Below are 55467 nucleotides of genomic sequence, written 5' to 3'. Positions count from 1 at the left end.
AATGAAGAACCAGTGCTATCGGAGCATTACGTTTTTTTGCTGGATGGAAACGGCCTTCTAGCCGCCCTGCAGGGCCATTGAAGATCACCTCAGGCATATACTGCAAAATCCTCTTGTTTTAGTCGGCAGCAACTGTCTGCCGGCTTTTTGGTATACCGGATCATTGTCGATTAAACTTGACTGCGAGACGCAAGTTTATTAGAACCAGTTTAGAATTATTCTACGATGAACCTCAAGGGCTACACTGAAAATCGGCCTCTATTGGAGAAAGGTATATCCAACTCGGCGCATGCACGTTATAGACCTCAACGAACTCAAAGGGAACTCTTTACCCCTTATCGTAAGCACCGTGGAAAATATCAAGGTTTCCATTTCCATAGAGACCCAATTAGGGCACTAAAGAACCCCATTTTCTGTGTTAAACTATGACAATAAACCGCGAACTGACATATTTAGACTATAACGCCAGCGCTCCACTGAGGGAAGAATCTCTTTTAGCTCTTCAGGAAGCCTATAAAGCAGCTGGCAATGCGTCCTCTATTCACAGCAGCGGTCGGCGCGCTCGATCCATCATCGAAGATGCAAGGCACAAAATTGCAGATCTGGTAGATGGCAACCCGGCGAATATCATTTTTACGAGTGGAGCGTCAGAGGCAAACGTCACAGCATTATCGCCCACTTGGCTAAAAAATGGCGAGCCCTATATTCTGACCCAGGTTTTTGTGAGCGCAATCGAACACCCATCCATTATAGCTGGTGGTCGGTTTGCAGCCCAAAATGTTCAAAGCATTCCCGTTGATGAAGACGGGCGCGTGGTAGTGAGTGAACTGCGCAGATTGCTTGAGAAGCTGGGAGAAGATGAAACCGCATTGGTGTCTGTTATGGCTGCCAATAGTGAGACCGGTGTTTTGCAGCCCCTGCAGGAAATCGGCGTTCTCACAGAAGATTTAGGCCATCTCTACCATGTGGATGCAGTCCAGATGGCAGGGAAAGAACCACTTTCAATGGCCATGATTGGCTGCAACTCCATGTCGATCTCCTCCCATAAGATCGGAGGTCCGCAAGGGGTTGGTGCTCTTATCCTCGGGAAAGGCGATTTTCGCCCCATTCCGCTGCTGACAGGTGGCGGACAAGAAACGTGGAGAAGAGCGGGAACAGAGAATACGGCAGGCATTGCAGGATTTGCGGTTGCGGCAGCGCAATCAACTAATCCTGATGAACATGCTAGGATTTCGCGCCTGCGAGACCATATGGAAGAGAGACTGAATGAACTCTCTTCAGATGCGATTATCTTCGGTAAAGATGTCGCGCGTCTTGGCAACACGACGTGTTTCGCAGTTGAAGGGATTTCAGCTGAAACCGCACTGATCAACTTTGACTTGTTTGGTGTCGCCGTTTCATCTGGGTCTGCTTGTTCATCCGGCAAAGTAGGCGCATCACATGTGCTTCTTGCAATGGGAGTATCGGAATCATTGGCGCGTGGCGCAATCCGGGTCAGTCTCGGTTGGGCGACAACCCATGAAGATGTTGAGCGTTTTTTAGGCGCTTGGACGAAAATTTATAAACGAATGAAGCCCACATAGAAGGGGTGAACGCCGTATATAAAAATAAACGAGGACAAACCCTCGTATAAATAAGGATGCACTGTGTTGCGACAGAGCATCTGTTAAGTAAGGGCAAACGGGTCCAATAATCGTACCCAATGCGGCTTTGAACCGCGTATGGAGACAAAGCATGGCGGCAGTCCAGGAAACAATTGATCAGGTCAAAGCAATTGATGTTGATCAGTATAAATATGGCTTCGTAACCGATATCGAAAGTGAGCTTGCTCCCAAAGGGCTCAATGAAGATATTGTTGCATACATTTCGGCTAAAAAAGACGAACCGGAATGGATGCTCAATTGGCGCTTGGAAGCGTTCCGTCGTTGGAAGACGATGGAAGAGCCAACATGGGCGCGAGTTGATTACCCGAAGATCGACTTCGAAGACCTTCATTATTATGCAGCACCTAAAAAACGTGAGGGACCCAAGTCTCTTGACGAGGTGGACCCAGAGATTCTGGAAACCTACAAGAAGCTGGGCATTCCATTGTCCGAGCAGGAAATCTTGGCAGGTGTTGCACCAGAAAACCGCGTCGCAGTTGATGCCGTTTTCGATAGTGTTTCAGTAGCAACAACCTTTAAGGAAGAACTGGCCAAGGCAGGCGTTATTTTCTGCCCGATCTCCGAAGCAATTCGTGAGCATCCAGAGCTGGTTCAAAAGTACCTTGGGTCTGTTGTTCCGGTCTCCGACAACTTCTACGCAACATTGAACTCAGCTGTGTTCTCTGATGGGTCGTTTGTGTACATTCCACCAGGCGTACGTTGCCCAATGGAACTGTCCACCTACTTCCGTATCAACGAGCCGAACACAGGCCAGTTTGAGCGTACGCTGATCATCGCAGATAAAGGCTCTTATGTGTCTTATCTGGAAGGGTGTACTGCCCCTCAGCGCGATGAAAACCAGCTGCACGCTGCTGTGGTTGAGCTTGTTGCTCTGGAAGATGCACAGATCAAGTATTCTACCGTTCAGAACTGGTACCCAGGCGACTCTGAAGGCAAAGGCGGTATCTATAACTTCGTGACCAAGCGTGGCGACTGCCGCGAAAAGAACTCCAAAATCTCTTGGACACAGGTTGAAACCGGTTCTGCCATCACTTGGAAATACCCAAGCTGCATTCTGCGCGGAGATAACTCACAAGGTGAGTTCTACTCCATTGCGATCTCTAATGGTCACCAGCAGATCGACAGCGGCACCAAGATGATCCATCTGGGCAAAAATACTGCCAGCCGGATTATCTCCAAGGGTATCTCCGCAGGTGTCTCTCAAAACACCTACCGCGGGCAGGTTTCCGCGCATCGCAAGGCATCTAACGCACGTAACTTCACCCAGTGTGACTCGCTTCTCATTGGCGATAAGTGCGGTGCCCACACCGTCCCTTACATCGAAAGCAAGAACTCCTCAGCGGTGTTCGAGCACGAGGCAACAACCTCCAAGATCTCCGACGATCAGATGTTCTACTGTCAGGCCCGTGGCCTTGATGAGGAAGAAGCTGTCGCATTGATCGTGAATGGTTTTGTCCGGGACGTAATCCAGCAACTGCCGATGGAATTCGCAGTTGAGGCACAAAAACTGATTTCGATCAGCCTTGAAGGAAGTGTGGGCTAAAACGCGGACCACCGCGTTTGCCTCGTACCTATTGAAGAATTGAAAAGACGAGAACGATAGATGCTTGAGATCAAAAACCTGCACGCCGAAGTTGATGGCAACAAAATCCTTCGCGGCATTGACCTGACCGTTCGCCCAGGCGAAGTCCACGCGATCATGGGACCAAACGGGTCTGGTAAGTCCACCCTGTCATATGTATTGGCAGGCAAAGACGATTACGAGATCACCGAGGGCTCCATCTCCTACAATGGCGTTGACTGGGCTGAACTCGGTGCCGATGAGCGCGCCGCTGCCGGCATGTTCCTTGCGTTCCAGTACCCGATCGAAATCCCGGGTGTTGCAACCATGACCTTCCTGAAGACTGCGTTGAATGCACAGCGCAAAGCACGCGGTGAAGATGAAATCTCCACCCCTGACTTCATGAAGCTCGTACGTGAGAAATCCAAAGAGCTGAAAGTGACGCCAGACATGCTCAAGCGTCCACTCAACGTTGGCTTCTCCGGTGGTGAAAAGAAACGCGCTGAGATCCTGCAGATGTCTCTGCTGGAACCAACTCTGTGCGTTTTGGATGAAACAGATTCAGGTCTGGACATCGATGCACTGCGCGTTGTTTCTGAAGGCGTCAACCAGCTTCGCTCCCCTGAGCGCTCTATGATCGTGATCACGCACTACCAGCGTCTGCTGGACCACATTGTACCGGACGTCGTGCACGTTCTGTCCAAAGGTAAGATCGTGAAAACCGGTGGCAAAGAGCTTGCTCTTGAACTGGAGAAAAACGGTTACGCTGATTACGTCGGCGAAGAAGCTGCTTGAGCTGGAGGGTAACCGATGAATGCTCCGGCAAAGATTCAAGAGACTAAAGCAGAGCAGAGCCTGAACGCTCAGTTCGACGCAATTTTCGCGCAAACAACGCAGGAAAACGCAAATCAACGCAAACAGGCGTGGGATGCTTTCAAAGCGAAAGGTATTCCACATCGCCGCGTTGAAGAGTGGCACTACACAGACCTGCGCACCAAGATGAACGATGCATTTGCATTGGCTTCAAAAACCGCACCTAAAGCTGATGCTTTGAAGGGTGCTGGTGATCTGAAGACCCATCGCATTGCTATCGTCAATGGCCGTTATGCGCCAGAATTGTCTTCAGATCAGGATATTGCAGGCTTGAGCATCGCTCAGACCAACGGCTTCCTGGCAGCACAGCTCGGCACCGATGATGCCATGGCGCACCTCAATCAGGCTCTGGTTCAGGGCGGCATCAGCATCAAGATCGATGCAAATGCAAAGATTGAGCTACCGATTGAAATCGTTCGTTACACCGACGGTTCCCAAGTCAGCTCCTATGCAGGCACCACGGTTGAGATCGGTTCGGGCGCAAAAACGCTCATCATCGAGAGCTTTGAAGGCGATGCCGACGCTGCTTACCAGTCCAACGCCCTCACAGAGGTCAAGGTTGGCGATAAAGCAGATGTGCACTGGCTGAAGCTTCAGGTGGAAAGCGCAAAAGCGCAGCATATCGAAACGCTTAGCATTGAGCTGGGTGCGGAAACTAATTTCCAGCACTTCATCTACAATGAAGGCGCATCGCTCTCTCGTGCCCAGCTCTTCCTTGAGTTCAAGGGCGAGGGCACCCATGCTGGCCTGCGCGGAACATCTCTGCTCAAAGACAACCAACATGCTGATATCACACTGTTTGTGAAGCATGCCGTTCCAGGATGTGAAAGCCGCGAATACTACCGCTCTGTCGTCGACGACAAAGCCCGCGCAGTGTTCCAGGGCAAGATCATTGTGGAACAAGCTGCTCAGAAGACTGATGGTCAGATGATGATCAAAACGCTTCTGCTGAGCGATACCGCTGAAATCAATGCCAAACCTGAGTTGGAAATCTTTGCGGACGACGTTCAGTGCGCCCATGGTTCCACTACCGGCGACATTGATGAAGACCTGCTATTCTACCTCATGGCACGCGGTATTCCAGAAGCTCAGGCACGCAAAATCCTCGTTCTCGCATTCCTTTCTGAAGCTATTGAGGAATTTGAAGAGGAACAGTGTGTAGAATTGCTGGAAGCAATGACACGCAGCTGGCTTCATGCCGATGATATGGTGAGCGAATGACCAAGGTCGACAACACGGCTTTCACAGCTCCATACGATGTTGAGAAGGTTCGGAAAGATTTTCCGATCCTTTCAACTCAGGTCTATGGCAAGCCGTTGGTCTACCTGGATAATGGTGCGTCAGCCCAAAAGCCGACAGCGGTGATTGATGCTATCACCAAAGCCTACACCCAGGAATATGCCAATGTGCACCGTGGCTTACACTATCTGTCGAACACAGCCACCGAAAACTTTGAAGCGGCACGCGAAACCGTGCGCCGCTTCCTGAATGCCCCAAGCGTTGACGAAATTGTTTTCACAAAATCAACGACTGAAGCAATCAACCTTGTGTCCTACGGCTTGGAAGATGACATCCAGGAAGGCGATGAAATCATCATCTCCATCATGGAGCACCATTCCAACATCGTGCCTTGGAACTTCCTTCGGGAACGCAAAGGCGCTGTCATCAAATGGGCACCCATTGCAGAAGATGGTACGTTTCTGCTGGATGAGTTTGAAAAACTCCTGACAGATCGCACCAAAATCGTCGCAATGACCCATATGTCCAACGTCACCGGAACTGTGGTTCCAGTGAAAGAAGTCACGCGCCTTGCACACGAACGTGGTGCAAAAGTGCTGATCGACGGCTCGCAAAGTGCAGTGCACATGCCTGTCGACGTTCAGGATATTGGCTGTGACTTCTATGCGATCACCGGGCATAAGCTCTACGGTCCAAGCGGCATCGGCGTGCTCTACGGCAAGAAAGAGATTCTCAACAAGATGCGTCCATTCCAGGGCGGTGGTGAGATGATCAAGGACGTGACCGAGTGTCTTGTCACCTATGCTGAAGCTCCGCATCGTTTCGAGGCTGGTACCCCGCCAATCGTTCAGGCTATTGGATTAGGGGCCGCCCTTGACTATATGGAGAGTCTGGGGCGCGAAAACATCGCATTGCATGAAGCGTCCCTACGTGATTATGCAGAGCAGCGCTTAAAGGAAGTCAATTCCCTGAAGATCTTTGGCAACGCCAAGGATAAGGGATCGATCTTCTCCTTTGAGATTGAAGGGGTTCACGCCCACGATATCTCGATGGTGATTGACAGAGCGGGCGTTGCAGTTCGGGCCGGTACGCATTGCGCGCAACCTTTGCTGGCGCGTTACGGCGTGACCAGTACATGCCGTGCAAGTTTTGGCCTGTACAACACCCATGATGAAGTCGATCGCTTGGTAGAAGCCTTGCGTAAAGCGCAGATGATGTTTGGTTAGGACCTATGACAGACAACACACAAACAAGCGAGTTCTCTGACGGACCTTTGACAACTCCGGAAATCAACCAGAGCTCCGCAATTCCTGCGGAAGAACTGGAGCGTTTGACCGGCGATATCATTGCTGCGATGAAAACCGTATTCGATCCGGAAATTCCGGTCGATATCTACGAGCTTGGCTTGATCTACAAGGTTGATATCGAGGACGACCGTGCGGTCAAAATCGACATGACTTTGACCGCTCCAGGTTGCCCGGTTGCTGGCGAAATGCCAATTTGGGTAGAAAACGCAGTAAGCTCTGTACCAGGCGTTGGCACCGTGCAAGTGGATATGACCTTTGATCCTCCATGGGATCCAAGCCGCATGTCTGACGAAGCTCGCGTTGCATTGAACTTCTTCTAAGGTTCGAATAGCGCTTACAATGTATGGCACCTCGACAGTGTTGAGGTGCCCATGGAGGGTGCAAAATGGCCTCAGGATTTCAGGTACTATCGCTGACGGACGAAGCAGCTGATTACATTCGTACTTTGCTTGAAGCAAGTGATGCCGATCCACTCGGTTTGCGTGTCGCCATAAAAACAGGTGGCTGTGCGGGCATGGAGTACGAACTGGATCTGGTGACAGAAGCAAAATCGGGCGATGATGTTGTTGAAGATAAAGGCGTAAAAGTTTTTGTTGATCCAGCAGCTACGCTTTATCTGCTTGGAACGGAAATGGGTTTTGAAACGACAAAATTCCGCTCTGGTTTTACGTTCAAAAATCCAAATGAAGTCTCTGCGTGCGGCTGCGGTGAATCCGTAGAGCTGCTGCCAGCTGATCTTTCAAAGTTTGCTCAGAAAAACTAGTAGCGCTCAAGTCTGAGCAGCTACGGCAATAGGTGGGATGCCGTGTCTCTTTTTAATTCATTGAAAAACGATAATCTTGAGACGTGGCATTCCTACACTAAACATGAATTTGTCCAGGGCCTTGGCGATGGAACTCTGCCAATTGCAGCGTTTAAGAAGTACCTCGTCCAAGACTATCTCTTCCTGATTGAGTTCGCCCGCGCCTATGCGCTTGGCATGTACAAGTCCACTGACCTTGCTCAGATGCGAAAATGTCTTTCCTCCGCAAATGGCATCCTTGAAGTAGAGATCGGCCTTCACATCCGCCTTTGCGAAAGTTGGGGGCTGTCTGAAAACGAGATTGTCGCAACTCCGGAAGAACCAGCAAATCTTGCATACACCCGCTATGTTCTCGACACCGCAATGAAGGGCGATATGCTCGACTTGAAAGTCGCACTCGCACCTTGCGCTATTGGTTACGGTGAAATCGGTGCCGAGCTGGCAACGCAAGATGGGGCAATAGATCCAAGCAATCCATATGCAGAATGGATCAAAGAATACTCCAGTGATGAGTATCAGGAACTCGCCGCTGATGCGGTGAAGGAAATCAATGATCTCGGCGCGCTCTATGCGACTGAGGCACGCTACGCCAAATTGTCTAGAATATTTAGAGAGGCCACTAGACTTGAGGCCAATTTCTGGCAGATGGGCCTCGAGCTATAATCATTCAAAAGAATACATCACATTTCTGTGAGTGGATGAAACAAGCAATAATCTTGTCGATCTTCGACTGAATATTGCAAGCTTTCAATATATTTATATCTTTTGGTGATTGCTTATGTCTTTATCCTCATTCTTTCTATCTGATAAACGCCCGGTATTCCTGGAGAATATCCGTTGCCGCCCCATGTTTGGCGGAAACGGATATTACATAAATGGCAAAATGTTTGCCCTCGTTCGTGAAAAGTCACTCTATCTCAAAGCGGGATCCAATAACGTGGCCGACTTTTTGCTGACTGGGCAGCTGCCTTACATTCATCAGTGTTTTGGAGAGTATTTCCCGACGAACTTCTATTCGGTTCCGCTGAATATTGTCGAGGATGAAGTCCAGCTGACACGATGGATTGCAAAGGCAATACGCCAACTTGCTCAGGCGAAAGAGAGCGCCAAAGCCTCTTCGGCCTTGGATAGCCGACAAAAAAAGACGGCAATCATACGATCTGCCGTCTCGAATACGTTTCTATTTTAAAAATTAGCGCTGCTTAAGCAACCTGTGTCACGCTGGGGATCTTCTTCTCTTCCTCGGCTTTCACGAGGTTGCGGCCAGCTTTCTTGGCAGCATAAAGCGCAAGGTCCGCACGAGACACCATGCTCTCTGCACTATCGCCAGGCCGGAAAGTTGAAATGCCAATAGAGATCGTAATGCGACCAAGGTTCTCACCGGTAGAACGCTTCACGAGCTCTTTCGCCACAACATTCTTACGGATCTTCTCCGCAATCACCTTTGCATCTTCAATGGTGGTTCTTGGTAGAATGATGCCAAATTCTTCTCCACCATAACGACACGCAATATCGTTGTTCTTGACATTCTGCTTCACCGCCAGCGCCACAAGTCGAAGAACCTGGTCGCCGGTCTGGTGTCCGTAGTTGTCATTGAACTGCTTGAAGTGGTCGATATCTGAAATCAACAAGGAGAGGGGAGCATGGCTCTCTTCTGTCTCCTTAACCGCACGCACAAGACTCTGATCGAAATGCTTGCGGTTATTCAGTGTGGTCAGTTCATCGGTGAGCGATTCATAACGGATCGCCTCCAATCCTTCCTGCAAGACGCCGATCTGACGGCGAGAATCAACCAGCTGTTCGCGAAGCTCTTGATTGCTCTCAGCAGTTTCAGTGGTCAGTTTTGCAAGATGAATGACAAGCTGGGAAAGCTGAGAACGATCACTGACGTTCTCAAGAGCGCTCAACGTACGGGCCAGCTCTTCACCGTATTCGGTGGTTTTGAGTGTTCCCTTATCAAGCGCAGAAATTAATTCCCGAACTTCCTCGGAGATCTTGTCGCCAACTTCGTCGATGCGCTCACCCAAACGGTTCGGCGACAAAAAGCGGTTATAGATCTTCTGAGTCTCTTCAGGAGAAATTTTGCCATCACGGGCAAGAATCTTATTGATGGTCCGGTTCAGGGCCCGGTTAAACCCGGAAGCGTACGAATACCACAGCTCATAGTTGCGTGGAAACGCTGGAAGCTTATTCGTCTTGATGTAATCGAGCGCACTGTCTGCATAAACAATCGTACGCTTGAACTCGTCTTCTTGACTCATGATTGCATCACCGCGTCACGGAAAGGGCTACCCCATAATTAATAAGCTAATTTAACATTAGCTTATTTAATGGGATATACCTAACCAGTGGTTAACCTCAGGAAAATGGGCTATCGGCTTTGAACTTTGGAACGAGTTTCCCGCAGCAGGAAGGCCGGAACGTGGCTTGCATTACGGAAAATCGCATCATCTTTAGGTTGATTAGCGCGGCGACCGCCTCTTGGACGAGGTGGAGCAGCACGACGCTCAGCGTGCATTGGAACCACAGGTTGCTCTTCAAGGCCAGCTGGTACAGATTCGGTTTCCTGAACTGCTGCTTCCTGAACTTCAGCCTTAGGCTTGCGTGAGCGGCTTTTTTCTTTTGGAGTGCGGGTAGAACGGCGGCGAGACTTTTTGTCATCGGCAGGCTTGGAGAAATCAACCGGCTCTCCGACCCACTCGAGCTCTTTACCAATCACGTCGTTAATCGCTTGCAATGCTTTCTGGTCCTTGCCCGTCACAATGGAAATTGCAGTACCTTCACGGCCCGCACGCCCGGTACGTCCAATACGGTGGACGTAATCTTCTGCATGAATAGGAAGATCAAAGTTAAAGACGTGGCTCACGGTTGGAATGTCAAGACCACGTGCAGCAACATCACTGGCCACCAGAACCTTGATGTGACCCTTTTTGAAGTTGTCCAGCATGGTCATGCGAGAGCGCTGGTCCATGTCACCGTGAAGTGCACCAACAGAAAACTCATGACGCACAAGCGAACGGAAGAGGGTAGCTACATCTCGTTTGCGGTTACAGAACACGATCGCATTTTGCAGATCTTCAGCACCTTCGATCAGCTCGCGCAATTTCGCGCGCTTCTCGTAGTCTTCCGCATCAGCCGCCGCAATGCGCTGCGTCACAGTATCCGCTGTTGTAGAAGCTTTCGCCACTTCCACCTTTGCTGGGTTCTGCAAGAACGTGTCAGTCAAACGCTGAATCTCAGTCGGCATAGTTGCTGAGAAGAACAGGGTCTGACGCGTGAACGGGATAAGTTTGCAGATGCGCTCGATGTCTGGAATGAAGCCCATGTCTAGCATGCGGTCGGCTTCATCGATCACGAGGATATCAACGCCCTGCAGCAGCAGCTTACCGCGCTCGAAATGATCAAGCAGGCGGCCAGGTGTTGCGATCAGAACATCAGCGCCACGCTCAAGCTTGCGGTCCTGCTCAGCAAAGGAAACACCGCCAATCAGCAGTGCGACGTTCAGCTTGTGATTGACGCCATATCGATTGAAGTTGTCTTCTACCTGCGCAGCAAGCTCACGGGTCGGCTCAAGAATAAGAGTTCTTGGCATCCGGGCGCGCGCACGGCCTTTTTCCAGAAGAGTAATCATCGGCAGCGTAAAGCTTGCCGTTTTCCCGGTTCCAGTTTGAGCAATCCCGAGGACATCTCTACGTTCGAGAACGTAAGGGATGGCGCCTGCCTGAATGGCAGTCGGTTCTGTATAGCCAGAGGCTTCTACAGCGGCGAGAACTTTCTCACTAAGTCCGAGAGTGGAAAACGACATATTTCATGTTCTTTACGATAATTGAGGAGAGAAGCTGGAAGCCGTATGAGTTACAGGTTTCTCCAACCAGTTTGGCGGAACACTACATTTCTAAGCAGCGTTGTCAATAAATTCTGCGGTATAACCGATATATTCCTTCAAGTTATGCCAAGGTTGCCGAGTTATAACCTACGCAAAACTCAGCAACTATTCAGAATTAAGGGTCTTTTAAATATCCAGATCAGTCGCGAACTCTGCTCGCTCCTGAATAAAGTTGAAGCGTGCCTCAGGTTTATTGCCCATCAGCTGCTCAACCGCATTGCGGGTTTCACTCACTTCATCCTCGCCAACAACCACTTTAAGCAGCGTCCGACGCTTCGGATCCATGGTGGTTTCCTTCAGCTGAGCAGGCAGCATCTCACCAAGGCCCTTAAAGCGGCCAATTTCGATCTTGCCATTCTTCTTGAAGCTGGTTTTCAAAAGCTGCTCACGATGTTCGTCATCCCGGGCATAAAGCGTCTTACCACCCTGACTGATCCGGTACAGCGGAGGAACAGCAAGGTAGAGGTGACCGTTATTGACCAAATCCGGCATCTCTTTATAAAAGAATGTGATGAGAAGGGCTGCGATATGCGCCCCATCAACGTCCGCATCAGTCATGATGACAATGCGCTCATAGCGCAGATCTTTGTCATCGTAGTTGGATCGCGTCCCACACCCAAGGGCTTGAATGAGATCAGACAGCAGCTGGTTTGCGACCAGCTTGTCCCGGCCAGCGTTCGCAACGTTCAGGATCTTACCACGCAATGGCAGAACAGCCTGTGTCGCACGATTACGAGCTTGTTTTGCTGAGCCACCCGCGGAATCACCCTCCACGATAAACAGTTCAGTGCCATCAGATTTGCTTGTTGAGCAATCTGCGAGCTTGCCGGGCAAACGAAGGCGACGAACTGCAGTTTTACGCGCGACGTCCTTCTCCTGGCGACGCTTCAAACGTTCTTCAGCACGATCAACCACCCACTCAAGCAGTTTGTTTGCCTGATTAGGAGAAGCGGTCAGCCAGTGGTCAAACGCATCGCGGACGGCGTTTTCAGCAATACGGGTTGCCTCATTCGTGGCCAGCTTGTCTTTTGTCTGACCAACAAACTCAGGCTCGCGCACGAACACAGAAAGCATACCAGCTGCTGACGTTAAAACGTCGTCACCCGTAATAATGGAAGCCTTCTTGTTGCCAATCAGCTCGCCATAGGCCTTCAGGCCGCGGAGCAGGGCGTAGCGCAGGCCCGTTTCATGCGTGCCACCTTCAGGTGTCGGAACAGTGTTACAGTAAGAGTTGACGAACCCGTCGCCAGCAAACCAGGCAACAGCCCATTCAACTGAGCCATGCTTACCTGTCGCTTGTGTGCGGCCTGCAAAAACTTCGTCAGTAACACGGCGCTCTTTACCAAGAGCCTCTTCCAGGTAATCCTTCAGGCCGCCAGGGAAATGGAAAGTCGCAGTCTCAGGTACTCCATTGGCTTCATCGGCAAGAGCCTTGGCACAGCGCCAACGAATCTCCACACCGCCAAACAGGTAGGCCTTGGAACGCGCCATCTTCATCAAACGGGCGGGTTTGAACTTGAGTGTCTTGCCGAATATTTCCGCATCCGGCTTAAACCGCACCATGGTGCCACGGCGGTTGTGAACATCCCCAACCAGCTCAAGGCCGCCATCAGCAAGGCCACGACGGAACGTCTGGCGATACAGCTTGCGGTTACGCGCAACCTCAACGACCAGTTCTTCGGAGAGCGCGTTTACAACGGAAATACCCACACCATGCAGACCACCAGAGGTCTCATAGACTTTGCTGTCAAACTTACCGCCGGCATGCAGGGTCGTCATAATGACTTCCAGCGCGGACTTGTCTTTATATTTAGGATGCGGATCAATCGGGATACCGCGGCCATTATCAGTAATGGTCAGGTAGCCATCATCGCCCAGGGAGACATCAATCCAGCTGGCGTGGCCTGCAACGGCCTCATCCATGGAGTTGTCAATCACTTCAGCGAACAGGTGGTGCAGCGCCTTTTCATCCGTGCCGCCAATATACATTCCCGGACGGCGACGCACAGGCTCCAGACCTTCAAGCACTTCAATGTCAGCTGCGGTATAATCACCCTCAGCGCCGACGGGAGCGGCCTTGCCTGCGGATGATGGCTTTGCAGGTGAGGTCGGTGCGCTTGCGGCTGGTGCTTGTTTCTTCTCAGTGCTGCCAGAAGAGGATGTCAGCTCATCCATGCTTTTGGTAACATCTGCAAACAGATCATCAGGCGTGCTCATCGTACCTCTTTGGTCTTGCGCTTAAATAGTCTCGAATCAAACGGCAGTCTTGCAGGACTGAGAGAAAAGGGCAAAGATCTGCCGGAGTTCTACTCTTGTTCCTTGTGGGTAAGCGCAAGACATACGCCTTTTCGCTTACCTGAATGTGCCGAACCCCACCAAAAGCGGGCATCTGATGCCATATGCGCCATTCCCGGCGAAAATACAAATGGCATTTGTGATTGCCCCAAGGCCTGTGATCAAAACTTTACACCGGACATACACACGGCAGTTACGTCATCTGCTGCAGATTGTTGCGAGCATGCAACAGCATTTTGCGCTGACCCGAATGGTGGAAACTGACACTGGTTCATGAATAGCAAATTGGATAGTTTGCCTTGTCCATGTTTGAGAGATGGTCGAACTGTGTAGGATTTTTGTCAATCAGATAGAAAGCTAGGCATTTGTAAGATCATTTGTGACAATTTGAAGGTATGTCACCTTTGGAAACAAAATTGACATTTTTTCCTTTCATAGCCTGATCACGCAACGACGGTATGAAAAGATAAGAAGTCAGAACCACTGACAAGTAGGCAGTGGTCAAGTGAGGCACTTTGATAAAAGCTCTGTTTAAAGATGAAATGGGAACGCACCACAATGCGTTGACGCGTCTTGTAACAAGCTTGAGCTGCGCCTCGGTTCTTACTCTTCTCGCACTCAACAGTGCACATGCTTTGGATACCAACAAAAGTGCAAGTGCAATGGCTGCCGTCAATCAGATGGCAAATGTCACACCTCAGCAAGCATTAAGGGAAGGGGCCCGCGCTTACTACTCCGGTGAAAAAGACAAGGCACTCTCTCCACTTCGCTACGCTGCTGAAAACGGACAGGCTATGGCAGCCTGGAAGCTCGGCAGGATGTACGCGCAAGGAGACGGTGTGCCGGAAGATGATCTTCAGGCGTTCCAGTATTTTTCCCAGGTCGTGCGCGAATATTCCTCCGATGGCCCCAAAGCACGCTCAGCCCCATTTGTCGCAAGCGCTCTTGTTGAACTGGGCCGCTACTTCCTGACAGGTATTGGCGACAGCCCGGTTAAACAGAACACGCACAAAGCACGTGAGGTGTTCACCTACGCTGCCTCCTACTTTGGCGATGCGGATGCGCAGTACAATCTCGGCATCATGTATCTCAACGATAAGCTGCCAGATTATGACCGCCGATTGGCTGCACGTTGGTTGAAGCTCGCAGCCGTAAAAGGCCATGTCGGAGCGCAGGCCAAATTTGGTGAACTGCTGTACTTTACAGAAGAACTGACAACCGCACGCATGACAGGCCTCAAATGGATGACCCTGGCACGCCGGCAAGTGGTTGGCGGTGATAATGATGCATGGATCGTCTCTCTCCACGAGAAGGCATTTTCTCTCGCCTCAGAAAAAGAGCGTCGCAATTCTGCTGAATGGGCAGATGCATGGCTGGTTAAGCGCGGCCACGTGATTGCTTCAAGCAACTAATCCACTCTCTTCTGATTTTCTTTTAAAATATGACTTGACCACTCAGGTTATTTCTGCGATTTAAAACATGAGTTCAATATTCAAGTTTTGTTATTGACCTCTGTTTGGCGATTGTAGACCCCGATTGCGGGTCTCTGGAATGTACTTGGGGTGAGCCTTTTGCGCTCACCCTCTTTTTTTGCCTGCATGTCGCAGAAAAGCTAAAATTTTCACAGTCTTCACGCACATTGTTTAAGCCTCTGAAATTTCAGTCTTTTCAACAGCAGGATGCAGTTTTTGAAATTTTCTCGCATGATTTGGGAAAAACTATAAAACACGCTTGCCAAGCTTTAAAACTCTGCCTATATACCTGCCTCAACAAGACGCCGCGGGGCGTCACGTTGATGAGATCGGAGCATAGCGCAGCCTGGTAGCGCATCTGGTTTGGGACCAGAGGGTCGCAGGTTCGAATCCTGCTGCTCCGACCATTCATCAACACGAAGATAGATCGGAGCATAGCGCAGCCTGGTAGCGCATCTGGTTTGGGACCAGAGGGTCGCAGGTTCGAATCCTGCTGCTCCGACCATCTATCGACCCGAAGATTAGTTCGGAGCATAGCGCAGCCTGGTAGCGCATCTGGTTTGGGACCAGAGGGTCGCAGGTTCGAATCCTGCTGCTCCGACCATCTTCCCTTCTTCTTCCCCTAAATTTCATAATTTAAGTAGTCAGCATCGCAGCCTTTTATGCTTTTGTGCCCTCAAATCTGCACAAAGTAGCGCTCCATTTGCATCTACTGTCGCACGTCTCATTCAGCAGCACCGCTCTTTGATTAAAACGAGCAAGGAAGGTTGCTGACAGCGCTCCTCATTCAATCTCGACATAGGCCACCCTAAGTGCAAGCTAGCGCTCTACGACCCCTTTAAAATGCTCTACTGAGACGCTGCAATCCTCACCATAAAACTACAGCCAATGCGCACATAGAAAAAGCCCGAAGGCGAGGGCCTCCGGGCTTCTTAAATCGTACAACTGTGAAACCTGCTTAGAACACGAAGAGATCCAGCACGTAGAACAGAGCGGCTGACAGGATTGCGGCCAAGGGAACCGTAATTACCCAAGCCGCAATGATGGTCATGAAGTGCGAGCGACGCACCAGCATGCGGCGCTTTTCGTCTTCTTTCACAGTGTTTTGCTTATAGCTTTCCATGCCGGTGCTTTCTTTCACGAAAGCAATACGACGCTTGGACTTCATTGTGTACCACTCACGGAAGAAGCCAACGCCGAAGATTGCGCCAACGGCAATGTGAGTAGAGCTCACCGGTAGTCCCAGCCAGCTCGCGAAGATCACTGTGATCGCAGCAGAAAGGGAGACGCAGTAAGCGCGCATCGGGTTCAGCTTAGTAATCTTCTCTCCGACCATACGGATCAGCTTAGGACCAAACAGCATCAGACCGAAAGAAATACCAAACGCACCGATCAGCATAACCCAGAGAGGAATTGTCACAGCTTTCGCAATGCCACCTTCCTGAACGGTGTGCACGATCGCAGCAAGAGGACCAATCGCATTCGCAACATCGTTCGCACCGTGGGCGAAGGAAAGAAGCGCTGCGGAGAAAATCAAAGGCCAGCGGAACAGGATACGCAGGGACTGGTTCCGGTTTTCCATACCTTCAGACTGCTTGCGGATTAACGGACGACAAATAGCCAGTGCAGCAACAAAGGCAATTGCGCCAAGCAGCAGAGCGACCTCAATGTCGATCTTTACGATCTTCTTCAGGCCCTTCATTGCCAGATAAGTAGCAAACGCAGCGGCCATAATCGCGATCAACAGCGGCACCCAGCGACGGGCAGCAGCAATCTTGTCTTGTTGGTAGATAATAAAGGATTTGATGAAGGCCAGGAACAGGGCCGCAATAATACCGCCAAGAACCGGGGAGATGACCCAGCTTGCTGCAATGCCCGACATGGTCCCCCAGCTGACAGAGCCAAAGCCAGCAGCAGCAATACCGCCGCCCATCACGCCACCAACGATAGAGTGGGTGGTGGAGACGGGAGCGCCGATCCATGTTGCAAGGTTCAGCCAGACAGCCGCAGAGATCAGCGCCGCGAGCATCAGCTTCACAAAGTCTGTGTAATCTGTCACTTGCGTTGCGTCGATAATGCCCTTGGAGACCGTCTTCACGACGTCACCACCGGCAATCAAAGCGCCAGCGCTCTCAAAAATGGCAGCAAGCAGCAAGGCGCCGCCAATGGTAAGAGCTTTAGAGCCAACAGATGGGCCCACATTGTTGGCTACATCATTTGCACCGATATTGATCGCCAGATAGGCACCAATACCTGCAGCAGCAACAATAATAATAGCGTTTGGATGGTCAGAGACATAAAAACCAGCCATCGCCATAGCGAACATTAGAAAAACAAATGCGACCGCAGGAGCAACCAATGGACGTGCCATTGCGTTGCCGGCCAGCTCTAGCCTGGAAAACTTATCTAAGTCTTTGTCTAGAGTAGGCTTTTTTCTAAGGTTAGACATGCTGTATACTTTTTTCGCCGCGTCTTCTTCGCGTAGTTTCTCATGCACCTGGCAGCAGGCATAACACCTGACTACAATTTTGCACCCACCCTTCATCACAGGACAAAGGCAGGCGAGCGCACATCATTGAATGTGGCAGTGTTGCCCTCAAATGAGCGGGCACCAGAAAAGCACTCGAGGAACTTTGTGTATTAAAGCTACCTTCAAGCGCTTTTATTTCCAGTGAACGCTCAGTTCGCGCGCAAACTAGTTTTGTCTCCGGTATATTTCAAGTTAAAATTACCTATAAACTTTGGAGAAGTAACTAGTCACAGAAATATCACGAAAGCTTCGCAATTTCTTAATTAAAAATCGCCCAACGTCAAGTCCGGTAATACTGGAAATAAAAACCGCAATTATTGCACCGGTTAGCGCAATTATTGCACTTAAGGCCGCAATGAGTGCATCTATAGCTATTTACTAAGAGAAATCGGTATAGCTTGACCAAGTGCATTGACACCAATGGCATAATTGGAGAAGAAACAGGAAAACTGGTATATCGCGTTGGAGAGTGTGTTTCCGAATCCAATGCGAAAAAGAGAGGTTACATGGTAGCTCGCATTTACAATCCAGCCAAAACTGCAATGCAGTCCGGAACAGCCAAAACCAACAACTGGGTGCTGGAGTTCGATCCACAGTCCCCAAAATCCATTGATCCGCTGATGGGCTATACGTCATCAGGTGATATGAAGCAGCAGGTAAAGCTGAAGTTCCCGACCAAGGAAGAAGCGGTCGCCTACGCAACACGCAACAATGTTGCTTACCGTGTTGATGAAGAGAGCAAACGCAAGCACCGCCGCGCATCCTATTCAGATAATTTCCGTTTTGACAGATTATCTCCGTGGACACATTAAGTTTCAGCATTGAGATTATTCTCTAACGGCCTTATGAAACATCCCACGCAACGGGCGATCCACTCGCCCTTGCAAAAGCGGTCCCTTAGCTCAGCTGGATAGAGCACCGGCCTTCTAAGCCGACGGTCGCAGGTTCGAATCCTGCAGGGATCGCCATTTTTCTTCCTTGAAAATCTAAATAACACTTATAAATCAATAGCTTGTGCGATTGATACGTAAACGCGTTTGACGACAATTGGGCAATCCCGTAACAATTCCCGTAACAAATCCCGTAACATTTGGGGCGTCATGATGGGAGTTACATGTGATCGTGGAAGATATTATTTCGTCAAAAGGGTACCCAAGAGGTACCAGAGGTATGATCCGCGTTCCCGGGTCACCATAGCTCTCCATACAGACAGCCATGAGATTGCTCTTACTAAGGCCGGGCCCATCGAGGCTCAGCTTATTTCCTATTGGGAGGCTCTCAAGGCGGGCAATACTGCGGATGCGGACGCACTTGCTGGTGCTCTGCGGGAGCTGGCGGATGCCAGTGGCTTCAACTACGCGCCTATGGAAGATCTCATCTCCAACAGTCCGCGAGACCTTATTGACCGCCTCATGAAGCTGGAAGGGGCTCTGGAGGCGAAGGAAGACCCCTTGGTGCCAGCATTGCTGGGGAATGCTAAAATCCTGCCCAAGAAGCTTAGCCTCGCTTTTGAGGAGTATTTCGACTTCACAAAAGACCAGCGTGTCGGGATGAATGAGGAGCAGGTGCGTAAATGGAGAAATCCGCGCCTAAAGGCCATCAACAATCTTATCGCCCTGGTTGGAGATAAACCGATCCTTGATTTGGCGCGCAATGACGCAAAGAGATTGCGTGAATGGTGGGTGGAGCGCTTGTTGAATGAGGGGAAGTCGTCCGTCTCCGCGAATAAAGACATTGGGCATCTGGCGCAGATCTATCAGGTCTACGGGCTAATACACGAGCTGGAGCTGGATAACCCTTTTGCAGGGATGCGCGTGAAAAAGACCATAGCAGCCCCACGCTCTGCCTTTTCTCCAGGCTGGATGCGTGACAAGGTTTTGGTGCAAGGCGTTCTCGATGGCCTCAATGATGAAGCTCGTGACGTGTTCTTATTCATGATCAACACTGGGGTTCGCCCATCCGAACTCATCGGCAGCCTGCCTGAGCATTTGATGCTTGAAGAGCCGATTCCTTATTTCGAGATTCGCGCCTATCAAGGCGGCGAGTATCAGCGAAAGCTCAAAACCGAACATTCTGCCCGCGATATTCCGCTAACCGGAGTGTCGTTGGAGGCGGCGCAGCGACTGAAAGATGCTGGAGGTGTGAAGAGATACTTCCTGAATTCAGATCTCTGGAGCAACACAGTCAATAAATATCTGGAAGAGAATGGGCTGCGAGAAAGCGAGCGGCATACGGTTTACTCGCTCAGACATGCGTTTGAAGAAAACCTGCTGGAAGCTGGAGTGGATGAGCGCATCAGAGTCGAGTTGATGGGCCATGCCTACAATCGCCCTAAATATGGTCCGGGCGGCAGCTTGGAACTGAAGCTGCAAGCAATTAGGAAAATTGCGCTTTAAGGGCCGGGCAATGCATACTGAAGGGCAAGGTTGAATTCTTTTTGCTGCTTCTCTCGCTCTTCAATGAGTTCATGGACACGATTGAAAACGGGAAGGTAATCCGGACCGTAGTTCTTTACGATAGTTGCCGCGATCCCACGCGCTTTAATGAGCTCTTCAGTGCTCACATCAGGTTCAAAGGGGATCGCAACCTTTCTCACATCACCACCTAAGCCGCAGCTTCGTTTGTGCGTGTGCAGTTGGAAACGGCGCTTTCCATCATCTCCGCCCATTCCAGGGCGGCCATTTCAGGGCTTTGGGGCTTGATGGTGGAGGCGAGCGGCAGGGTTGGGCCTGACATGCTTCTGCGGGAGAGTTGGTTGAGGGTGGTCGTTATCGCTGCACGACGGATCTCTTCCAGCTTGGCAGTTTCAACCATGCTCAGCTTGTCCGGGCGCGGAATGAGTTCACTCAAAGCTTTTGCCAGTTCACACAGGCCTCCGGTTGGGCGATGCAGCAATGTTTGAGCCTGATCGCATTCGGCTTCCGTGTAGGCCAGATGTGCCAGGATGACCTGCAGGCCGGTCGTCATCATCAGGGGGCGGAGGGCGCGCGGTGTGAACCGCGCTGCCATTGTGTTGAACTGCGCCTGTGAGAGGAACGCATCCGTCAGATTGGGCAGTGCAGCCACGCGGCCTAACACAATGCCCAGAGTGCGCCAGGTGATCCTGGAGGAGGCCGGGTGTGTCAGGTTGATGTAGTTTCCCTCTGGCAACGGAATGAAGTTCATCGGCTCTGCCATGCTTATGCATCCTCCGCGACAGGGCCTGTCATGCCGAGGGCGTGGAGGTAGAGATCGAGGATGGCTTCTTCTTCCTCGCGTTCATGTGGTTTGCGCTTGCGAAGGGAAACAATCAAACGCATGACCTTGGCATCAAAACCGTTTCCTTTGGCCTCGGCGTATACGTCCTTAATGTCATCTGCGAGGATCTTCTTTTCCTCTTCGAGACGTTCAATGCGTTCAATGAAGGCTCTGAGTTGATCGACTGCTACGCCGCCTGTATCTGCCATTTGGGTGCTCCGTGATTTCAGGTGATAAGGCTCTAAGATTGATTGCTTCTCGCTGATCGAGCAGCATGTTCCAGCCTTGAGATGGTGAGGATGGTTGGCTTCAGTTCAGCTGGTGCTTTGTCGTAGCCTCTGCCAAATCGGCCATTCAGTCGGGGAAGGAGTGCACGCGGAACGAGTTCCCAGTTCGAAGGCGCTGTGTTGGTCTTATCGCCATCGATGCACTTCAGGCACATGCCTTCAGGAACGGCTCCGTTTGTCTTCTCCCAAAGGTGCTTGTGTTTGAGGACGTAGCGTCGCTCAAAGCCTGTATGAGGGTTCGTTTCATCAATGCTGACTTCAACGTAGCCTTCTTTTGAAATGCGCTCGTGTCCCAGTTGCTGAGCGTTATGAGGCAGCTGGCCCTTTTGGAACTGTGTGCGTGCGCTGTTTGCGTTGTAGGGCATCTTTTTGCCCTTGTTCCAGGATGTGTGGCCGGTGTTGAAGTGGCCAGACCGCCCTGTGAGCCAGCCGTTGCGTTTGCAAAGAGATCTCAAATTCGCAAGGGAAACATCTGAGCGGCCAAAGGCATTGCAGAACTGCTGATGCAAGACCTTGCGGTCCATCGTGCAGCGGGCTTTGACCCAATCCAGTTCCTGCTGACTGTAGGAAATCCGTCGCCCTCTCATTGTGATTTCCCTTCAATCAGAGGGCGATTGTTGTTTTCAACCTGAGGCTGGTCACCGACCTCCATAAGGGGAAGAAAACGGCGTGCGTGACCGTGTTCAGCAACAAGTTTGGCGGAGCGGAACTGAAGATCTGCATTCTGGACAATCTTGTCTGCGACAGAGACGATGGCGTCTGTGCGCTTTGCTTCCTGCTCAAGTGTGTTGGCATCCAGATCTTCATCTGACAGTCTTTCCAGCTGCATAAACAGATGATTGTTCAAATCCATGAGTTTGTTTTTCATGGCTCACCCCCGTCCAAGTTTGTTGAGTGTTTGCTGGCAGCGTTGCCAACCATCGAGGTAGAAGTCCTGCAGGTTTCGGATTTGGCCGGCGATGGCAGTGTTGTCATCGGGCGTCTCTTTCAGAACCTGCTTCAGATCCTCTCGTTTCAAGGCAATTTCGCCAAAGCTGGGGGCGATCTGGTCAAGCAGTTTGTGGCCCTGCTGTTCTGCTGTGCCCACTGGCTGAAGAAGCGGGCCGGCAGTCTCGGAAATCAATCTCAGATATAAGCTCATGCAGACATCTCCTGTACCTGCGTGAAAAGGGTGGCGCGGGTGCAAATGTTGGTGGCAGCACCCGCGCCGGTCACCTGCTGCACGAGGGGTGCTGGGCAGCAGGTGAGGCTGGGCTGAGCAGGGGAGCTTCACTCAACACGCTTTGTGCTGTGGTGCTGTCAATAAACAGAGCAGGCGGGCCCTCTCTTTTAGGGAGAGGGGCTTCCAGATCATTCATGCTGACCCAGTTGTAAGTGAGCTTGCCGTTGTGCAGGGAGACGATGCGCGCTTGCGGGTCTTCATCTGCGGCGATGGCAATGGACTTGATCTCGCCAGTGGCGCGCAGGTGACGGCAATAAACCTTGTCGGAGAGCCTAAACGGAAGGGCTTCTAAAAAGCCGTACTGCTCTTTGGTCTGGTCAACCACAGCAGGCAGCCCTGTGTTGCGCGGGTCCATAGCCTCGAGCTCGCGAACATTACCGGTGATTTCCTGAAGCTTCAGCTGATAAGCCAAAGGTAAGGGTGCACCAATGTAATGGTTTCTTGCATCTGCTGCTGTCGCGTCCAGTGTATCTAGGACGTTTGAATAGAGAGATCGCCAAGGCTGAGCGCCGTTGGTGTTGGTGGATTCTGGTGACATGAAAAAACCTCCAAAAGCGAATGGCTGATGGAGGTCAATAAAAGCTACAAATTGTAGCATGTCAATATCTAATGTTACAAAATGTAGCTTTTTAGTTCTGTTCGTCTAGTGTCACCTTACAAGTTCAACAGCTTGAGAGATAAGTTCCCCGTATTCTTCGGTAGGTTTGATGCCAATGTATTCTTGAGTGGTGAGGCCAGGGCCATAGGGGATTGAGATTTCTTCGATATTGAGTCCCAACTCTTTCGCAATATGCTCTTTGAGCTTGTCTTCGTTCAGGTCTCCGTTGGTATCAATATGGTGCTTCCTGAGGAGGGTCCATGCGTTGATTATCTGAATTTGCTGCTCAGTGAATGAGAAGTCGTTTGACTTCAGGGTCCATGTGACGTCTGAAAATGGAATTTTTTCAATATTTAGAGTGTATTCGGCCACGGCTACATTGATGCCAAACATGCCCGCTTCAACGCCACGTGCATATAAAATTACATCAATGTAGTCCAAGTTTGCTCTTTGCCCGACCTCTCGAGCTATTGTTGCTACTGCCTTCGCGCGGGCCACTGGTGTCGAAGGTGTCAGAGACGTTTCAATTACTCGCAGTCGGGCTCGTCGTTGAGTTGCTGTTCCGGTTTCCCTTGCCTCGAATAGCCGTAGAGGTATGAGAGCTTCCGAGATTAGCTCTTCCGCTTGTGCGATGCCTTGCTGGTTGGGTTGAGATAGGAAGTTGAAATAAACGAAGTAGCCAAAGGCTATAATGCCGATGAGCTTAAATAAATTAGACATTGAATCACTCCTGAAAATTGTCAGTGTGCTTCGTAATCTATCACGTAAAAGTTGTATGGAAAGCGCATGTATCTGGCGTTTGCTTTATCGATAACTTCAAGCTTTTGTGTGCGCATTTAAGCGCCTTGCATATGTTGCAGGTGCTTAATGATAGCATTGAGGTATCGGAATGTTTTCTGAAATTAGAATTGAGATTTTAACATATACGGCGAGGCTTACAGGTCTGTCTTTGGACTATATATGTGACCTAACCGTGGGGTTGCCAGATGTTGCCGCAACGATCGTGTGTCTGAATTTATGCCGTATTTGCGAGGTTCACTAGCGTGAAGTGAGGGGTGGCCCTCACTTTTTATCAGACTTTTTCGAGATGGAATGCAGGAATGTTTGTGGCAGCCCAGCTTCTCGCCCGAGGTAGATGTAGTCCAGTGTAATGTCGTAGGTCTCACGTATTACGTATGCACAGTCCAATGAGATCCTCCGGATGCCATTCTCCCAATGATTGTACCTGGTGCGGTTAAAGCCGTGCTTCTCAGCAAACTCTTGCTGATTAAGGCCGGTATGCTCGCGAATTTTGCGAAGCCTTTCGCCAATTTCTTGAAATTGTTTTGGGGTCTTTTCCATGGGCGCACTGTCGCATAAATCTACTAAATGTAGAAATTTCAAAATGTATCCTTGACAAATGCTACATTTGGTAGCTTTTAATGATGCATGGATACGCAAATCAAAAAACTCTTTGCTGTATTGGGCCGACCTGCTCTTCGAGTGAAGTTAAAGGTAAGCGACAAAGCACTCTCGGCGGCTTGTGCCCGAGGTGTTCCTGCATCTTGGTATTTGCCGATTGTTGAGCTGGCGAAAGAGCAGGGCCAGTCGGAGCCAATTCCGCTTTGCATGTTCAATTGGAAGCGAGCGCCTGAGAGCGCGGAGGAGGGCACTCATGTTTCTCCTCTCTGACACTCGCCTCCCTCATGATGAGCATAAAGCTGCGCGCAAAACGGTGTGCGTTGATTGCTTCTCGCCCGCTCTGGCTTTGTTGCCGATCAGCGTGGCGTTCCAGCTTTTCCAAATTCCATTTCTTTGCCTGCATCAGCTTGGCTCCGCTGCGTGGAGTGATCCATCGCGTGGATCAGGTTCTGGCAGGCAGTCTGCAAGACTGCCTGAGCGCTGTCAGCGATAACATTGAGGAATATTTTGCATGTCCGGCACAAACACAGGTCGCACGCTCCCCAAGTCTGACTATGTCCGGCTTGCCGCCTACGCCAAGGAACTGGTGAAGATGACCGGCGGAGTGGATGCAACCAGCATGGTGACCCGCGTTTCTCCCAGTCAGCTGTCCCGCTATGGCAACCCGCAAAACCTTGAAGGTATGCCCATTGATGTGCTGGCAGATCTGGAACACGAGGCCGGCGAGCCGCTGCTCACCCGTGTTCTGGCCCGCATGTCTGGCTTTGCGCTGGTCAAACTGCCACGCGAGGCCAGCGAGCCGGACTGGGTGGGCAACATGGGCCAGCTCTCCAAGGAGTTTGCTGATGTTGTCTCTCGTGTGGGGGAATGCCTCAGGGATGACGGCAAGGTCTCTGCCTCTGAGGTGAAAAACCATAACCTTCGTAAGGAAATCGCAGAGCTGATCAGCATCGCCGTGAAGCTGGACAAGACCTGCGAAGTGATTGAGCAGGAGGTTGCCCTATGATCCGCTCCCCTGAAATTCGCGCAAAAATCATGCGGCACCACAAACGCAACATGAGCCCACGCGGCATCGCCACCATCTACGGCTGCTCTGAGGCTGATGTGAAAAATGTGGTTGAAACCGAAAAAGCCGATCACATCATTCTCTCCGGTGTTCCAGTCGCAGGCGGAAAGGCTTTGCATCCGGTGAGGGACACAGCAGAAACACCGGAAAGCGCAGCCATGAGGTTGTTTAAGCAGCTGCCGGAGGATTTGCAGGAAGTCGCGACTGGGATCGCGCGCATGATGGACATTCACGTTGCGCGGCTGTTCACAAGCAGCAGCAAACGCCAACAAGATGTCTTCTATCGCGGCTGCTTTTACTACGAGCTGAAATGCAAGTTTAACCTGAGTTATGAGGCCATCGGCGCACTGGCTGGCGTCAGCGTCCACACAGTCTCACTCGCCACACAGCGCTACTGCGAACAAGTCGGCGCTCCCCGCCCAGGCGAACTGACAAATGCACGGAGGGCGGTGGCATGAGCGGGGTAATCCAACCAATCACCAAACTTCAGTCTGATCTTTCTAAGTTAACTGATCACATTAACAGCTGCCCATTGGTCTTCATCAAACAGATGAGACCAATGGGCAGCGATCGAAGCGTTTGGAATACTTGCACTGTTAAATATTGGAATGTGCTGGCAAATGTCAGCTATTTGGCACAAAGCGGGAATAATCAGCTGTTCTCCATAGGTTTTGGTTGCTGCCTCGGAGTTTTTTTGGAACTGCAAAATGCGGTTGATACTGTTGGCGTGATGCAAGCGAATTCGCGTGAGCGCATGGGTTTGCTGTCGCGGATTAAGCGTATCTTCTGGAGCAAGTTCATATGCGTTGACGAAATTTTTGAACTGGAGAATGTCGCTGCTCGTTTGCTGATCCAGCTGCAGCTTAATCGAAAGGTAGATACCGAAGCAGTTAAGATAAGTACCGCGAACATTCTCAGCATCGACCAGTTTAGTTCCTTTGAAGTTTGCTCCAGACAGGTCAGCTCCGGAGAAATCTACAGCCCTGAGCATTGCACCTTCAAAGTTGGCAAAGGGAAGCAGCAGCCCTCTAAAACTGCAATTATCAAGCCTGCAATTGTAAAAGTGGATGCTCTTAGACTTATTGAACTCAACGCAATCCATATTTGTGTTCGCGAGATCAAGAAGTTCCAGACTATTCCAATCTCTTGCTTGCCGAAGTTCAGTAAGTGTTCTGATAGCTGCGCTTTGATCCAGAAAAAAAGCGGTATCCGGAACTGGGCTATCCGATTTAAAGATGCTGCGGTCAATATTTCTCTTGCGTACGTACTGCTCAAGTGTCTCTTGAACGACCGGAAAATACTCATCAGCGTTCCTGACGAGATCAGCCAACAAAAACACTCCAGAACTAGCAACGGCTACGTTATCCTCTGCAAGCAACTTTGCACCTTCTCTGAAGCGGTCATTGTTGTGACCTTTTTCTGCAAGCCGAAGGTTCGAGATTGCTGTTTTTGCTTGCTTGTGAGCTGTGAAGCTTCGCCAGACAACAAAAGGCAACCCGATTGCTGCAACCAACATCAAGCCGATGTTACGCAAGACTTCGGCAGGGCTAGCATTGAAGCCCCCCCAATACCAAAGCGTGAAATAACCCGGATATTGCCTGTAGAAAGCAGCGCCGTAGTCTATGGCGATGAACGTGCACACAGAGATTGCGATGACTGCAAGAGTGTAGAGCAGAAACCAGCCTACCTTGCCAAACCAGTGTTTAAATCTCACCATCAATCTCAACTCTCAAAACAGCATAAAATAACTGCCTTGCACACTAAGGCGCGCCGCGCTGAGTCTACAACTGGCGCGCTCCACCCCTCCCAAGATAACTGGAGGGCGGCTGCATGAGTGTGTTAGGCGGGTTTGAAGTGCTTAGGTTTGCCGTTTTCATCGCAAATGGTCACAGTGCCTTGGTGTTCCTGGTCAATATATCGAATATCCTTTTCTGCGATACACAGGCCCTTAGTGCTAGCTTCTTGAAAGAAACAGGAGAAAGAGTAACTCATCGCTCTAGGATTGTTCGTGGAGAAGAATGCTCCCTTGAAAGTGGAGCCTGTTGTTCTGCATGTGTTTTTGAACTGAATAATCTCTCGCAGTCTCGCATGAGAAAAATCACATTTGTAGAAGGTAGCTTCCTCGACAGAACAGTTGTACAGGATGGCAGCCCTGAAGTTTCCCATCACGATTTTGGACTTATTAAAACTAGCGTGACTCAAGTTCACACCTTGCAGCTGCAGTTTGACGTCGATGTCTTCGAGTTCAGAAAACTGGGCTCCGATCATTTCGGGAGTCCAGTATTCCTCGAGTTTAATGTGATCTATCCGCAGCTTGCTGAAGTACGTAAGTGCTTCCTGTCCAAGCCTCTTTGCTGCGTGGATCTCCAGATGGTCTTCGGAGGACATGTTCTTTTCCGACACATCGTCATTACGTTTTTTGATTTGAGAAACTTCTCGTCCAGTGAGCTGTATAAGTGCGCAAAATTGCTTCTGTGCGAGAAGGTAATATTCTTTTGGGTGTTCCTTGGCGAGCTCAAACATAAGGGTCAATCCAGCAAGCCTCGAGGGGTAATCCTCTTTGCCCATGAGTGCCGCGGACTTTTCGAAGCGATCGAGGTTGTGACCTTTCTCAGCCAACTTCAGATTTTCCATCGCTGTTTCGGCTTGCTTGTTCGCAGTTTTAGCTTGTTCGTTTGCTATCACAGCCTGATCGTTGGAGATGTCTGCTTGTCTGGATGCTGTGTTGGTCCGTTCATAAGCAAGGACAAGGCCAATTGCGCCAACCAAGATCCAACCGATATTGCGGAAGATGTCACCAAAAGCTGGGTCGCTGCCGCCCCAGAACTTCAACGACATGATGTCTGGCCAAAAGCCAATTGCGAGAATAGCGGTTGCCAGAAAAATGAGGCAAGCCACTTTCCCCAATGTTCGATAGCTGATGGTAATCCCCTTAACTACGGGTTTGTCTTTTTCCAATGCCATCAATCTCAGCTCTCAAAACAACACAACTTAACCGCCTTGCACACTAAGGTGCAGTCCGCTGAGTCTACAACTGGCGTGCTCTGCCCCTCCCAAGATAACTGGAGGATGGCTGCATGAGTGCGTTTCGTGTTGAGGATTTTGGTCTTGCTAAGCTCTATCTCGGTGATTGCCGCGATGTGATGCCTGATTTGCCACGAGTGCACCACGTTATCGGCGATCCGCCCTATGAGCAGCACATGCACAACACCAAGAAGGGCAGCCGTGTCCTGCGCAAGGATGGCGGTAGAGAACTGGACGGACTGGACTTTGCGGCGATCGATGAAATCCGCGAGGAAGTCGCGGTGCTTGCATGTCAGAAATCTCAGGGCTGGGTGGTGTTCTTCTGCACGCCTGAGGGTGTCGCGCCCTGGCGTGATGTGTTGGAAGCCGCTGGAGCAAACTACAAGCGCGCCTGCGTATGGGTGAAGCCGGATGCGGCGCCTCAGTTCAACGGGCGATGCCCGGCCATGGGTGCCGAGATGATTGTGGTTGTCTGGGCAGGTGAGGGTGGAAGCCGCTGGAACGGCGGCGGAAAGCGCGGCGTCTGGACCTGCAACACTAACAGCAAGTCTCGTGAAGGGACGCACCCCACTGAAAAGCCTCTCAAACTCATGACTGATCTGGTCAGGGACTTCACCAACAAGGGCGAGGTGATCCTGGACCCGTTCATGGGCTCCGGCTCCACCGGCATCGCAGCACTGCGCGAAGAGCGCCAGTTCATTGGCATTGAAAAGAGCCCCAAATACTTCGACCTGGCCTGCCGCCGGATAGAAAAAGCACTGGGAGAAGACCTCTTTTTGCGAGAACAGACGAGCACTATGCCACTGTCACTGGAGATGGTTTGATGAACCGCCGCTCTCCTCAAACTGGCACAGAGCTTACTTTTGCGTTGCAGGCCGAACTAAAAGAGCAACCTAACACTTTCAATAGGTGGTGCGCATGATTTCAGGAACACGGCAAACCTTTGGGGTGAAGACAGCGGGGCAACTCTGTTTCAAGCGAGGCCTGCCAGTTGTCTCGGCAATCCTTGAAAAGCAAGAGCAAAAAGACTTCTTTGAAGACAGCATCATGAAACTCATCGAGCACCAACCTCAAAAAGGTGGTGCGTGATGGGAGTTAATTTCGTTGCTATTTTTCCGTCGTTCTTGCTTCAAGTTTTCTTCAAACTCAAAAGCGACCCTCATGAAGGCGTCAAGTTTTGTCATGATCATACAAAGGAAGAAAACTTCACCTGGGCCGTGGATGTTCTTCAGATCTTTGTTATTTCTAACCAACTTAAGATGCCGCCAGAAAGTGCGGGCTCTTTCAGTGCTAAGAGAAGTTTTATCTTCTTTATCGCTATGAACAAGTTGAGAAATTTCCCAGCCTTCAATGTAGCCAATCAAGTAATTGCGAAGTGCAGATCTATACTCGAGAATGTCTTCTGGGAAGTACTTGTTAGCATTCCCATTATTCTCGTTAATAAGTCTCAAGAGTTCAATCAGAAGGCGGAGGAACTCACGAATTTTTTCGCGATCAAGTACTGCTGTCCCAGTTATTTTGTAGTACGCAGATCTGACCTCATTATCATGCCTCCGCAAATCGAATTCGGGTGCCAGGGCACCCTTGATTTGAGAGAGATGCGAAAATTGAGAAAACTGATTACTACGCCGCATCTCCCTCGTGTGGTTGAGAAGGACATAGATAGTGGCTGCGGCTGCAAAGACAGCGAACCAACCGCTTGTCGCTCCAAGCCATGCTCTCATACAGGCCATCGGCTCCACAGATGGTATACCGGCACAGAGACCAGCCCTCAGTGTATTGAAGTCGATGAACACAAAAATGTAGATGGTCCCGAGGAAAACTGCGCATGCGAAGGTAACGGGAAAACTAAACCGCATCTAATCCTCCATCTATTGAGCGGTATCTTTAACCAAATCTGTCATCAGGCGTGCCCCTTAGTTAGGAGGTGTTCAGCATGACTCTCAAGATCGATCGCAGTAAAGCCCCTAAAACAACGACCACAGGTCACTCAGAACATTCTTGCATGGCTCAGAATTGCAACAAATGGGGCTCGCGTGGTTACAGCCGCGATGAGGCTGGTAAGCGTGTGCAGCTGTGGTTCTGCCCTGAGCACGCAAAGCAATATGAGGTGGATCTGGATGCTGCCAGACGCACGCCACCACCTCCGCGACCACCAAAGCAAGGGAGGCTTGTTTAGCCGTGTATCCCTCCCGTTCATTTCAAGTTTTTCAAATTTTTGGAGTGTGCCATGACAGCTACTGACGAGCGTAAATGGTCTTACATGCCGATCGGTATCTTTGCCGACCCTGATCTCTCTCCGCGTGACCTTCAAGTGATGGGCGTTATCTGCTGCTCAACCAACAAACACGGCATTTGCTATCGCTCACAGGTGAAGATTGCGAGATTCCTCCGTATCGGTCGTACAACGGTGGTGCGCGCTATCCAGCGTCTCATGAAGTCTGGCTGGTTGGAGCGTCGTGGCGGGAAACGCAGAGATGGTGGAAACTGCTCATTCGTCTACCGTGTGGTGAACAAGGATATACCTGTCCCAGATCAGGCGGATCTGTTTGAGCCTGACCTCGAAGAAGAGGCTCAGAATCTGGAAGAAAAAAGATATAAAAACGGACAGTCCCTGTCCGCTCAGACGGACACCTATAAGAACGAATTATTAATAACGATTGATGATGAAGATGCGGCTGCGAGTAGGGCGAATGAGGGGCGATCTGATGTGCCCTCTCAGGCGCAAGTGCAGGCAGCTAAGCGGTTTAAACACTACGTAAACGAGGTTGTAACCACACTTGCGCGGCTGAAGCCGGGGTTGGATGTGACCCGCATGGCAGACGGAACAAACCCGATTATGGGCTGGTTTGCGAAAGGCTGTGACCTTGAACAAGACGTGAAACCGGCACTTGCGATTGTGTTGGAGCGGGCGCGGGTTGTGCCTAACAGTTTGAATTATTTCACCAAAGCTGTCTTTTCTGCGATGAGTTCCCGCAAAGAACTCTCGGAAATCAACCCGAACTACAAGAGTTTTGGAGCGCATGCTGCAGAGAAGCGAGCGCGGGAGCTAGCAGCATCTCGTGCGAGGTGCGATGCAGCTTTGGATGAGTTGAATGTGGAGTACGCAGCAAGAGGTGCGCTATGAGCACATCCCAAACTCACCCCGTTATTGAATATTTCGCAAATCCACTAAAGGGCACGTTCAGCAAAACGACTGGTGCATCAGAAAAAGACTACTTTTCAGACCTTTGCAGGAGGTTGGAAGGGTTCAATGCGGATGTTCTAACGCTAGCGTCTGAGCGGATATCTCGCCGTGCAACATCTCGCAGCTGGCCATTTCCGGGCAGATGTCAGGAAGCATGTGAGGAAGTTGCACGGGAGCGCTCTGCCGCAGCAAAGCGGGATCGGCGCGCTGGGAAGGAACAGTATGGACTGCCTGAAGATGCGGCAGTGCGTATTCTGGTGGCTCAGGATGCTGGCCTTGCAATCGCCGCTATAGACGGCGAATGGCAGGGGGATCTGGTGGACTTCATCAAACGTCATCACCGTATGCCTGATGAGACCCAGATCGAACAGCTGGTGGTGGGTGCTCATGCTCGTAAAAGACGACATGAGCAGGATGAAGAAACGGAACTGAGAGCGTTTTTTGGTGAGAAGTGGCAGGGCAAACAACTGCCGGCCAGTCACCCTCGTAAAATCATGTGGAATGCATTTGAAGCGCGCCGTGATCGTTTTGCTGAAAAGATCAGCGAAGCGGTGTTGGCTGCTGACCCAGTGGAAGGAGAAAGCTATGTCTGAACAGAGGTTTCCAATTGAGTTTGATCGCTCTGTCACGCTTTCAGGAAGTGAAATAGCTGCAGCCAAAAAACTGGCTTTGCTTCTGGCTGGCTTGGCTGGTGTGCAGGATGAGGGGCGTGATTGGCTTGCAGTCTCTACCCCTCAAAGCACACCGCAGCTGCATGCTTTGACCTTGTTGCTCGGGTGTTCTGCCGCTCTGGTTGTTCTGGGCTTCGCGAAAGGCGAGGCTATGGATGAAATTGCTATCTCATTGGGAGATGCCTCTCGTGAGGACGTGGATGCTATGCTTCGCAGTGGGTTGGCTCTTACGCATGATGTGCTGGTAGATCGCTCGGATGATACAGCTGCGTCTCATCGTGTAGCGAAGCTTCAGGCTTACATCGGCCAGATCCAGATTGCAGCTTAAGGCGAGGGCATCATATGGCTCAATCAATTACATCCACTCCACGCTATGCAGCACGCGTTAAGGCAGAAGTTGAGCAACGTTCCGCAGTGCGCGTGATTGATCTGGTGAGCTTGCTGGAATGGACCTACGCCACACAGCGGGCGCACATGGACATTTTAAACCAGGACGAGGCACGTCACCTTGGTTCGCGCTGTTCCATGCCGGGATTGGAACAATACCTGACACTCGGCACCTTCGTGGATGGTGGTGGTCGATCTCATGTGGACCTGCACCCTGATGCTGAGGCGGTCCATAGCACGGTGATGCGGTTTGCCCTCCAGTCGGAAGACTGTGCTTTTGCAGCTGGTCTACTCATCCATTACGCCTCTACGCAAACACAACCGGAAAAGCCTGCAGTGGCCGGGCAGAAACTGGAAGTACGCTACGATCGGGCAGGGCGTATTGCCATGAGTTATTGGCGGGAAAATGAGGAGTTGTTTGTACGCCCAGGCACAAAGCTGCCGAAACCGGTTGGCTATGACGGGCCGGGTTGTCGTGCGGGGCAGGCCTGTGACTTGAAAGTGGTTACTGTTGAAAGTGATTTGGAGGCGTTTTTGCTCGAAACTTACACCTACTGGTGCGCAGCATTAGAGATCATCGCAGAGGCGCTGCCATTGTTGAAAACTCACAAACTCAAGTATTTTCAAGCGCCTGTGTTTGATCGACGTAGCTTGAAACTGAACTATTTAGAGAGTGCGGCTTGATCTGACCCACAGGATTTGACAGCCTAACAGCGACCAAAAAACCGCACTGAGGGGAAGACCTTCAGGGCGGTTTGTTTGTTTATGCTTGTGAGCTTGCTAACTCTGGGCCGGGCGCTAGGTCTTGCTTTTTAGTGATTTCAGTTTGGCCATCGCCATAGGTTGTAACGACGATGGGATCACAGTTAGGGTTTTCATTGATATGCTTTGCAATAGACCTCAGCTCAGTTGAAGTGATGTTGGTTATTCGGTCTACGTGCTTGGAAGGATAGTAAAGCTCTATCGGAGATGTTTGCTCCTCCGCCCGTAACGAAACTCCATCTGGATGAATTTTGAGATGAAAGTTCTTCCATTGGTATTCTTGAGCGTTTTTGCTTGTATTTGGAAGAATTTCGGCGGAGTCCTCGCGTTTTTTTAATGGATTCCGATAACCAAAGTAGATTTCTTTAATATCCTTTGGTTCGATCTTATAAAGATGCAATCCTGGCACCGTTATCAGTGCTTTTCTGGGAGCATATCTTTGAAATACCGACTCGAAGTTATTCCCAGAACGATGCTGCCATTCCATTGCAGTTAGAGTTTTAGGTTGGATACATTTGATAGCTCTGATCTCGCACTCATATGTCCAGCAGGGCTGTTTCATTAGAAGAATGTTATGAAAAGCCGCTTCTGCATTGCTTGATAGTTCTCCTTCACCTCCAGTGTAAACGTAGTTTATGCACTCGCGGTACGCGCTTACAGCGTCTTCGACCTTCAGCGGAGTACTATAATTTGCTGCTCCTCTCGTTGCAGGAAGAATAGTGTGCTGGTTTAGGTGGCTGCATTGTAGGTCATAGCCAACAACAAATCCTTCGTGGTTTTCTCCATAGTGTGCCCACATTAGAGGATCAAAGGCGGTTGTAGACAACGATAGAACACCCAGTTCGTCTAAGAATGGATCGTTGTGACCTTTGTCAGAAAACTTGATCTGCTCAAACTCTTGGAAGCGCCAAATCTTGGTTTCAAAGATATCGTTAAAATTTCGAGGTTTACGAAACCCCAAAGTTAAGTTTTCAATGGCTGATAAGCCAGCTTGAAAACCGTAATACTTATACAAGATGCTCATTCTGCCGATTGCACTTCCCTTCATTTCGGAAATTTTCGCATTTAATGAACGTAATTAATAGGTGCACCATGATTGAAATAGACATCGATGAGCACCTGGAGAACTTCGCCAGAGCCTTGAATGCAACGGGCGAGAAGGTCTCCGCTAAGAGTTTGGCACGTGCCACCCAGTATGCGCTGCGCGAAGGCCGCGAAGCCTATCTGGAAGAATTGGCCGAGGACCTTTCTGACTACAAAATCTCCAAAGCGCGCTTGCGCCGGACAGTTCGTACGGTGTTTGTAAATGCCGGAAGCGATGGGCGCAGCGCATTATTTAACGCGGGTTGGTTTCGCCTCGGCGATCAGAGAGGATTGCAGCAAACATCAGCGGGTGTGGTTGCACCAGGTTGGGGACTGCATCGCGGCACGTTCCTCGCCACTACCAAGAGCGGGCATCGCGGCGTGTTCCGCAGGATTGCTGGTGAGCGTATGGATAGCAACCCAAACAAAGAGAAGATCCGCGAGCTTTGGGGGATGAACCCCAACCGCGAGGTAGAGCGCGGCAACTCCGAAGCACTCGAACAAGCAGCTGATGCAGCGGCACGGGCGATTGAGGACCAGGCTTTCAAGCTCCTGGCCTCGATCGCCGCCTGAGCCCTCGACCCATGCGCCCTGCATGGCGCGGGTCCTTTGGGCGCCTTCCAGCCCTAGACGGGGCCGCAGCACCGCGGGGGTTCGTGCTTAAGTCGCTTAAAAAAAAGCCTTAAAAGCACCCTTAAAACTTAAAAGCAGACTGAAGAGCGGAGCGGTCAAGGAGCTGGCACGCCGATCGATGCGGGCCGGAATGGAGGCCGGAACAAAACTCAGGATGAAGCACAGATGACACGGCTGGTGAGCAAGAGTGAGTTTGCAAGAGAGTGCGATGTTTCACCTGCCCGTGTTTCGCAGTGGATCAATGAGGGCAAGATCAGCCCAGACGCAATAGTGGGGGAGGGGCGCCGCGCGAAGATCAACGCGGACCTGGCTGTTCAGCAGGTGTATAGCCGTCGCGATGTCGGGCAAAGTCTTGGCAACGGCAAAGATACGCAGCTGGCTAACGACACCACCCAGCACACACCGGCTGCGCAAGCACAACCGGCTCCGGTACAGCACGCGATGAAGCTGGAAGGGGAAGTGCCGGCGCCCAGACCAAGCGCTTCAGCAAACGGCGCGTTGGATGAGACAAAAAAAGATGCCGATGCCATCCAGCGCTTCAAGCGTTTGAAGCTGGAGCGTGAAGCAGAGGATGATCTTGAAGAGCGGCTGCTGCGACGTGGTGAGTTCATGCGCACCGAAGATGCTAATGCAGAAATGGCCCGCATTGTCACGCAGATCATGCGCAGCTTCGAAGGCGGCCTGAAACAGTTCGCAGCTGATTTATCTTCTGAATTTGGAGTTTCCGGGCGCGATGTGCAGCATACGTTGATGCGCTCTTTCCGATCAGTGCGAGAAGGCATTCATAAACGGCTTGAACAGGACGCAGACATGGATGCGGATCTGGAAGAGCCAGTAGATCTGGTGGAAAGAGAACATGGCGACATACCTGGCCAATCCTCGCCACCATCTGAGAGCAGCGGCGGCAGCGGCAGCGATGCCACCACCTCCGGTCGATTATGTTAAATGGGCGCAAAAGAATGTTTTCTTTAGACCTGAGCGCAGCGACTTTCCAGGTTACTACAACCCGGATGTGTTTCCGTTCTTCAATGAGATCCTAAAGGCACTGTCGCCAGAGGAGCCTTGCAGAACTGTCTCATTTAAGAAAAGCGCACAGCTTGGGGGGACAATTCTTGCGCTGATTTGGACCATGGCATCTTTAGATGTGCAGGGTGGTGACTTTATGTACATCACACCAACGCTTGAAAATGCGAAGCGCTGGTCCAAATCCAAGTTTGAACCTCTTGCCAATGATATTCCGAGTATTCGGGCGAAGTTTCCGCGCAATTCCAAGGAAGCCACCGATACGGTCTTACGAAAAGACAGCAAGGATGGACTTGCCAGCCTACTGATCTCCGGTGCCAATTCGGGTGCTTCGCTTTCTATGGAAAGCCGCAAAAACATCGTGCTTGATGACCTTGCAAAATGGATCAACAACGATGCGGGCGACCCTGAAGGCCAAGCTGAGAGCCGCGCCCAGTCGTTTCTCTTTGCCAAGATTTTTAAAAACTCAACTCCGCTTTTGTGGCCGGGTTGTCGGATCACCACCAGCTTTAACCAGGGCAGCCAAGAATACTTTTATGTTCCTTGCCCGCAATGCGAACACAAGCAGATCCTTGAATGGGAGAACTTCAAAGAGCAAATAGATTCAGAGAACACGGCAACGGCATGCTTCCATTGCGTTGAATGTGGCTTTCCGATCGAGGAACACCATCGCTCGGAGATGATGAAAAAGGGTGAGTGGATTGCTCACAATCCGAAGATGCTGCGCAAACATCGCAGTTTCTTTTTGTGGTCTGCTTACTCGCCGCTCGCTTCTTTTGAACGTATCGCTGACAGCTTCCTCTCAACGAATGGGGATACGGAAAAACTACAACGCTTCCACAATGATGACCTTGGGGAGCCGTTGGTGGTTGAAGGCTCTGTTCCAGACTGGGAGACGCTGAAGAACACAGCTGATGACACTGGCCACCAGCGTGGCAGAGTTCCAGCGGGTTACTACCGATTGTTTCTTGGTATCGACTGTCAGGATGATCGTGTGGAATGGCTCGTTCGGGCCTATGGGCGCGGCAATCGCACCTTTGTCGTGGATCATGGTGTCATCCATGGGCACATCTCAGAGGATGAGGCGAGAACCCAGCTCAAGCCAATCATGAAACGGAAGTTCCGCAATCCTTATGGACACGACTTGCCGATCTTTAAAACGGCGATCGATGGCAACTATTCGACTGAGGATGTGTTTGACTGGATCAAGAAAGCCAAGTTGCGCAAATCTGAAATTTTAATGGTTCGCGGTGCGCAGGCTCATGAAGTTCCAATGATTGAAGCTGTTGGCAAAGACGTCAACGACAAAGGGCGTAAGTCCAAGCGCAAACCCTGGCACGGTTGGTTTTACAACCTTGCCGTCTCCAAGATGAAACTTTCGCTCTATCGCAGCTTACGGACCTGCAAAGACCCGGATCAACGCAACGCGGTTGCATTTCCTGCCGGGTTTGAAGACGAGTTTTACGAGCAGCTCACAGCCGAAGCGTGGGTTGGCGAGAAGAACAAGAAGGGCATCAAGGTTTACGCTTGGAAGAAGCAGCGCGATCGCAACGAGGTTCTCGACATGATGAACTATGCGGATGGAGCTGCGATCCATTCTGGTGTTCGGCGGATGACTGATGCGGACTGGGATGTTCTGGAAGCTGAACTGACGACACCCTTACCGGATGTTCAAGGCGACTTTGAAGACCTGCTTGGACTTGCAGCCCCAACACCCGAGCCCGCAAAAGCCCCAGAGCCAAAGCCTGAAATCACACAGAGCAAAGCAAAAGGCGATGTGAAGTTGAGCGAACGCGAGCGCATGCTTGCCGAGCGCGCAGCGCGGCGATCGCAGCTCGCCAAGACAACCTAGGGAGTGCAGCACATGCAGCTGACAGAGGCAGAACGGGTGAAGACCCAAAAGCGCCTGGATGAGGCAGAAGATGCGTTGCATCGGCTCAAGTTGGGCGAAAGTGAAGTGCGGATGCGCGATCGCTCTGGACGTGAAATCGAGTTCAAGCCAGCCAACAAACGTGACCTGCAGAACTACATCAATGAGCTGCGGGATCAGCTTGGCATGAGGCCACGTTCAGGGCGGGGAAGCCGGGCGGTAACTTTCTAAAACATTGAGGTAATCCATGGCTGCGACCAAAGCCAAACTCATTGACGTGCACGGCAATGAGCTAGAAAGCGTACGTCCAGCAGCCCGTATGGGATCTGGACGCGCGTTCGAGGCTGCTGACAACAAACATCAGGTGATGTCTGGCTGGAGACCGCCTCGCACTTCACCGCAAGACGCCATTTCCATGGACCGGCCAGGCATGATGCCGCGTGTTGAGGATCTTGCACGCAATAACCCTTGGGCCACATCAGCCATTACGAAGAAGATTGATGGCATCATTGGTACAGGCCTTACGTTCTCATCCAAGCCAGATGCAAAAGCGCTTGGTTTAAATGATGACGAAGCAACCGCACTTGCCAATGAGATTGAAAGCTACTGGCGGGCGCATGTGAATGATATCGAGCATCGTTGTGATGCCACTATGCGGCTTGATGGAGCTGGGCTCATGGCCTTGGCGGTTCGTCATTGGCTCCAGCAAGGTGATGCGATTGGAACCATATGCTGGCGTGAGCGCGGCGGGCAAAGCCACACAGCCATCAAGCTCATTCACAGTGCGCGGATGCGGCAACCTATGGGCACGATGCCCACGCCTCAGTTTCGTGATGGCATAGAGCTTGGCAAGGATGGGGAGGCTCTTTTCTATCATTTCAGCGAAGTGCACCCGGATGATCGAAGTGCGACCACAAAACGCTATCAAACCATACGGGTTCCAAAGTTTAACAGCGATGGATCACGGCGGGTTCTGCATCACTTCACAGCTGGTGATATTGGAGAAATTCGCGGTCGATCACCTTTAGCGCCAATCGTCAAAAAACTGCGTCAGCTCGGCAAGTTTGATGAAGCCGAGCTTCAGGCCGCAACCCTCAATGCTGTGCTGGCAGCATTCATCCAGTCAGATGCTGATCACAACGTGATTTCTGAACTCTTGCAGGATGACGAGGCAGGACCAGCAAAGCTGAACAAGTATCTGGATGGCATGGAAGTCAATCGAGATATGTATCGCAAGGAACACCCGATCGAGATTCCTGGTGTGCGGCTCAGCCAACTGGCTGTCGGGGAATCCGTCAACTTCACCAATCCTGCGCGTCCATCAGGCAATTACGAGAGCTTTGAGATGGCAGCGCTGCGCAACATCGCCAGCGCTTTCGGCGTGAGCGTGGAATGGCTGACGGGTGATTACTCGCGGCTTTCTTACTCCGGTTGGCGAGGTGCCATGCTCAATGTCTGGCGCGGCCTGACTTCAGAGCGCACGGGGTTTGTCTCCAGTTTTGTGAAGCCGTGGTTCGCAGCGGTAATCGAAGAAGGCATTGGCCGAGGCAAGATCAAAGTGCCAGCTCATGCCGTGCCATTCTGGACCAATAAAAGCGCCTACTGCAAGGGCCGCTGGCTTGGTCCTGGTCGTGGGTCTGCCGATCCTTACAAGGATGCAAAAGCAGCTGAGATTGATCTGGCATTGGGCCGTATCACGATGGCCGATGACCTGGCTGAGCGTGGTATCGACTACGAAAATCACATGGAACAGCTGGACAGGGAAATCAATGATCACGCTTTGCGTGGTCTGACCCATCCACGCATGCAGGGCATTCGAAGTGGCCCGCTGGAAAAAGACCCTGAAGAGGACAAGAAGGATGAGTGAAGCATTTCTCTCGCATGTGGCGCAGGAGTTCTTGCTCACGCCTTTGCTGGTTGAGCCAACCAAGGCTCAGGTTCTGGCTTCAGTTCTTGGTGAGCGTGTTGGTCTGGCAGCTCCATCCATTGAGGCGCTTAAGAATGATCTTGGACCTCAGGCCAATCGCTTCTTTGGAACGACTGGTTCTGAGTTCCAAAAGTCAGGTTATGAGGTTGTCGATCGCAAAGCGATCATCACCATCAATGGTGCTCTGGTTAACCGGGGCGCATATCTGAATGCAAACTCCGGCCTTGTCTCTTATGAGGGCATTAGTGCGTTGATGCGCACGGCCATGGTGGATGATGATGTTGATGGTGTTCTGCTGGATCTCAATAGTCCTGGCGGTGCAGCTGTTGGCGCATTTGAAACCGCGGCTCTCATTCGCGAGCTCTCCAAAACCAAACCAGTTGTTGCCCATGTCAATCACATGGCGGCTTCAGCTGGTTATGCCTTGGCTTGTGGGTGTGAGGAGATCATCTCAATCCCGTCAGGGATCATCGGTTCAGTTGGCGTTGTTGTTCTCCACATCAATGAAGCTGAGAAGGACAAGAAGGATGGGCGGGAGTTCACCTTCATCCATGCCGGTGCCAGCAAAGTGGATGGACACAGCCACGCTGCACTTTCTGATGCTGCAAGGGCTGATCTTCAGGGTGATATTGATGAAACCTATCAGACATTTGTTTCAACCGTCGCGAATGCGCGCGGGTTGAGTGAGGAAGCGGTTCGGGGAACTGAAGCGCGAACTTATTCAGGTGAAAAGGCCATCGAACTTGGCCTTATAGATGCTACCGGACCTTTTGAAGAGGCTCTGGAGCGTCTTTCCTTCCACATTTCGTCGCGCAGCGGCGGTTTTCAAGGAAACTCAAAAATGAGCAAACCAAATGGGCCGCTGGCCCAAAAGGATGATGCTGCTCTCACCATGACCAGCGAGCAGGTTGAGGCTTTGAAAGCTTCAGCTTACGCCGAGGGTGTGCAGGCCGGTGAGATCCAGGAACGCGAACGCACTGCCGGCATCATGGGGCTGGAAGAAGCCCAGGGTCGCGCAGCCCTTGCAATGGTTGCGGTCGAACAAGGCCTTTCGGTCGATGCTGCCAAAGCGATGCTGGCAGCTGCACCACAGGCCACAACTGAACCCCGGACAAATACTGACAATGCAGGGCCTGACCAGTTCACGCAACATAAGCGCGGGCTGGAAGCTAACACACCTGATGTGCAGCCTGATGGCGGACAGTCACTTGAGAAGCCAAAAGGCGGGTTGAGCCAGCTGGTGTCTTCTCATCTGAAACCTTAATCGCGTTTCTAAGAAAGAGATTTACAATGCCTGGAGTGATCAAATTTAGCGGTCCCAAGCAGCTTTCAACGCTCCTGAAATATGAGGTTGCAAGCAAGTATTGCCGTGAAGGCGCTACGGTTGCCCCGCCTGTCGCTGATCTAAAGCTTGAGATCGGAGACCTACTTGCTCTCGTCAATAAGAAAGCCGTGCCACTTAACCTGGATGGCAGTGATGGAAGTGAAACCCTTTGGGGTATTTGCTTGGTAAATGCGCAGGTGCTGTCTGGTCAGACAGGTGTTCGTGTGCCTGCTCTCACCGATGGGCCAGCTATCATCGATAGCACTGAAATCGTTTGGCCGGCAGGTGCAGATGATGCCGCTAAGAAAGTATTGCGTGAAGCGATGCAAGGCAAAGGTATCAAGCTGATCTAGCCCAGCCTAACTGCTTTCTATTTTTTCAAACAATCAACGGAGATTCCAAATGGAAGATCTGATTATGCCGTACACGGGTGTTGACCTCACTCGTGAAGTAAATCGGCTGCCTAATAAGTATGGGCTACTGAATGCGTTGAATCTCGCACCGTTTGAACCCAAACGGTCGAAGTTCGTGCGTTTGGACATCAAGGACGGTGTTATTCATGTTCTTGCAGCGCGTGAGCGTGGCGAACCCGGTCAGACAGGTACGAAGAGCAAGGAAAAGGGTATCATTATCGAGATCCCTCATTTCCCGTTTCTTGAGCAGATCCTGGTTGATGATGTTGATAGCCTTGTTGAAGTCCTCAACGGTCAAATTGAGCCGCGTTCTCTGGATCGTGAGATCTTGAAGAAGTTGATGAGTATTCGCTCAAACCATTCGATCACGTTGGAGTTCCTGCGATTGGGGATGCTTCGCGGTGAGATTATGGACGGTGAAGGCACTGCTCTACTCGATTTGTTTGATGCGTTCGACATTACCAAGAAACGTGTCAACTTTGAGTTGGGTAAAGAAGACACCGATGTGCGAGCCAAATGCGAACAGGTCATTGATCACATTCAGAGCAACCTGAAAGGTGAAACCAGTACCGGTGTTGAAAATATTTGCGCTCCAGATTTCTTTGAAAAGCTTATCAGCCACCCAAAGGTTGAAAAGTTCTGGCTCCAGGCGCAGAACTCAAGTGAGCACCGAGAGCTGACCCGTTCAATGATGGGCGGAAATTATGGGCGTGTGTTTGAGTTTGGCGGTATTCTTTGGCGGGAGTACAAAGGTTCGCTTCCGGTCAAAGATGAAGACGGTAAAATCACAAGCGTGCCTAACATCACCAGTAAGAAAGGCCACGCATATCCAACTGGTACTCAGAATATGATGAGAACATATGAGAGCTCTGCTTATCACATGGACCACATCAATGAGATGCCGGAAGAGGACACCATTCTCCTTTCCATTGAGCCCTTGAAGCATGGCAAAGGCTTTGAGCTTGAGACACAATCCAATCGGATTGCCGTTTCCAAGCAGCCTGAGTGTTTGGTTGAAACCTACAGTGCCTGATGGACGGGTTCGACAAACGCTTTGAGCGTAAAACAAAAAGGCTGGCCGAGACATTCGGTCAGCCTTTTTTGTGGACCGGGATGAGGCAGACCGGAAGCACTTTTGACTTGCCTGGTGAGGAGTTCCAGCACGAGATCCGAGCTGACCTTGCTTTTCATTCTGATACTCAAACGTCAGACGGTCGTAAGGGCGGAAATGATTTTCGCTCCAGTGCTGTCGATGACACGATCACCGCTTCCATTCATTTGCCCGATCTTGCCGGGCACCGCCATCCAACTGACGGAGATCTCCTGAAAAGCTTGAATGATGGCCGTGAATACAAGGTCACCGCAAAGGGGGAACTTGAAGATGGCTGGATCGTTCTGGAGATATCCTTAAAACAGTGAGGCACCATGCTTGCTCGCAGTGTGACCCGGCTTTTGACGATTGCCGCTCTGCGCGGCTCGGTGTTGCCGGAATCTAACCTTTTTGACAGTCAGTTTATTCCTGCTGATCGCCCATTTCGCGGTGAGCAGAAAGAGCCGTTTGCCATCATCTATACAGAAAAGAGCGTGCGTCCGCTCTCTCGTAAGATGGAGCTGGATCTGGTGATCGACATTGCAGCCGGCATTAAGAGTGTCAGCGCAGTTCGTGAAACCGAAGACGGGCCAATCATCGCTTATGATATTGAAGCACCACCCTCGGATGGGGCAGCAGAGCTTGCCTGCGATATGGTGGAGGATGATATCGCCGCAGCACTCACCAACATCGAAAACTCAATGAGCGATGCCTGGCGTGAGTTCTGCGAGTTGCGTGGGCCCATTCAAACTCTATGCGGCTCTGATGGGCGTGGGGTTCCACGGGCAACCAGGCGCTTGCTGTTCCCGCTCAAAGTTCCTGTTGGCCCGCAGCGTGGCACGAAACTTACTGGTTCATGGGATGCCGCTGTGGGAGCATTAGAGGCCTTTGACATGCCGTGGATGCGCACAGTTGGAGAACTGATCCGAACTCGCTTTGAATATGGTGAGGCCAAGCCATGGGTGCATCCGGTGGAGCTTGCCGGTCTTTCCCAGCCAGAAGTGCGCCTTCTTCATATGCCTCACTCGGACGGTTTTGTCAGAACGAACGAACCTCCAGAGAGTGATTGAGCCCATGGCATTCAATGAAATCTTTGCGATGATCCGTAAGCTGTCGCGCAAGGTCGATCGCATGATTGAATACGGTGTGGTGACAGCCTATGACCCGGCCACGGAAACAGTCATGGTTAAGCGGGATGAAGGCGGCGATCCGGTAGAAGCGGAATGGGCGTTCCCCATGGCAGGCAACTTCAAGTTTCGCATTACCCCCTCCGTTGGTCAGGCTGTTGAACTGCGCAGGCGCGGCGGTGATGCGCGCCAGCTGACAGCTTCGAATTCTCCCTTTACCGGGAAGAATAAAAGCCCATCAAGCCACCCGGATGAACTCATGATTGAGCGCGGATCAACGCGGCTCATCATGCGAGATAATCACCTTGAGATGCATGTGGGTGAATCTCAAAGCATCATTCTGACACCGGACAAGATACTCCTGAACGGGAACTTTGAGCACGAGGGCGGATATTTCAAATCCCACGGCGTTCCGGTGGATCACACTCACAAACACGACAAAGTCGCACCTGGAAATGCCATTTCGGGCACTCCGGTCAGTTGACCTATTAAAACAGGAGACAAGCATGGCGCACTGGAAAGTAACTGAGAAGGCAGGCAAACGCATTTGTGACAAGCCGGTTAAACCGGGCGAGGTATTGGAGCTGAGTGAAGAGGAGGCAAGTCCTTGGGAAGCGCTCGGCCAACTTGAGCGCATGAAAACACCTGCTCCGAAAAAGTTAGCTCCCAAGGACGAATGAGCGGACTTTGCAGGCACACAGGTAAGCCTTTAAGTGCGTGGGAGCATACTGTTCAGTCCATTGCTGAAGAGATCCTGCCCACGCCAGTCGGCGCCCGCGTTCAGCGCGAGGAGTTTGGCTCACCTGTTCCTGCCATTCTTATTCGCCGCAATACTTCCAATGACACCTTGATCGCTTACGCCTTTTCCATCGCTTTAGCTTGCGAGCTTTGGGAACCGCGCTATTGCGTGAAGAAACTGATCCCACGCGAAGTTCCTGAAGGCCGGCGTAAAGGGGAAACACAGTTCCAGGTCATTGGTGATTTTATGCCGCGCGCTCATCAAGGTGATTTCACCATTGAAGGGGAGCGCTCCTTTCTAGTTCTGTGAGGGCTTCATGAGCCAGACCAAGCTTCCACCACCTGAGTTGATCGAGAACATCGACTATGAGGCCATCCTTGCAGCATCTTTGAACCGCCTGAAAACCAAGTTTGATGCAGCCGGAATCCCATGGACCGTAGAAGGCCTTGAAACAGACCCCGCCAAAATCTTGCAGGAAGAACTGGTTTATCTGGTGGTCTATCTTCTGCAGCTGGGGAATGAGAAGTTTGTTCTCTACTTCGTGGACTACGCTTATGGCGTGGCGCTTGATGTGTTGGCGGTCTTTTATGGCGTTACGCGCATGCAGAGCGAACAAGATGAGCGGTTTCGCACACGCATCAAGATTCACATTGTCGGGCGTTCTGGTGGCGGTCCTGAGGAGCGATACAAAGCGCTTTCCATGGATGCCCATCTTGATGTGAAGGGTGTCGCCATCTGGGACAACGGGATTGATCCCACGCTCTATGTCGGTGTGCTGTCAGCCGTTCCGGGAGGACATGCAAGCGATGAACTTCTTGAAACTGTTCTGGGGCACCTGATCCAGCCAACCAACAAAGTCACCTCTGACCGGTTCATTGTCGTTTCAGCTGTGACCAAGACCATTGATGTGGCCCTTCAGGTTCAACTTGAAGAGCATGCGCGTAATTCTGCCTTGGAAGCGCTGGAGGCAAAACTGCGGGCTGCGTGGGAGGCAGAAGAGCGGCTTGGCCTTGATCTCACAAGAGCATGGTTGATCAATACGGTCATGGGGGACGGGATTAACAACGTGATTGTGGAAGCGCCTTTCGTGGATGTGGTCGCGGATCCAAATGAGGCCATTGCGCTTGGTTCAATCTCAATCACTTCCATGGGGCGCGGGCGATGACTGAAACTCTTTTGCCGGCCAACGCCACGCCTTGGATGCGGGCGATCTCGCAGACCAATCACGAAGGCCTTGAGGTCGTTCGCCAGCACTACACCAACATGGGTATGAAATGGCAAAACCCGCAGCCACGCATCATGCCGCACCTGATACAGGAAACGGGCCTGGGTATCCTAAGCCCTTATGTAGACAACATCTACCAGCTCTATGATGAGGGGCTTGAATGGCTGCGCATTCGCGGCTTTGAAGCAGCTGTCTACAAGGGGCTTGGCTTCATCGACTATGGTGGGCTCCTGGAACAGGCGCCAAGCAGGCGTCGTAAATGGCATTGGGATCAACTGGCACTGGACCGGCTCCCACGCAGTGAAGAAGATCTGCCGCGCATTGCCGGGGTTGTCGGGCTATCTGTTTCCCGGCGCACCAAAGTCATGCGGGCCTTCAATGGCTATGATATCCGCGCAGCTGAGCTGTCTTACTCAAAACTTGGGAATGCTCTTTTGTCTTCGCATTCCGGGGCACGGGTGGGAGAGGTTCCAACCAAATGGAGCTTTGGCACCACCCACGAGTTTCAAAGGGCGCTTACCGCTGCTGAAAAGCAGGCAATCGGCGTTTATATCGACACCTCTTCGGGCGGTGTGACTTGGGAAGAACTGGCAGCTCCATGGAGCGAGGTTGAAACCTCGTGGCAGGATTTGGGTGTTGGCGCTAAGTTGCGTGTTATGGCCCGCCAAACAGCTCTGCTCGGTGGCTACATGGGCTTTTACCGTGCTGATGGTTCTATGATTGGGGCAAGGCGCTTTAAGGCTTTGCATCAAGTTGCCCCCGGCATCACCTACAAGATTGGCTCTGAGCAGATCACTCCCCACGATCAAGGGCAGCGCGTTTATGTGGAAGCGCTCGCCGGATTTGGGGAAGGGGCAGGCGAGGAATGTGCCTCCGCCGCTCTGCTGTTTGGAGCCACACCAAAGCCGGACCAGCCACAAGGAAAGCGTTGGCTTCTTCCTGACCAGATCGAAACACCGTTTGCAGCTGTCTGCTCGCAGGCGCTTACAACTGAATTGCGACTCACCAAGCGCACCCGCGTAAAGGTTCTCCTGAGCTTCGCATAAGGACCACTCAAATGGCTTTTGAACATCCACTCGTGCCAGGCGCGTTTGACCGTACGCCTGAGCGCCCGAACGATTCCGCAGCTGTCTGGCCTGAGGAAGTCTTTATCACCGGAACCGATCTTAATGATGCGTTCGGTATTGCACGCCGCCAGTCTGAGCGCATTGGCAATACTGTCTCTCGTGATGGTGATCGTAAGTCCGGCGCGGCCATTGAGATTGACCGGGCAGGAAGCAGAATCCTTCTTGGTGGTGGGACTGTCTATGTGGCAGGCGATGTGCGTCCGGTTGGTGCAGCTGTTCTGGAAGGTGTCGATCTGACTACTGACCTGATTGTCGGTGTGCGCGTAAGCTCTACCGTAATCAACTCCGAGGATGACCCAACGCTTGCAGGCTTGAAGCCGGGTACAGAAGCGGAAGGCGAGAAGGGGGCTTCAAGGATCGTTACCCGCCTTGTCTGGGGCTATGCAGGAGATGGCGCAGAAGGCCAGCTTTACCCGGTTTACACATTGGTAAAAGGCACACCGCTAGACCAGACACCGCCTGCCGAAATGAGCCAGGTTGCGCAGGTATCTGCGGCGCAGGATTTCGGAGCAAATGGCAACTACATTGATGAGGGGTGCCGCGTAACTGCAATTGAGAAATCTAACGGCAATGTGGTCTTTTCCATTGCCGCGGGCACCGGCAATATCAAAGGCTTCAAACGTTCCCGTGAGCATGCCTTGCGCCTTGAGATCGAAGAGAAGTGGGACACTTTCCAGATTGACGGTGAGCAGCACACTTACACCGTTGCATCCAACAAGAAGCAGAAGTTTCGCCTCCACTATGGGCCGATTGATGAGCTGGTCAACATTCAGCTTGAAAAGGAAGTCACGGAGGATGTCACACGCAGCCAGATTATCAACGGCTCCGATACACTCCAAAATGACAGCCTGAAAGAGATCGTTCAGATCAAACAAGGCAGCAAAACATTCGTGAGGGGTACTGACTACCAGCTGACTGCCGATAAGGTTGATTGGTCATTGGCCGGAGATGAGCCATCACCCGGGTCCAGTTATCACTGCAAATATCGTTATCGGGACTCTGTTCAGCCTGTGACCGTATCGGCTCATGATATCGAGTTGACAGGTGGGCGCACGGGCGGCGAGGTGGTCGTAATTTATAAGCGCAAGCTGCCGCGTGTAGATCTGGTTTGTCTGGATCAGACCGGAAACGCTGTTTATGTGGAAGGCCAATCTTCTGCACGTGCAGTTGCTCCTCAAACCCCTGACAACCTTTTGAAACTGGCAACCGTCTACAACGACTTTGACGGGCTGCCTTTGGTTAAGAATGATGGCACTCACAACATCACTTATGACAAGCTTTGGGAGGTTGTGCAGCTCCTCAATAGTTCTCGCGATCTGATTGCTCTGAACCGCTTGCAACTTGATATTCACGACAAGGAACCAGCTGCAAAGCGCGGGATCTTTGTTGATCCGTTTGCCGATGATCGCTGGCGTGATCTTGGCGCTCAGCAAAACGCAGCAGTCCGCAACGGAATGCTCACGCTGCCCTTGGACGTCACCATCCATGACCTCAACAACACGGGCGTGGAGATGCTTCCGTACAAGCTGGAAAATGTGATTGATCAGCCGCTCAGCACCACGTGTAAGCTGATCAACCGCTTTGCCAGTCATGAACCATTCCCGGCTTCAATGAAGCTGGAGCCCTCACAGGACTTCTGGACAGATGTTGATGAGGTTTGGGCGTCTGATGTGACCCATGAGGTGTTCGGGCCTGAGGCCTCTTCTACCTCTGAGCAACAGGTGGTTGGGACTGCTGAAGAGAACGCCAAGTTTTTGCGGGCAATTGATATCACGGTCACGATTGAAGGCTTCGGTGGGGGAGAGATCCTTGACCGCATTATGTTTGATAATGTGGACATGACGCCAGCGCAAAAACCAGCGGCTGCCGGTGATGGACAGCTAACGCTTACCTTGAGCATTCCAGCCAAAAAGCATGCAGCTGGTGAGAAGCTGGTTGAAGCATTTGGTGTGGGTGGCTCTGAGGCGTTTGCTCGCTTTGTGGGTGAGGGCAAAGTCACCACTCAAACAATGCAGCGGGTAACAACACTTGTTCTCGTTCCTCCGCCACCACCACCGCCTCAGATTATCACGGTGACGCGCATCATTACGCGAAACCGCGATCCAAGAGGGCAAACCTTTAGCTTGCCAGCGGGTAACAGGCATATTGCGCAAGTAAAGCTCTGGTTCTGCAAGATCGGTAATCCAAACACGCCTGTTGTGGTTGAGTTGCGGGCTACCAATGGAGCGGGTTTTCCTACTGATGAAATTCTTGCTCAAGCTGTCATCGACATGTCCAAGGTAGAGCTGAATAAGTGGACACCATGTCCGTTTCCATCTCTGCCTTATCTGCTTTCTACGCGGGAATATGCGTTCATTGCGATCACTCCCGATAATGAGCATTCGATCTCAGCTGCGGTGCTTGGTGAGTTTGACGAGAAAAACCAGAGCTTCCTCGGTGTGAACCCTTACACCGTCGGCACAGAGATTGAGAGCTCGAACAACTCAACCTATCTTCCGGTGCATGGTTCTGACCTGACGTGCGGCGTAGATGCGGCTGAGTTTACGCAGACCACCAAGCGCGTCGAGTTGGGGAACGTGGATCTGGATCGTTGTTCTGATCTGATGATTGCGGCGGCTGTCGATACTCCTGAAACGGGGTGTTCCATTACATTTGAAATCACTCGTGCAGATGGATCAAAGATCCGGACAGCGGCCTATGCCGGTGTGCAGTTCGATGAATGGGTGAAGGAAACTGTCAGTATTGCAGCAATCTTGAAGGGGACCAGAACCGCAAGCCCTCGGCTCTTCCCCGGTGTTCAGGTACGGGCAGGTAAGCTTGCTGAAACCGCTGACTATATCGGCGTTGCCTTCCAGACCGGCAATGCAAGCCGCTTCCCGGTTCGGGTCAAACGAACTCTACCAAATGGCGCCTCAGCAAAAGTATTCCTGAAGAACAGTTCAGGAGATTTTGTTGAGGCTCCTTACAAGACCGGTGAAGTGTTGGATGCGGCGGGCACAGTGGATGCCACCTATGAACTGGACCAAAACCTTGGCAGCCAGACAGCCGTGAAAATCACCATAACTGGCAATCCGAAGGCAAGGCCGGTTCTGGAAGACCTGCGTGCAGTTGCGACCATCTAGGAGAAGTGATCAATGGAAACAACGCCAAATCTAAACCTGCCACTGCTCGACAGCGAAGAGAATGTCTCCGAGGATCATAAAAAGATCAATGAGTTCGTGAAAGCATTTGATGCTCGCCTGGGTGAGGTTGCAGTCACTTTGGCGAGCCTTGCTACTGCCGGACATTCTCATGAGATGGCCAAGATCAATGGACTGGCAGAGGCATTAGCCCTGCTTGCCTTGGCCAATCACGCGCACAAACTCAATGATCTTTCTGATGTTGATGTGACGGATGCTCCTGAAAACTCCATCTTGCAGTTTATTGCAGGAAAGTGGTCATTGGGGCAGCGCGGCTATTCAGTCGCGGAGATCAATAATATTGTGTCGCAGCTGGCGAGTGGGGATCACGAACACCCGATAGGTGATGTTCAAGGTCTTTCAACCAAACTTGCAACACTGGCAAAGGCTTCTGATCTCAATAAATTCGCTGATGCAACGAAGAACGCTAAGTTCAGAAAAGCGCTTTCGGTTCTTGGGGATCTATATCTCAACAACAAAGCCATCATTGCGAATGATTCAGAAGGTGAATTTGCCGATAGATCAGGTGAGAACATTGACCACTTTTGGCATGATGATAGCGACAATGCATGGCACTTTGTTTCTGATGGTCCTTACAAGTCCGTGGGGAATACAAAATTCGTAGCGAAGCGCCTTGACCTGTTGGATACGGACTGGTCCATGAAATCTTCTGACCGATGGTTAGCGCGTTATCGCAACATGTCAGAAAACACAGAAAACATTTCTGCAAACAGATTTAGCGACAGTCTGGTTCTTGAAAACAAGCAATATGCTCCAGCTAATGCTTCTGAAGATACCGGCAAGCGCTTCACAAAACGCGGGTTAAAGTCTTTCTCGTATATTGACGGCGGTTCGCAAGGAAAAACGTACGAAGCTTTTGGGGGGGTGTTGTCGACTCGACATCGCGGCTCTTCTAAAGTTCGAAGCATGGGAGGTTCGTACTCTCAGTGTGGAACTGATACCAATTCCACGGGGAGTGTTGATTATGCCTATGGAGCAAGGAGTTACTCCTTTTTCAACGGTTCGGGCCGGATAGGCGTTTGCGTAGGTATGCATGTTGGCATCAACCCGAACCACGCTAATGCGAGAGTGGGCGATGCTCGCGGTATATACACCCACATGGACTATGATGATGGGACAATCGAAAACGACCCGGTTGCGCTCTATCAAAACTATGATGGTAACTGGGATGGCAAAAAACGCGTCGGTATCGTCCAAGAAGGTGTTCAGGAAAACCGATTGACCGGCAAAACCTTGATTGATGGCAAAGAGGCCATTGACGAAGGTAATCTGGCGTCAAAAATGGAAGCAGCTGGACTCGGTGGCGGCGGTCCTTTGAAGGTAACTGCGCGTAGTACCGGAACATGGACAAAGCACTCTAAATCAAAAACAGCCGTGGTCTTTCTGACCGCTTCAGGAAGACCTTCGTACAATAATGACTCCGGATATGCGGGCGCTACCGTTGTAAAGATCTTTGATCTGCGCGACGGTCCAAGCACCGGAACCGTCTCTATCGGAAGCAATGAAACGAAGACCTGCACATTTAAATATGACGGTCACACCTTGAGTGTTCGCGGTAACGGCAATGCATCTGGGCATGATGCAGCATTCACAACGACAGTAGCCCGCGGGAGAGACGGAAACGGCGGAGATCCGACAACCCCGGCTAGTTTCTGGGGTACTGGTGCAATAGGTGCCGCACGCAAAGGCGGCGTTGTGATTTGGGAGTATTGATGTGCCTGATTATGACATTTTGAATAGTGACACCGGTGAAGTCGAAAACACGATTGTTTTTGATGGTGATACCAAGTGGCTAGAGGAAAACTTTGGCGAGGGGAACTGGCGATTATACGAAGAGCCTCCACGCACATTTGAGGCGACTGATGTTTCTGAAGAAGCTGAGCGGCGGATACAAACAGGCACCCAGATTAACGGCACTCAGTTCAAAACAGATCTGGAGTCGGTTGGTCGCTTGAGTGAAATGCTGGACGGGTTTGATGCTGGACTGCCTGAGGCGTCTCAAGTGAAGGCGGTTACTGCTGAAGGCGTGTTGCTCGTGCTTGATACTCGCGAGAAGGTGCAAGCGCTCTATCATGCAGCAATCAAGTACCGCGCTAGTATCGTAACCCGCTCCGCTCAAATCCAGCAGCTCGACCCGGTTCCGGACCCGTCACAAGACATCCTATGGGATCTGACCAAGACCCTATCTGAGGCTATGGAAGAGCTGAGCTAACCAGCCCTCCAATCAATCAAGACTTAACCCACCCGCACGGTATCCCCGGAGCGGGTTTTTTCATGGAGAAATGTCTATGAGCGCGCCCACAATCGGCATGCAATTCTCTTACAAATCGGATGATCCGTTTCCGGTTTCTGAAGGCGATCTATCCAAAGTTGTGGTGATCGATAGCTCTGATGATGCTTCTGGCACAGAGTTTCCAATTGATACAGCAAAGCGCATCTCGTCCAGCGACAAGGACGCGGTTGCAGCTCTCGGAACCGGCCCTTTGCGGGATCATATTCGCGGGATTCAGGACCAGCTCAACCAGCTTGACCGTTCTGCTGATGTCACCATTGTTCGAGCAGAAAAGGGAGCGACCCCTGAGGCCAGCGCTGCTGCAATCGCTGCTATCATCAACTCGATTACTGAGATCCCTACTGCGGTCAATGCAACACCTGGCATTGTGGTTGCTGGTTCAACTGCATGGCGTCCTGATCTGGATACAGTCAGTCCAGTTGTGGCAGATTTGGAAGCGAACATCGGCAAGATCCTCGCTGTTGCACCGGTAGATGTTGACCCAACCAGCGCAGACAATGCCATTGACGCACGCGAAACTATGGCTTCAGGTCGCTTGATGCCGGTTGGTGTGGCTGCGCGTGTCTGGGAAGGTGATGCGGTCGTTACTCGCCCTATGGCATCCCGTGTTGCTGGCCTGATCGTTCGTGCAGATACCAACAATGGCAACATGCCATTCGAGACAATCTGCAACGAGCCTATCTTTGGCCTTGCCGGTCTATCTCGGAAAATCCCTTTCAACTTCCTTGATGGCTCTAAGGAAGGCCAGCGCCTACTCGCTGCTGATGTGGCGATTGCTGCGGAAGGAGAGATTGGCGTTTATGGCGCGGTTGCTGATGGTGGCTTTACTTTCCTTGGTACTGACATGGCGCAGACCGACGCTATGTGGCCGCAGCTGCATCAGTTGCGCGGCTCTGACTACATCGTCACACAGATGATGAAGATCACCCGGCGCCACTTGGGCAAGAAGATGACAGCGCAACGGGTTGAAAGCTGGGTCCGTGAAATCATTGGTGAGCTGCGTGGGTTGAAGCAAAACGAGCATATCCTCGGCTATACGCCAGCCTCCGAGATGTTCACCGCAGATAAGAACCAGCCTGAATCCATCGAGCTTGGTCACATCAAGCTTGAGATTGGTCAGGAAACTGCAAGCGCCTTCAAGCGGGCTGATTTTGAGCTGCGCCGCTATCGCCCCGCAACCGAAGGCTTGATCAAAGACATTCTGGCGCGTTTGCGCGCTGTTGTTTAATCCTCTTTATTGGAGAACCACACATGCAGCGCCCTATGCTGATTAACGGTGACATTGACCTGCGCTTGGTCAGTGAACCGGACGAATCCCGCGCAAACATTCTGAGCAAGCTTGTTCTGCCTGCCTTCAAATACACAACGGTCAACCACAACCCCGGTGGCGGTATTGGTGCCGTAGACTTCGGTAAACCGCGCACTGAAGCTTTTGAGCCCAAAGCCGAACACAAAGGGCTTGATAACAAGCTGCTTGAAAAATTGGGTAAGCACGAAGAGTGGGTTTTTGCTGGCAACTATCGCCAGATGCCGGGCAACCTTTGGCTACCTGTCCGCGGCTTCATTTATGCCACTCTTATGGAGTGGGAACCTGATGAAATGGGCGCAGATGATCTGCCAGGTTGCAACCTGGCATTCAAGGAAGTCACCCACGTTGAACTCATCCTAGATGGCAAAGAGCTGTTCTATTGGGATTTCTGGGAACGTGAAATGCGGCCTGATCCAACAGATGGTGAACGCAAGCGCGCACTTGGCCTCTAAGTCACAAAACCACTCATCGTAACTCTCAGAGCCTTCAGCCTTGCTGGGGGCTCTTTTGCTTTAAGGACACGGCAATTGACCACGAAAGCAACCACAGCAGCGGTTCAGCTGGATTACCCTTTTGAACATGACGGGCGTGAAATCACCTCATTGTCCTTCCGGCGCATGCGTGCTGGTGACACGCTCATCGGCGAGAAATACTCGAACGAAGAGCAAGCCGGTTTCGCGCTACTGGCAGCACTTGCCGGTGTCGATCTGGAAGTGATTGAACGCCTTGATGTTGAAGACCTAGAGAAAGTCACGCGAGGTGCCGCTCCCCTTATGGGAAAGCAGGGTGTCTTGACCCTGAAGCAGCTCGACGCGAGAGACGAGTACTTGACGGGGTAGACGCGCCTCATTCTCGTGACTTGATTGTCGCGGTATCGCGCAGGCTCCACACGCCAGTTGATGTGGTCATGAACTGGGAGATTGATTTCTTTTTAGAAACAGTCTCCAGCCTTGGACGTGTGCTCAAGGCTGAAAATGCTCCCCCTCCAAATCGGTAGAATGTCATGGGTGTTTTAACCTCCAAGCTGGTCATTTCAGTTCTAGACCGGGCAAGCGGTCCTGCGCGCGCAATTGCGAACTCCATGAAGGGCATGCAGGCCTCTGCTGATCGTAACAGACGAGAGCTAAACCGAATGCAGGGGCAAATGCTCGGTGCGGTCGGGACAGGTTATATTCTGGCCCGCTCCATCGCTGCCCCTGTAAAGTCTGCCATGGAGTTTGAGTCCGCCATGTCGGACGTGAAGAAGGTCGTTGATTTTGATAGCCCTGAGGGCTTCAAGAAGATGCGCAAAGACATCATCGACATGTCAACGCGCATGCCAATGACAGCTTCCCAGATTGCTGACATCGTGGCTGCAGCAGGTCAGGCCGGTATGGCCGGGGATGAGCTAACCCAGTTTGCGGAGATGGCGGCAAAGGTAGGTGTTGCTTTTGATGTAAGTGCCGGCACAGCAGGCGAGAGCCTTGCGAAGATCAAGACTGCTCTAGGGCTGACCGTGAGCGAGACTGGAGAGCTGGCAGATGCAATCAACCACCTGTCAAACACCTCCGCAAGTTCTGCTCCTGATCTGCTCGACTTTATGCGCCGTGTGGGGTCTGTAGGCAAACAATACG

Annotated in this window: 62 protein-coding genes and 4 tRNA genes (1 of these 66 running past the window's edge); 48 read left to right on the top strand and 18 right to left on the bottom strand. The window is 51.5% G+C overall.

The features are described 5' to 3' along the window. Window positions 1-97, bottom strand: the start of a protein-coding gene (locus PsW74_RS06955) for an alpha/beta hydrolase (RefSeq protein ID WP_063288636.1). 563 nt of this gene lie to the left of the window's left edge; only the first 97 of its 660 coding nucleotides appear in the window; its start codon is at window positions 95-97; its stop codon lies off the left edge, out of view. Between the two features lie 328 nt (window positions 98-425). Between PsW74_RS06955 and PsW74_RS06950 the strand changes: the two genes are divergently transcribed. From PsW74_RS06950 to PsW74_RS06910, 9 genes are all read left to right on the top strand, one after another. Next, window positions 426-1583, top strand: coding sequence for a cysteine desulfurase family protein (locus tag PsW74_RS06950; RefSeq protein WP_063288637.1), 1158 nt, complete (start codon window positions 426-428; stop codon window positions 1581-1583). 151 nt (window positions 1584-1734) lie between these two features. Continuing rightward, window positions 1735-3207 (top strand): Fe-S cluster assembly protein SufB, encoded by a 1473-nt coding sequence (sufB, locus tag PsW74_RS06945; RefSeq protein ID WP_057465165.1) that lies wholly within the window; start codon window positions 1735-1737, stop codon window positions 3205-3207. 60 nt (window positions 3208-3267) lie between these two features. Then, a complete protein-coding gene (gene sufC, locus PsW74_RS06940) occupies window positions 3268-4020 on the top strand; it encodes a Fe-S cluster assembly ATPase SufC (protein WP_057465164.1) in 753 nt (250 codons plus the stop codon). A gap of 15 nt (window positions 4021-4035) precedes the next feature. Beyond that, window positions 4036-5319 carry a Fe-S cluster assembly protein SufD gene (gene sufD, locus PsW74_RS06935; RefSeq protein ID WP_063288638.1) on the top strand — a complete coding sequence of 428 codons (1284 nt, stop codon included), beginning with the start codon at window positions 4036-4038 and terminating at the stop codon, window positions 5317-5319. After that, window positions 5316-6563, top strand: a complete 1248-nt coding sequence (locus PsW74_RS06930) for a cysteine desulfurase (RefSeq protein WP_063288639.1) — start codon at window positions 5316-5318, stop codon at window positions 6561-6563. The genes sufD and PsW74_RS06930 overlap by 4 nt, the downstream gene beginning before the upstream one ends. A 5-nt stretch (window positions 6564-6568) precedes the next feature. Next, on the top strand, window positions 6569-6964 hold the full coding sequence (locus PsW74_RS06925; RefSeq protein ID WP_063288640.1) for an SUF system Fe-S cluster assembly protein: 396 nt from the start codon (window positions 6569-6571) through the stop codon (window positions 6962-6964). Between the two features lie 65 nt (window positions 6965-7029). Then, complete coding sequence (locus PsW74_RS06920) at window positions 7030-7407, top strand: iron-sulfur cluster assembly accessory protein (protein WP_057465160.1); 378 nt, start codon at window positions 7030-7032, stop codon at window positions 7405-7407. Between the two features lie 42 nt (window positions 7408-7449). After that, window positions 7450-8109 (top strand): thiaminase II, encoded by a 660-nt coding sequence (tenA, locus tag PsW74_RS06915; protein WP_063288641.1) that lies wholly within the window; start codon window positions 7450-7452, stop codon window positions 8107-8109. A gap of 115 nt (window positions 8110-8224) precedes the next feature. Then, window positions 8225-8635, top strand: a complete 411-nt coding sequence (locus PsW74_RS06910; RefSeq protein ID WP_082830500.1) for a TfoX/Sxy family protein — start codon at window positions 8225-8227, stop codon at window positions 8633-8635. 13 nt (window positions 8636-8648) lie between these two features. Here the strand turns inward: PsW74_RS06910 and PsW74_RS06905 are convergent, their stop codons facing one another. The 3 genes from PsW74_RS06905 to parE form a co-directional block, all read right to left on the bottom strand. Then, window positions 8649-9707 carry a GGDEF domain-containing protein gene (locus PsW74_RS06905; RefSeq protein ID WP_063288643.1) on the bottom strand — a complete coding sequence of 353 codons (1059 nt, stop codon included), beginning with the start codon at window positions 9705-9707 and terminating at the stop codon, window positions 8649-8651. A 110-nt stretch (window positions 9708-9817) separates the two neighbouring features. Continuing rightward, window positions 9818-11251: a DEAD/DEAH box helicase gene (locus tag PsW74_RS06900; RefSeq protein ID WP_057465156.1), complete on the bottom strand. Its 1434-nt coding sequence runs from the start codon at window positions 11249-11251 to the stop codon at window positions 9818-9820. Window positions 11252-11458: 207 nt separating this feature from the next. Then, a complete protein-coding gene (gene parE / locus PsW74_RS06895) occupies window positions 11459-13549 on the bottom strand; it encodes a DNA topoisomerase IV subunit B (RefSeq protein ID WP_063288644.1) in 2091 nt (696 codons plus the stop codon). A gap of 593 nt (window positions 13550-14142) precedes the next feature. On the opposite strand from parE, the gene PsW74_RS06890 reads away from it, so the two are divergent. The 4 genes from PsW74_RS06890 (at window position 14143) to PsW74_RS06875 (ending at window position 15703) form a co-directional block, all read left to right on the top strand. Then, window positions 14143-15039 carry a tetratricopeptide repeat protein gene (locus PsW74_RS06890; RefSeq protein ID WP_208986665.1) on the top strand — a complete coding sequence of 299 codons (897 nt, stop codon included), beginning with the start codon at window positions 14143-14145 and terminating at the stop codon, window positions 15037-15039. Window positions 15040-15429: 390 nt separating this feature from the next. Then, a tRNA-Pro gene (locus tag PsW74_RS06885) sits at window positions 15430-15506 on the top strand. A gap of 21 nt (window positions 15507-15527) precedes the next feature. Further along, a tRNA-Pro gene (locus PsW74_RS06880) sits at window positions 15528-15604 on the top strand. Between the two features lie 22 nt (window positions 15605-15626). Continuing rightward, window positions 15627-15703: transfer RNA gene (locus PsW74_RS06875), tRNA-Pro, on the top strand. A 354-nt stretch (window positions 15704-16057) separates the two neighbouring features. On the opposite strand, the gene PsW74_RS06870 is transcribed toward PsW74_RS06875, so the two are convergent. Continuing rightward, a complete protein-coding gene (locus PsW74_RS06870; RefSeq protein ID WP_193775952.1) occupies window positions 16058-17548 on the bottom strand; it encodes an inorganic phosphate transporter in 1491 nt (496 codons plus the stop codon). 587 nt (window positions 17549-18135) lie between these two features. On the opposite strand from PsW74_RS06870, the gene PsW74_RS06865 reads away from it, so the two are divergent. The 3 genes from PsW74_RS06865 (at window position 18136) to PsW74_RS06855 (ending at window position 20025) form a co-directional block, all read left to right on the top strand. After that, a complete protein-coding gene (locus PsW74_RS06865) occupies window positions 18136-18441 on the top strand; it encodes an ETC complex I subunit (protein WP_057465385.1) in 306 nt (101 codons plus the stop codon). A 79-nt stretch (window positions 18442-18520) separates the two neighbouring features. Further along, window positions 18521-18597, top strand: a tRNA-Arg gene (locus tag PsW74_RS06860). 132 nt (window positions 18598-18729) lie between these two features. Further along, window positions 18730-20025, top strand: a complete 1296-nt coding sequence (locus tag PsW74_RS06855; RefSeq protein WP_082830499.1) for a tyrosine-type recombinase/integrase — start codon at window positions 18730-18732, stop codon at window positions 20023-20025. Here PsW74_RS06855 and PsW74_RS28605 read toward each other — a convergent pair. From PsW74_RS28605 to PsW74_RS06815, 9 genes are all read right to left on the bottom strand, one after another. Next, window positions 20022-20225 carry a hypothetical protein gene (locus PsW74_RS28605; RefSeq protein WP_153041701.1) on the bottom strand — a complete coding sequence of 68 codons (204 nt, stop codon included), beginning with the start codon at window positions 20223-20225 and terminating at the stop codon, window positions 20022-20024. The genes PsW74_RS06855 and PsW74_RS28605 overlap by 4 nt on opposite strands. An 8-nt stretch (window positions 20226-20233) precedes the next feature. Further along, window positions 20234-20806 carry a hypothetical protein gene (locus PsW74_RS06850; RefSeq protein WP_063288647.1) on the bottom strand — a complete coding sequence of 191 codons (573 nt, stop codon included), beginning with the start codon at window positions 20804-20806 and terminating at the stop codon, window positions 20234-20236. 2 nt (window positions 20807-20808) lie between these two features. Further along, on the bottom strand, window positions 20809-21075 hold the full coding sequence (locus PsW74_RS06845; RefSeq protein ID WP_063288648.1) for a DUF2312 domain-containing protein: 267 nt from the start codon (window positions 21073-21075) through the stop codon (window positions 20809-20811). Between the two features lie 32 nt (window positions 21076-21107). Next, the gene (locus PsW74_RS06840) at window positions 21108-21740 is read right to left on the bottom strand and encodes an HNH endonuclease (RefSeq protein WP_063288649.1); all 633 of its coding nucleotides are present in this window, start codon (window positions 21738-21740) and stop codon (window positions 21108-21110) included. Next, window positions 21737-22021, bottom strand: coding sequence for a hypothetical protein (locus tag PsW74_RS06835; protein WP_063288650.1), 285 nt, complete (start codon window positions 22019-22021; stop codon window positions 21737-21739). Before PsW74_RS06835 ends, PsW74_RS06840 begins: the two co-directional genes overlap by 4 nt. Window positions 22022-22024: 3 nt before the next feature. Then, window positions 22025-22294, bottom strand: a complete 270-nt coding sequence (locus PsW74_RS06830) for a hypothetical protein (RefSeq protein WP_063288651.1) — start codon at window positions 22292-22294, stop codon at window positions 22025-22027. A 70-nt stretch (window positions 22295-22364) separates the two neighbouring features. Continuing rightward, a complete protein-coding gene (locus PsW74_RS06825) occupies window positions 22365-22913 on the bottom strand; it encodes a hypothetical protein (RefSeq protein WP_063288652.1) in 549 nt (182 codons plus the stop codon). 111 nt (window positions 22914-23024) lie between these two features. Further along, window positions 23025-23693, bottom strand: coding sequence for a hypothetical protein (locus PsW74_RS06820; protein WP_063288653.1), 669 nt, complete (start codon window positions 23691-23693; stop codon window positions 23025-23027). A gap of 342 nt (window positions 23694-24035) precedes the next feature. Continuing rightward, a complete protein-coding gene (locus PsW74_RS06815) occupies window positions 24036-24314 on the bottom strand; it encodes a helix-turn-helix transcriptional regulator (RefSeq protein WP_153041702.1) in 279 nt (92 codons plus the stop codon). 313 nt (window positions 24315-24627) lie between these two features. Between PsW74_RS06815 and PsW74_RS06805 the strand changes: the two genes are divergently transcribed. Genes PsW74_RS06805 through PsW74_RS06795 form a run of 3 tightly spaced genes read left to right on the top strand, consistent with a single transcriptional unit; the run spans window position 24628 to window position 25898 of the window. Next, on the top strand, window positions 24628-24867 hold the full coding sequence (locus PsW74_RS06805) for a hypothetical protein (RefSeq protein WP_063288655.1): 240 nt from the start codon (window positions 24628-24630) through the stop codon (window positions 24865-24867). Between the two features lie 18 nt (window positions 24868-24885). Beyond that, window positions 24886-25380, top strand: coding sequence for a hypothetical protein (locus tag PsW74_RS06800; RefSeq protein ID WP_063288656.1), 495 nt, complete (start codon window positions 24886-24888; stop codon window positions 25378-25380). Beyond that, window positions 25377-25898, top strand: a complete 522-nt coding sequence (locus tag PsW74_RS06795; RefSeq protein ID WP_063288657.1) for a hypothetical protein — start codon at window positions 25377-25379, stop codon at window positions 25896-25898. The genes PsW74_RS06800 and PsW74_RS06795 overlap by 4 nt, the downstream gene beginning before the upstream one ends. Window positions 25899-25945: 47 nt before the next feature. On the opposite strand, the gene PsW74_RS06790 is transcribed toward PsW74_RS06795, so the two are convergent. Then, entirely contained in the window at window positions 25946-27082 is a 1137-nt protein-coding gene (locus PsW74_RS06790; protein ID WP_193775953.1) for a pentapeptide repeat-containing protein, read from the bottom strand. Between the two features lie 197 nt (window positions 27083-27279). After that, on the bottom strand, window positions 27280-28404 hold the full coding sequence (locus tag PsW74_RS06785; RefSeq protein ID WP_063288659.1) for a pentapeptide repeat-containing protein: 1125 nt from the start codon (window positions 28402-28404) through the stop codon (window positions 27280-27282). 113 nt (window positions 28405-28517) lie between these two features. Between PsW74_RS06785 and PsW74_RS06780 the strand changes: the two genes are divergently transcribed. Further along, window positions 28518-29288 carry a site-specific DNA-methyltransferase gene (locus PsW74_RS06780; RefSeq protein ID WP_063288660.1) on the top strand — a complete coding sequence of 257 codons (771 nt, stop codon included), beginning with the start codon at window positions 28518-28520 and terminating at the stop codon, window positions 29286-29288. 94 nt (window positions 29289-29382) lie between these two features. Continuing rightward, entirely contained in the window at window positions 29383-29553 is a 171-nt protein-coding gene (locus PsW74_RS28840; protein ID WP_193775954.1) for a hypothetical protein, read from the top strand. Here PsW74_RS28840 and PsW74_RS06775 read toward each other — a convergent pair. Then, a complete protein-coding gene (locus PsW74_RS06775) occupies window positions 29535-30323 on the bottom strand; it encodes a hypothetical protein (protein WP_063288661.1) in 789 nt (262 codons plus the stop codon). The genes PsW74_RS28840 and PsW74_RS06775 overlap by 19 nt on opposite strands. A gap of 77 nt (window positions 30324-30400) precedes the next feature. Here PsW74_RS06775 and PsW74_RS28600 point away from each other — a divergent pair, with 77 nt between their 5' ends. From PsW74_RS28600 to PsW74_RS06755, 5 genes are read left to right on the top strand one after another with little or no spacing between them, the layout of a single operon-like run. Continuing rightward, entirely contained in the window at window positions 30401-30643 is a 243-nt protein-coding gene (locus tag PsW74_RS28600; protein ID WP_063288662.1) for a hypothetical protein, read from the top strand. A 51-nt stretch (window positions 30644-30694) separates the two neighbouring features. Next, window positions 30695-31591, top strand: coding sequence for a helix-turn-helix domain-containing protein (locus PsW74_RS06770; RefSeq protein ID WP_063288663.1), 897 nt, complete (start codon window positions 30695-30697; stop codon window positions 31589-31591). Then, window positions 31588-32244, top strand: a complete 657-nt coding sequence (locus tag PsW74_RS06765; protein ID WP_063288664.1) for a hypothetical protein — start codon at window positions 31588-31590, stop codon at window positions 32242-32244. Before PsW74_RS06770 ends, PsW74_RS06765 begins: the two co-directional genes overlap by 4 nt. After that, entirely contained in the window at window positions 32237-32650 is a 414-nt protein-coding gene (locus tag PsW74_RS06760; RefSeq protein WP_063288665.1) for a hypothetical protein, read from the top strand. Before PsW74_RS06765 ends, PsW74_RS06760 begins: the two co-directional genes overlap by 8 nt. A gap of 14 nt (window positions 32651-32664) precedes the next feature. Then, complete coding sequence (locus PsW74_RS06755; protein WP_063288666.1) at window positions 32665-33393, top strand: hypothetical protein; 729 nt, start codon at window positions 32665-32667, stop codon at window positions 33391-33393. 79 nt (window positions 33394-33472) lie between these two features. Here PsW74_RS06755 and PsW74_RS06750 read toward each other — a convergent pair whose 3' ends face one another. Continuing rightward, window positions 33473-34519 (bottom strand): DUF2971 domain-containing protein, encoded by a 1047-nt coding sequence (locus PsW74_RS06750; RefSeq protein WP_063305820.1) that lies wholly within the window; start codon window positions 34517-34519, stop codon window positions 33473-33475. A 44-nt stretch (window positions 34520-34563) separates the two neighbouring features. Between PsW74_RS06750 and PsW74_RS06745 the strand changes: the two genes are divergently transcribed. The 22 genes from PsW74_RS06745 to PsW74_RS29265 all read left to right on the top strand — a co-directional run. Further along, the gene (locus tag PsW74_RS06745; RefSeq protein ID WP_063288668.1) at window positions 34564-35127 is read left to right on the top strand and encodes a hypothetical protein; all 564 of its coding nucleotides are present in this window, start codon (window positions 34564-34566) and stop codon (window positions 35125-35127) included. A 225-nt stretch (window positions 35128-35352) separates the two neighbouring features. After that, the gene (locus PsW74_RS06740; RefSeq protein ID WP_063288669.1) at window positions 35353-36132 is read left to right on the top strand and encodes a hypothetical protein; all 780 of its coding nucleotides are present in this window, start codon (window positions 35353-35355) and stop codon (window positions 36130-36132) included. Next, the gene (locus PsW74_RS06735) at window positions 36044-38062 is read left to right on the top strand and encodes a terminase gpA endonuclease subunit (RefSeq protein ID WP_082830498.1); all 2019 of its coding nucleotides are present in this window, start codon (window positions 36044-36046) and stop codon (window positions 38060-38062) included. Before PsW74_RS06740 ends, PsW74_RS06735 begins: the two co-directional genes overlap by 89 nt. Window positions 38063-38074: 12 nt before the next feature. Continuing rightward, window positions 38075-38311, top strand: a complete 237-nt coding sequence (gene gpW, locus PsW74_RS06730; protein WP_063288671.1) for a gpW family head-tail joining protein — start codon at window positions 38075-38077, stop codon at window positions 38309-38311. A 16-nt stretch (window positions 38312-38327) separates the two neighbouring features. Further along, complete coding sequence (locus PsW74_RS06725) at window positions 38328-39947, top strand: phage portal protein (RefSeq protein WP_063288672.1); 1620 nt, start codon at window positions 38328-38330, stop codon at window positions 39945-39947. Further along, window positions 39940-41271: a S49 family peptidase gene (locus PsW74_RS06720; RefSeq protein WP_063288673.1), complete on the top strand. Its 1332-nt coding sequence runs from the start codon at window positions 39940-39942 to the stop codon at window positions 41269-41271. Before PsW74_RS06725 ends, PsW74_RS06720 begins: the two co-directional genes overlap by 8 nt. 26 nt (window positions 41272-41297) lie before the next feature. Further along, window positions 41298-41684, top strand: coding sequence for a head decoration protein (locus PsW74_RS06715; RefSeq protein WP_063288674.1), 387 nt, complete (start codon window positions 41298-41300; stop codon window positions 41682-41684). Between the two features lie 49 nt (window positions 41685-41733). Beyond that, on the top strand, window positions 41734-42777 hold the full coding sequence (locus tag PsW74_RS06710) for a major capsid protein (RefSeq protein ID WP_063288675.1): 1044 nt from the start codon (window positions 41734-41736) through the stop codon (window positions 42775-42777). Then, window positions 42777-43163: a hypothetical protein gene (locus PsW74_RS06705; protein ID WP_063288676.1), complete on the top strand. Its 387-nt coding sequence runs from the start codon at window positions 42777-42779 to the stop codon at window positions 43161-43163. Before PsW74_RS06710 ends, PsW74_RS06705 begins: the two co-directional genes overlap by 1 nt. Before the next feature lie 6 nt (window positions 43164-43169). Continuing rightward, the gene (locus PsW74_RS06700) at window positions 43170-43904 is read left to right on the top strand and encodes a hypothetical protein (protein WP_063288677.1); all 735 of its coding nucleotides are present in this window, start codon (window positions 43170-43172) and stop codon (window positions 43902-43904) included. A gap of 4 nt (window positions 43905-43908) precedes the next feature. Beyond that, window positions 43909-44445: a hypothetical protein gene (locus PsW74_RS06695; RefSeq protein WP_063288678.1), complete on the top strand. Its 537-nt coding sequence runs from the start codon at window positions 43909-43911 to the stop codon at window positions 44443-44445. Window positions 44446-44467: 22 nt separating this feature from the next. Next, window positions 44468-44641 carry a hypothetical protein gene (locus PsW74_RS28835; protein ID WP_193775955.1) on the top strand — a complete coding sequence of 58 codons (174 nt, stop codon included), beginning with the start codon at window positions 44468-44470 and terminating at the stop codon, window positions 44639-44641. Beyond that, a complete protein-coding gene (locus PsW74_RS06690; RefSeq protein WP_063288679.1) occupies window positions 44638-45009 on the top strand; it encodes a hypothetical protein in 372 nt (123 codons plus the stop codon). The genes PsW74_RS28835 and PsW74_RS06690 overlap by 4 nt, the downstream gene beginning before the upstream one ends. Before the next feature lie 7 nt (window positions 45010-45016). Continuing rightward, window positions 45017-45865, top strand: a complete 849-nt coding sequence (locus PsW74_RS06685; protein WP_063288680.1) for a baseplate J/gp47 family protein — start codon at window positions 45017-45019, stop codon at window positions 45863-45865. Beyond that, complete coding sequence (locus PsW74_RS06680; protein ID WP_063288681.1) at window positions 45862-46971, top strand: hypothetical protein; 1110 nt, start codon at window positions 45862-45864, stop codon at window positions 46969-46971. Before PsW74_RS06685 ends, PsW74_RS06680 begins: the two co-directional genes overlap by 4 nt. An 11-nt stretch (window positions 46972-46982) precedes the next feature. Next, on the top strand, window positions 46983-50174 hold the full coding sequence (locus tag PsW74_RS06675; RefSeq protein WP_063288682.1) for a DUF4815 domain-containing protein: 3192 nt from the start codon (window positions 46983-46985) through the stop codon (window positions 50172-50174). 12 nt (window positions 50175-50186) lie between these two features. Continuing rightward, the gene (locus PsW74_RS06670) at window positions 50187-51965 is read left to right on the top strand and encodes a hypothetical protein (RefSeq protein ID WP_063288683.1); all 1779 of its coding nucleotides are present in this window, start codon (window positions 50187-50189) and stop codon (window positions 51963-51965) included. A 1-nt stretch (window position 51966) separates the two neighbouring features. After that, window positions 51967-52464: a hypothetical protein gene (locus PsW74_RS06665; RefSeq protein WP_063288684.1), complete on the top strand. Its 498-nt coding sequence runs from the start codon at window positions 51967-51969 to the stop codon at window positions 52462-52464. Window positions 52465-52540: 76 nt separating this feature from the next. Beyond that, window positions 52541-53773: a hypothetical protein gene (locus tag PsW74_RS06660; protein ID WP_063288685.1), complete on the top strand. Its 1233-nt coding sequence runs from the start codon at window positions 52541-52543 to the stop codon at window positions 53771-53773. 23 nt (window positions 53774-53796) lie between these two features. Then, window positions 53797-54306 (top strand): phage major tail tube protein, encoded by a 510-nt coding sequence (locus PsW74_RS06655; RefSeq protein WP_063288686.1) that lies wholly within the window; start codon window positions 53797-53799, stop codon window positions 54304-54306. A gap of 75 nt (window positions 54307-54381) precedes the next feature. Then, window positions 54382-54693 carry a phage tail assembly protein gene (locus tag PsW74_RS06650; RefSeq protein WP_063288687.1) on the top strand — a complete coding sequence of 104 codons (312 nt, stop codon included), beginning with the start codon at window positions 54382-54384 and terminating at the stop codon, window positions 54691-54693. A gap of 164 nt (window positions 54694-54857) precedes the next feature. After that, window positions 54858-55467, top strand: a 610-nt coding sequence (locus PsW74_RS29265) for a phage tail tape measure protein (RefSeq protein ID WP_208987875.1), incomplete at its 3' end; no start/stop codon positions are given.

Source organism: Pseudovibrio sp. W74, assembly GCF_001623085.1.
Lineage (GTDB): Bacteria > Pseudomonadota > Alphaproteobacteria > Rhizobiales > Stappiaceae > Pseudovibrio.
Note: the sequence above shows the minus strand (reverse complement) of the source record. Positions and strands in the feature narration are given on the sequence as shown.

Excerpts from the sequence above, each read along its gene's own strand:
- PsW74_RS06825 (WP_063288652.1), bottom strand. The coding sequence starts at position 22,913 with ATGTCACCAGAATCCACCAACACCAACGGCGCTCAGCCTTGGCGATCT.
- PsW74_RS06920 (WP_057465160.1), top strand. The coding sequence starts at position 7,030 with ATGGCCTCAGGATTTCAGGTACTATCGCTGACGGACGAAGCAGCTGAT.
- PsW74_RS06695 (WP_063288678.1), top strand. The coding sequence starts at position 43,909 with ATGGCATTCAATGAAATCTTTGCGATGATCCGTAAGCTGTCGCGCAAG.
- PsW74_RS28840 (WP_193775954.1), top strand. The coding sequence starts at position 29,383 with ATGATTTCAGGAACACGGCAAACCTTTGGGGTGAAGACAGCGGGGCAA.
- sufD (WP_063288638.1), top strand. The coding sequence starts at position 4,036 with ATGAATGCTCCGGCAAAGATTCAAGAGACTAAAGCAGAGCAGAGCCTG.
- PsW74_RS06725 (WP_063288672.1), top strand. The coding sequence starts at position 38,328 with ATGGCTGCGACCAAAGCCAAACTCATTGACGTGCACGGCAATGAGCTA.
- PsW74_RS06765 (WP_063288664.1), top strand. The coding sequence starts at position 31,588 with ATGAGCACATCCCAAACTCACCCCGTTATTGAATATTTCGCAAATCCA.
- PsW74_RS06770 (WP_063288663.1), top strand. The coding sequence starts at position 30,695 with ATGACAGCTACTGACGAGCGTAAATGGTCTTACATGCCGATCGGTATC.
- PsW74_RS06905 (WP_063288643.1), bottom strand. The coding sequence starts at position 9,707 with ATGAGTCAAGAAGACGAGTTCAAGCGTACGATTGTTTATGCAGACAGT.
- PsW74_RS06720 (WP_063288673.1), top strand. The coding sequence starts at position 39,940 with ATGAGTGAAGCATTTCTCTCGCATGTGGCGCAGGAGTTCTTGCTCACG.
- PsW74_RS06950 (WP_063288637.1), top strand. The coding sequence starts at position 426 with ATGACAATAAACCGCGAACTGACATATTTAGACTATAACGCCAGCGCT.
- PsW74_RS06795 (WP_063288657.1), top strand. The coding sequence starts at position 25,377 with ATGATCCGCTCCCCTGAAATTCGCGCAAAAATCATGCGGCACCACAAA.
- PsW74_RS06660 (WP_063288685.1), top strand. The coding sequence starts at position 52,541 with ATGAGCGCGCCCACAATCGGCATGCAATTCTCTTACAAATCGGATGAT.
- PsW74_RS06740 (WP_063288669.1), top strand. The coding sequence starts at position 35,353 with ATGACACGGCTGGTGAGCAAGAGTGAGTTTGCAAGAGAGTGCGATGTT.
- gpW (WP_063288671.1), top strand. The coding sequence starts at position 38,075 with ATGCAGCTGACAGAGGCAGAACGGGTGAAGACCCAAAAGCGCCTGGAT.
- PsW74_RS06655 (WP_063288686.1), top strand. The coding sequence starts at position 53,797 with ATGCAGCGCCCTATGCTGATTAACGGTGACATTGACCTGCGCTTGGTC.
- PsW74_RS06910 (WP_082830500.1), top strand. The coding sequence starts at position 8,225 with ATGTCTTTATCCTCATTCTTTCTATCTGATAAACGCCCGGTATTCCTG.
- PsW74_RS06930 (WP_063288639.1), top strand. The coding sequence starts at position 5,316 with ATGACCAAGGTCGACAACACGGCTTTCACAGCTCCATACGATGTTGAG.
- PsW74_RS06675 (WP_063288682.1), top strand. The coding sequence starts at position 46,983 with ATGGCTTTTGAACATCCACTCGTGCCAGGCGCGTTTGACCGTACGCCT.
- PsW74_RS06745 (WP_063288668.1), top strand. The coding sequence starts at position 34,564 with ATGATTGAAATAGACATCGATGAGCACCTGGAGAACTTCGCCAGAGCC.
- PsW74_RS06690 (WP_063288679.1), top strand. The coding sequence starts at position 44,638 with ATGAGCGGACTTTGCAGGCACACAGGTAAGCCTTTAAGTGCGTGGGAG.
- PsW74_RS06670 (WP_063288683.1), top strand. The coding sequence starts at position 50,187 with ATGGAAACAACGCCAAATCTAAACCTGCCACTGCTCGACAGCGAAGAG.
- PsW74_RS06785 (WP_063288659.1), bottom strand. The coding sequence starts at position 28,404 with ATGGCATTGGAAAAAGACAAACCCGTAGTTAAGGGGATTACCATCAGC.
- PsW74_RS06715 (WP_063288674.1), top strand. The coding sequence starts at position 41,298 with ATGCCTGGAGTGATCAAATTTAGCGGTCCCAAGCAGCTTTCAACGCTC.
- PsW74_RS06735 (WP_082830498.1), top strand. The coding sequence starts at position 36,044 with ATGGCGACATACCTGGCCAATCCTCGCCACCATCTGAGAGCAGCGGCG.
- PsW74_RS06830 (WP_063288651.1), bottom strand. The coding sequence starts at position 22,294 with ATGAGCTTATATCTGAGATTGATTTCCGAGACTGCCGGCCCGCTTCTT.
- PsW74_RS06870 (WP_193775952.1), bottom strand. The coding sequence starts at position 17,548 with ATGTCTAACCTTAGAAAAAAGCCTACTCTAGACAAAGACTTAGATAAG.
- sufB (WP_057465165.1), top strand. The coding sequence starts at position 1,735 with ATGGCGGCAGTCCAGGAAACAATTGATCAGGTCAAAGCAATTGATGTT.
- PsW74_RS06900 (WP_057465156.1), bottom strand. The coding sequence starts at position 11,251 with ATGTCGTTTTCCACTCTCGGACTTAGTGAGAAAGTTCTCGCCGCTGTA.
- PsW74_RS06855 (WP_082830499.1), top strand. The coding sequence starts at position 18,730 with ATGATGGGAGTTACATGTGATCGTGGAAGATATTATTTCGTCAAAAGG.
- parE (WP_063288644.1), bottom strand. The coding sequence starts at position 13,549 with ATGAGCACGCCTGATGATCTGTTTGCAGATGTTACCAAAAGCATGGAT.
- PsW74_RS06750 (WP_063305820.1), bottom strand. The coding sequence starts at position 34,519 with ATGAAGGGAAGTGCAATCGGCAGAATGAGCATCTTGTATAAGTATTAC.
- PsW74_RS06775 (WP_063288661.1), bottom strand. The coding sequence starts at position 30,323 with ATGCGGTTTAGTTTTCCCGTTACCTTCGCATGCGCAGTTTTCCTCGGG.
- PsW74_RS06680 (WP_063288681.1), top strand. The coding sequence starts at position 45,862 with ATGACTGAAACTCTTTTGCCGGCCAACGCCACGCCTTGGATGCGGGCG.
- PsW74_RS06710 (WP_063288675.1), top strand. The coding sequence starts at position 41,734 with ATGGAAGATCTGATTATGCCGTACACGGGTGTTGACCTCACTCGTGAA.
- sufC (WP_057465164.1), top strand. The coding sequence starts at position 3,268 with ATGCTTGAGATCAAAAACCTGCACGCCGAAGTTGATGGCAACAAAATC.
- PsW74_RS06755 (WP_063288666.1), top strand. The coding sequence starts at position 32,665 with ATGGCTCAATCAATTACATCCACTCCACGCTATGCAGCACGCGTTAAG.
- PsW74_RS06815 (WP_153041702.1), bottom strand. The coding sequence starts at position 24,314 with ATGGAAAAGACCCCAAAACAATTTCAAGAAATTGGCGAAAGGCTTCGC.
- PsW74_RS06850 (WP_063288647.1), bottom strand. The coding sequence starts at position 20,806 with ATGGCAGAGCCGATGAACTTCATTCCGTTGCCAGAGGGAAACTACATC.
- PsW74_RS06840 (WP_063288649.1), bottom strand. The coding sequence starts at position 21,740 with ATGAGAGGGCGACGGATTTCCTACAGTCAGCAGGAACTGGATTGGGTC.
- PsW74_RS06865 (WP_057465385.1), top strand. The coding sequence starts at position 18,136 with ATGGTAGCTCGCATTTACAATCCAGCCAAAACTGCAATGCAGTCCGGA.
- PsW74_RS06685 (WP_063288680.1), top strand. The coding sequence starts at position 45,017 with ATGAGCCAGACCAAGCTTCCACCACCTGAGTTGATCGAGAACATCGAC.
- PsW74_RS06845 (WP_063288648.1), bottom strand. The coding sequence starts at position 21,075 with ATGGCAGATACAGGCGGCGTAGCAGTCGATCAACTCAGAGCCTTCATT.
- PsW74_RS06705 (WP_063288676.1), top strand. The coding sequence starts at position 42,777 with ATGGACGGGTTCGACAAACGCTTTGAGCGTAAAACAAAAAGGCTGGCC.
- PsW74_RS06925 (WP_063288640.1), top strand. The coding sequence starts at position 6,569 with ATGACAGACAACACACAAACAAGCGAGTTCTCTGACGGACCTTTGACA.
- PsW74_RS28600 (WP_063288662.1), top strand. The coding sequence starts at position 30,401 with ATGACTCTCAAGATCGATCGCAGTAAAGCCCCTAAAACAACGACCACA.
- PsW74_RS06835 (WP_063288650.1), bottom strand. The coding sequence starts at position 22,021 with ATGAAAAACAAACTCATGGATTTGAACAATCATCTGTTTATGCAGCTG.
- PsW74_RS06780 (WP_063288660.1), top strand. The coding sequence starts at position 28,518 with ATGAGTGCGTTTCGTGTTGAGGATTTTGGTCTTGCTAAGCTCTATCTC.
- PsW74_RS06805 (WP_063288655.1), top strand. The coding sequence starts at position 24,628 with ATGTTTCTCCTCTCTGACACTCGCCTCCCTCATGATGAGCATAAAGCT.
- PsW74_RS06700 (WP_063288677.1), top strand. The coding sequence starts at position 43,170 with ATGCTTGCTCGCAGTGTGACCCGGCTTTTGACGATTGCCGCTCTGCGC.
- PsW74_RS06760 (WP_063288665.1), top strand. The coding sequence starts at position 32,237 with ATGTCTGAACAGAGGTTTCCAATTGAGTTTGATCGCTCTGTCACGCTT.
- PsW74_RS06820 (WP_063288653.1), bottom strand. The coding sequence starts at position 23,693 with ATGTCTAATTTATTTAAGCTCATCGGCATTATAGCCTTTGGCTACTTC.
- PsW74_RS28835 (WP_193775955.1), top strand. The coding sequence starts at position 44,468 with ATGGCGCACTGGAAAGTAACTGAGAAGGCAGGCAAACGCATTTGTGAC.
- PsW74_RS06800 (WP_063288656.1), top strand. The coding sequence starts at position 24,886 with ATGTCCGGCACAAACACAGGTCGCACGCTCCCCAAGTCTGACTATGTC.